This is a genomic window from Desulfotomaculum copahuensis (assembly GCF_001655685.1).
Lineage (GTDB): Bacteria > Bacillota > Desulfotomaculia > Desulfotomaculales > Desulfovirgulaceae > Desulfotomaculum_G > Desulfotomaculum_G copahuensis.
In genome coordinates this window covers 1-57,671 of the sequence record NZ_LYVF01000069.1, presented here as the reverse complement: position 1 = coordinate 57,671, position 57,671 = coordinate 1, and the positions used below count along the sequence as shown (strand labels likewise).

The 57,671-nt window shown below is 56.4% G+C and carries 49 protein-coding genes, 1 tRNA gene, 1 pseudogene and 3 riboswitches (1 of these 54 running past the window's edge); of the genes and pseudogenes, 11 read left to right on the top strand and 40 right to left on the bottom strand.

Annotated features, from left to right (window positions below; translation table 11 throughout):
- The 3 genes from A6M21_RS05925 to A6M21_RS05915 form a co-directional block, all read right to left on the bottom strand.
- On the bottom strand, nucleotides 1-356 hold the start of the coding sequence (locus A6M21_RS05925) for an aminotransferase class I/II-fold pyridoxal phosphate-dependent enzyme (protein ID WP_066666958.1). It extends 772 nt beyond the left edge of the window; the window shows 356 of its 1,128 coding nt (coding positions 1-356); the start codon lies at nucleotides 354-356; the stop codon falls past the left edge of the window.
- 125 nt (nucleotides 357-481) lie between these two features.
- Complete coding sequence (locus A6M21_RS05920; protein ID WP_066666957.1) at nucleotides 482-928, bottom strand: type II toxin-antitoxin system VapC family toxin; 447 nt, start codon at nucleotides 926-928, stop codon at nucleotides 482-484.
- Entirely contained in the window at nucleotides 925-1,194 is a 270-nt protein-coding gene (locus tag A6M21_RS05915; RefSeq protein WP_066666956.1) for a type II toxin-antitoxin system Phd/YefM family antitoxin, read from the bottom strand. The genes A6M21_RS05920 and A6M21_RS05915 overlap by 4 nt, the downstream gene beginning before the upstream one ends.
- A 346-nt stretch (nucleotides 1,195-1,540) precedes the next feature.
- Here A6M21_RS05915 and A6M21_RS05910 point away from each other — a divergent pair, with 346 nt between their 5' ends.
- Complete coding sequence (locus tag A6M21_RS05910) at nucleotides 1,541-2,047, top strand: universal stress protein (protein ID WP_066666955.1); 507 nt, start codon at nucleotides 1,541-1,543, stop codon at nucleotides 2,045-2,047.
- Between the two features lie 41 nt (nucleotides 2,048-2,088).
- Here A6M21_RS05910 and A6M21_RS19080 read toward each other — a convergent pair.
- A pseudogene (locus A6M21_RS19080) lies at nucleotides 2,089-2,427 on the bottom strand (ABC transporter permease); the annotation flags it as partial.
- Nucleotides 2,428-2,595: 168 nt separating this feature from the next.
- On the opposite strand from A6M21_RS19080, the gene A6M21_RS05905 reads away from it, so the two are divergent.
- A complete protein-coding gene (locus tag A6M21_RS05905) occupies nucleotides 2,596-3,624 on the top strand; it encodes a polyprenyl synthetase family protein (protein ID WP_066666954.1) in 1,029 nt (342 codons plus the stop codon).
- On the opposite strand, the gene A6M21_RS05900 is transcribed toward A6M21_RS05905, so the two are convergent.
- The 3 genes from A6M21_RS05900 to A6M21_RS05890 form a co-directional block, all read right to left on the bottom strand.
- On the bottom strand, nucleotides 3,544-4,674 hold the full coding sequence (locus A6M21_RS05900; protein ID WP_242868779.1) for a tetraprenyl-beta-curcumene synthase family protein: 1,131 nt from the start codon (nucleotides 4,672-4,674) through the stop codon (nucleotides 3,544-3,546). The genes A6M21_RS05905 and A6M21_RS05900 overlap by 81 nt on opposite strands.
- A 209-nt stretch (nucleotides 4,675-4,883) precedes the next feature.
- The gene (locus A6M21_RS05895; protein WP_066666953.1) at nucleotides 4,884-5,159 is read right to left on the bottom strand and encodes a TIGR04076 family protein; all 276 of its coding nucleotides are present in this window, start codon (nucleotides 5,157-5,159) and stop codon (nucleotides 4,884-4,886) included.
- A 78-nt stretch (nucleotides 5,160-5,237) separates the two neighbouring features.
- Entirely contained in the window at nucleotides 5,238-6,347 is a 1,110-nt protein-coding gene (locus A6M21_RS05890; protein ID WP_066666952.1) for a D-alanine--D-alanine ligase, read from the bottom strand.
- A 332-nt stretch (nucleotides 6,348-6,679) separates the two neighbouring features.
- On the opposite strand from A6M21_RS05890, the gene ytaF reads away from it, so the two are divergent.
- On the top strand, nucleotides 6,680-7,339 hold the full coding sequence (gene ytaF, locus A6M21_RS05885) for a sporulation membrane protein YtaF (protein WP_151191817.1): 660 nt from the start codon (nucleotides 6,680-6,682) through the stop codon (nucleotides 7,337-7,339).
- A gap of 129 nt (nucleotides 7,340-7,468) precedes the next feature.
- Here the strand turns inward: ytaF and A6M21_RS05880 are convergent, their stop codons facing one another.
- Nucleotides 7,469-8,662, bottom strand: a complete 1,194-nt coding sequence (locus A6M21_RS05880) for an FprA family A-type flavoprotein (protein WP_066666951.1) — start codon at nucleotides 8,660-8,662, stop codon at nucleotides 7,469-7,471.
- 193 nt (nucleotides 8,663-8,855) lie between these two features.
- On the opposite strand from A6M21_RS05880, the gene A6M21_RS05875 reads away from it, so the two are divergent.
- Both A6M21_RS05875 and A6M21_RS05870 read left to right on the top strand, forming a co-directional pair.
- Nucleotides 8,856-9,083, top strand: coding sequence for a putative signal transducing protein (locus A6M21_RS05875; RefSeq protein ID WP_066666950.1), 228 nt, complete (start codon nucleotides 8,856-8,858; stop codon nucleotides 9,081-9,083).
- Nucleotides 9,084-9,262: 179 nt separating this feature from the next.
- Entirely contained in the window at nucleotides 9,263-11,557 is a 2,295-nt protein-coding gene (locus A6M21_RS05870; RefSeq protein ID WP_151191816.1) for a phytoene desaturase family protein, read from the top strand.
- 35 nt (nucleotides 11,558-11,592) lie between these two features.
- Here the strand turns inward: A6M21_RS05870 and sigH are convergent, their stop codons facing one another.
- The 3 genes from sigH to A6M21_RS18660 all read right to left on the bottom strand — a co-directional run bounded on the left by sigH (nucleotide 11,593) and on the right by A6M21_RS18660 (nucleotide 12,983).
- Nucleotides 11,593-12,237, bottom strand: coding sequence for an RNA polymerase sporulation sigma factor SigH (sigH, locus tag A6M21_RS05865; RefSeq protein WP_066666948.1), 645 nt, complete (start codon nucleotides 12,235-12,237; stop codon nucleotides 11,593-11,595).
- A 287-nt stretch (nucleotides 12,238-12,524) separates the two neighbouring features.
- Nucleotides 12,525-12,821 carry a hypothetical protein gene (locus A6M21_RS05860; protein ID WP_066666947.1) on the bottom strand — a complete coding sequence of 99 codons (297 nt, stop codon included), beginning with the start codon at nucleotides 12,819-12,821 and terminating at the stop codon, nucleotides 12,525-12,527.
- Nucleotides 12,822-12,824: 3 nt separating this feature from the next.
- Complete coding sequence (locus A6M21_RS18660) at nucleotides 12,825-12,983, bottom strand: hypothetical protein (protein ID WP_161486015.1); 159 nt, start codon at nucleotides 12,981-12,983, stop codon at nucleotides 12,825-12,827.
- A gap of 105 nt (nucleotides 12,984-13,088) precedes the next feature.
- Between A6M21_RS18660 and A6M21_RS05855 the strand changes: the two genes are divergently transcribed.
- Nucleotides 13,089-13,313 carry a DUF3892 domain-containing protein gene (locus A6M21_RS05855; RefSeq protein ID WP_066666946.1) on the top strand — a complete coding sequence of 75 codons (225 nt, stop codon included), beginning with the start codon at nucleotides 13,089-13,091 and terminating at the stop codon, nucleotides 13,311-13,313.
- Nucleotides 13,314-13,405: 92 nt separating this feature from the next.
- Here the strand turns inward: A6M21_RS05855 and A6M21_RS05850 are convergent, their stop codons facing one another.
- The 11 genes from A6M21_RS05850 to A6M21_RS05800 all read right to left on the bottom strand — a co-directional run bounded on the left by A6M21_RS05850 (nucleotide 13,406) and on the right by A6M21_RS05800 (nucleotide 27,063).
- On the bottom strand, nucleotides 13,406-13,705 hold the full coding sequence (locus A6M21_RS05850) for a DUF3784 domain-containing protein (RefSeq protein WP_066666945.1): 300 nt from the start codon (nucleotides 13,703-13,705) through the stop codon (nucleotides 13,406-13,408).
- A 352-nt stretch (nucleotides 13,706-14,057) separates the two neighbouring features.
- Nucleotides 14,058-15,401: an Nramp family divalent metal transporter gene (locus A6M21_RS05845; protein ID WP_078060428.1), complete on the bottom strand. Its 1,344-nt coding sequence runs from the start codon at nucleotides 15,399-15,401 to the stop codon at nucleotides 14,058-14,060.
- Between the two features lie 781 nt (nucleotides 15,402-16,182).
- Nucleotides 16,183-16,355, bottom strand: a riboswitch (M-box (ykoK) riboswitch).
- A 39-nt stretch (nucleotides 16,356-16,394) separates the two neighbouring features.
- Entirely contained in the window at nucleotides 16,395-16,598 is a 204-nt protein-coding gene (locus tag A6M21_RS05840; protein WP_066666944.1) for a hypothetical protein, read from the bottom strand.
- Between the two features lie 385 nt (nucleotides 16,599-16,983).
- Nucleotides 16,984-17,156: riboswitch (M-box (ykoK) riboswitch) on the bottom strand.
- Between the two features lie 240 nt (nucleotides 17,157-17,396).
- Nucleotides 17,397-18,125: a hypothetical protein gene (locus tag A6M21_RS05835; protein ID WP_151191815.1), complete on the bottom strand. Its 729-nt coding sequence runs from the start codon at nucleotides 18,123-18,125 to the stop codon at nucleotides 17,397-17,399.
- Nucleotides 18,126-18,439: 314 nt separating this feature from the next.
- Nucleotides 18,440-19,270, bottom strand: coding sequence for an energy-coupling factor ABC transporter ATP-binding protein (locus tag A6M21_RS05830; protein ID WP_066666942.1), 831 nt, complete (start codon nucleotides 19,268-19,270; stop codon nucleotides 18,440-18,442).
- Between the two features lie 234 nt (nucleotides 19,271-19,504).
- Nucleotides 19,505-20,287 carry a cobalt ECF transporter T component CbiQ gene (cbiQ, locus tag A6M21_RS05825; RefSeq protein ID WP_066666941.1) on the bottom strand — a complete coding sequence of 261 codons (783 nt, stop codon included), beginning with the start codon at nucleotides 20,285-20,287 and terminating at the stop codon, nucleotides 19,505-19,507.
- On the bottom strand, nucleotides 20,265-20,612 hold the full coding sequence (locus A6M21_RS05820) for a hypothetical protein (RefSeq protein WP_066666940.1): 348 nt from the start codon (nucleotides 20,610-20,612) through the stop codon (nucleotides 20,265-20,267). The genes cbiQ and A6M21_RS05820 overlap by 23 nt, the downstream gene beginning before the upstream one ends.
- A gap of 18 nt (nucleotides 20,613-20,630) precedes the next feature.
- Nucleotides 20,631-21,296: an energy-coupling factor ABC transporter permease gene (locus tag A6M21_RS05815; protein WP_066666939.1), complete on the bottom strand. Its 666-nt coding sequence runs from the start codon at nucleotides 21,294-21,296 to the stop codon at nucleotides 20,631-20,633.
- A gap of 159 nt (nucleotides 21,297-21,455) precedes the next feature.
- Nucleotides 21,456-21,662, bottom strand: a riboswitch (cobalamin riboswitch).
- A gap of 264 nt (nucleotides 21,663-21,926) precedes the next feature.
- Nucleotides 21,927-22,778, bottom strand: coding sequence for a trypsin-like peptidase domain-containing protein (locus A6M21_RS05810; RefSeq protein ID WP_078060427.1), 852 nt, complete (start codon nucleotides 22,776-22,778; stop codon nucleotides 21,927-21,929).
- Between the two features lie 101 nt (nucleotides 22,779-22,879).
- Nucleotides 22,880-24,844 carry a penicillin-binding protein 2 gene (locus tag A6M21_RS05805; protein WP_066666938.1) on the bottom strand — a complete coding sequence of 655 codons (1,965 nt, stop codon included), beginning with the start codon at nucleotides 24,842-24,844 and terminating at the stop codon, nucleotides 22,880-22,882.
- Nucleotides 24,841-27,063, bottom strand: coding sequence for a transglycosylase domain-containing protein (locus tag A6M21_RS05800; RefSeq protein WP_066666937.1), 2,223 nt, complete (start codon nucleotides 27,061-27,063; stop codon nucleotides 24,841-24,843). The genes A6M21_RS05805 and A6M21_RS05800 overlap by 4 nt, the downstream gene beginning before the upstream one ends.
- Nucleotides 27,064-27,449: 386 nt before the next feature.
- Between A6M21_RS05800 and A6M21_RS05795 the strand changes: the two genes are divergently transcribed.
- The 4 genes from A6M21_RS05795 to A6M21_RS05775 all read left to right on the top strand — a co-directional run bounded on the left by A6M21_RS05795 (nucleotide 27,450) and on the right by A6M21_RS05775 (nucleotide 35,433).
- Entirely contained in the window at nucleotides 27,450-28,643 is a 1,194-nt protein-coding gene (locus A6M21_RS05795; RefSeq protein ID WP_161486014.1) for a murein hydrolase activator EnvC family protein, read from the top strand.
- A gap of 37 nt (nucleotides 28,644-28,680) precedes the next feature.
- Nucleotides 28,681-30,777 carry a PASTA domain-containing penicillin-binding protein gene (locus A6M21_RS05790; protein WP_066666935.1) on the top strand — a complete coding sequence of 699 codons (2,097 nt, stop codon included), beginning with the start codon at nucleotides 28,681-28,683 and terminating at the stop codon, nucleotides 30,775-30,777.
- Between the two features lie 441 nt (nucleotides 30,778-31,218).
- The gene (locus tag A6M21_RS05785; RefSeq protein WP_066666934.1) at nucleotides 31,219-33,204 is read left to right on the top strand and encodes a transglycosylase domain-containing protein; all 1,986 of its coding nucleotides are present in this window, start codon (nucleotides 31,219-31,221) and stop codon (nucleotides 33,202-33,204) included.
- A gap of 237 nt (nucleotides 33,205-33,441) precedes the next feature.
- A complete protein-coding gene (locus A6M21_RS05775; RefSeq protein WP_066666932.1) occupies nucleotides 33,442-35,433 on the top strand; it encodes an FAD-dependent oxidoreductase in 1,992 nt (663 codons plus the stop codon).
- Between the two features lie 122 nt (nucleotides 35,434-35,555).
- Here A6M21_RS05775 and A6M21_RS05770 read toward each other — a convergent pair whose 3' ends face one another.
- The 14 genes from A6M21_RS05770 to A6M21_RS05705 all read right to left on the bottom strand — a co-directional run bounded on the left by A6M21_RS05770 (nucleotide 35,556) and on the right by A6M21_RS05705 (nucleotide 51,718).
- Complete coding sequence (locus tag A6M21_RS05770; protein ID WP_066666931.1) at nucleotides 35,556-36,713, bottom strand: transglycosylase domain-containing protein; 1,158 nt, start codon at nucleotides 36,711-36,713, stop codon at nucleotides 35,556-35,558.
- A 307-nt stretch (nucleotides 36,714-37,020) separates the two neighbouring features.
- A complete protein-coding gene (gene ispF / locus A6M21_RS05765; RefSeq protein WP_066666930.1) occupies nucleotides 37,021-37,545 on the bottom strand; it encodes a 2-C-methyl-D-erythritol 2,4-cyclodiphosphate synthase in 525 nt (174 codons plus the stop codon).
- 148 nt (nucleotides 37,546-37,693) lie between these two features.
- Nucleotides 37,694-38,422: a 2-C-methyl-D-erythritol 4-phosphate cytidylyltransferase gene (gene ispD / locus A6M21_RS05760; protein ID WP_066666929.1), complete on the bottom strand. Its 729-nt coding sequence runs from the start codon at nucleotides 38,420-38,422 to the stop codon at nucleotides 37,694-37,696.
- Nucleotides 38,415-39,551 (bottom strand): PIN/TRAM domain-containing protein, encoded by a 1,137-nt coding sequence (locus A6M21_RS05755; protein WP_066666928.1) that lies wholly within the window; start codon nucleotides 39,549-39,551, stop codon nucleotides 38,415-38,417. The genes ispD and A6M21_RS05755 overlap by 8 nt, the downstream gene beginning before the upstream one ends.
- 133 nt (nucleotides 39,552-39,684) lie before the next feature.
- A complete protein-coding gene (locus A6M21_RS05750; RefSeq protein WP_066666927.1) occupies nucleotides 39,685-40,161 on the bottom strand; it encodes a CarD family transcriptional regulator in 477 nt (158 codons plus the stop codon).
- Between the two features lie 171 nt (nucleotides 40,162-40,332).
- Entirely contained in the window at nucleotides 40,333-41,397 is a 1,065-nt protein-coding gene (disA, locus tag A6M21_RS05745; protein ID WP_078060437.1) for a DNA integrity scanning diadenylate cyclase DisA, read from the bottom strand.
- Nucleotides 41,398-41,409: 12 nt separating this feature from the next.
- Nucleotides 41,410-42,768 carry a DNA repair protein RadA gene (radA, locus tag A6M21_RS05740; RefSeq protein WP_066666925.1) on the bottom strand — a complete coding sequence of 453 codons (1,359 nt, stop codon included), beginning with the start codon at nucleotides 42,766-42,768 and terminating at the stop codon, nucleotides 41,410-41,412.
- A gap of 272 nt (nucleotides 42,769-43,040) precedes the next feature.
- The gene (locus tag A6M21_RS18655) at nucleotides 43,041-43,406 is read right to left on the bottom strand and encodes a hypothetical protein (protein ID WP_066666924.1); all 366 of its coding nucleotides are present in this window, start codon (nucleotides 43,404-43,406) and stop codon (nucleotides 43,041-43,043) included.
- A gap of 279 nt (nucleotides 43,407-43,685) precedes the next feature.
- The gene (rsgA, locus tag A6M21_RS05730; RefSeq protein ID WP_427854604.1) at nucleotides 43,686-44,777 is read right to left on the bottom strand and encodes a ribosome small subunit-dependent GTPase A; all 1,092 of its coding nucleotides are present in this window, start codon (nucleotides 44,775-44,777) and stop codon (nucleotides 43,686-43,688) included.
- A gap of 179 nt (nucleotides 44,778-44,956) precedes the next feature.
- Nucleotides 44,957-47,509: an ATP-dependent Clp protease ATP-binding subunit gene (locus A6M21_RS05725; RefSeq protein WP_078060424.1), complete on the bottom strand. Its 2,553-nt coding sequence runs from the start codon at nucleotides 47,507-47,509 to the stop codon at nucleotides 44,957-44,959.
- A 232-nt stretch (nucleotides 47,510-47,741) separates the two neighbouring features.
- Nucleotides 47,742-48,815: a protein arginine kinase gene (locus tag A6M21_RS05720; protein ID WP_066666922.1), complete on the bottom strand. Its 1,074-nt coding sequence runs from the start codon at nucleotides 48,813-48,815 to the stop codon at nucleotides 47,742-47,744.
- Nucleotides 48,790-49,347, bottom strand: a complete 558-nt coding sequence (locus A6M21_RS05715) for a UvrB/UvrC motif-containing protein (protein WP_066667070.1) — start codon at nucleotides 49,345-49,347, stop codon at nucleotides 48,790-48,792. Before A6M21_RS05715 ends, A6M21_RS05720 begins: the two co-directional genes overlap by 26 nt.
- A 70-nt stretch (nucleotides 49,348-49,417) precedes the next feature.
- Nucleotides 49,418-49,903 (bottom strand): CtsR family transcriptional regulator, encoded by a 486-nt coding sequence (locus A6M21_RS05710; protein ID WP_066666921.1) that lies wholly within the window; start codon nucleotides 49,901-49,903, stop codon nucleotides 49,418-49,420.
- 255 nt (nucleotides 49,904-50,158) lie between these two features.
- Complete coding sequence (locus A6M21_RS05705; protein WP_078060423.1) at nucleotides 50,159-51,718, bottom strand: methyl-accepting chemotaxis protein; 1,560 nt, start codon at nucleotides 51,716-51,718, stop codon at nucleotides 50,159-50,161.
- Between the two features lie 457 nt (nucleotides 51,719-52,175).
- Here A6M21_RS05705 and A6M21_RS05700 point away from each other — a divergent pair, with 457 nt between their 5' ends.
- On the top strand, nucleotides 52,176-52,505 hold the full coding sequence (locus tag A6M21_RS05700; protein ID WP_161486013.1) for a CBS domain-containing protein: 330 nt from the start codon (nucleotides 52,176-52,178) through the stop codon (nucleotides 52,503-52,505).
- A 168-nt stretch (nucleotides 52,506-52,673) separates the two neighbouring features.
- Here A6M21_RS05700 and A6M21_RS05695 read toward each other — a convergent pair whose 3' ends face one another.
- The 4 genes from A6M21_RS05695 to A6M21_RS05680 all read right to left on the bottom strand — a co-directional run bounded on the left by A6M21_RS05695 (nucleotide 52,674) and on the right by A6M21_RS05680 (nucleotide 57,335).
- Nucleotides 52,674-53,036, bottom strand: a complete 363-nt coding sequence (locus A6M21_RS05695; protein WP_066666919.1) for a response regulator — start codon at nucleotides 53,034-53,036, stop codon at nucleotides 52,674-52,676.
- Complete coding sequence (locus tag A6M21_RS05690) at nucleotides 53,017-56,295, bottom strand: response regulator (protein WP_066666918.1); 3,279 nt, start codon at nucleotides 56,293-56,295, stop codon at nucleotides 53,017-53,019. The genes A6M21_RS05695 and A6M21_RS05690 overlap by 20 nt, the downstream gene beginning before the upstream one ends.
- Nucleotides 56,286-57,128: a CheR family methyltransferase gene (locus A6M21_RS05685; RefSeq protein ID WP_066666917.1), complete on the bottom strand. Its 843-nt coding sequence runs from the start codon at nucleotides 57,126-57,128 to the stop codon at nucleotides 56,286-56,288. Before A6M21_RS05685 ends, A6M21_RS05690 begins: the two co-directional genes overlap by 10 nt.
- Nucleotides 57,129-57,260: 132 nt before the next feature.
- Nucleotides 57,261-57,335 (bottom strand) — tRNA-Asn (locus tag A6M21_RS05680).
- Nucleotides 57,336-57,671: the final 336 nt, after the last annotated feature.

The window sequence follows — 57,671 nt, the reverse complement described above, 5'->3', positions numbered from 1 at the left end:
CCTGCCACCGCATAAAGGGACTGGTAGGCCGGCTGTTGAACGATGATATTGTCGCCGTTGGAAAACAGGCAGTTCATAAGCAGAAAAATGGCTTCCGAGGCGCCGGTAGTCACCTGTATGTACTCTTCATCAAGATCATGGTAAAGACCGGCAACCTGACGTCTTAATTCACCGGTCCCCGGATTGGGGATGTAGTCCAGTCCCAGATGCAGGTAATCTTCCCGTGCCTGTTCGCCGGCCAGGCTTAAAATGTCGTCTGTGGACGTGGCGGGAGCGCAGCTGGCGCAAAGATTAATGTCTACCTCAAACTCATACCTGGCGAACCAGCGTTCCAGAGTGAATGGCGGAAGGTTCAATAACTATCATTCCTTTCGCTGAGCGGTTATGCATGGCAAATCATTGTTTCCAGTAAACGGGTAAACGGTTACCATTGTTTCGGATGGAAGTAAAAAAACCCTGGAAAACAGGGAGCTTTTCACAACTAACCGGATCCCGGTTTTTCTGCCGGAATTACAGTGAAACCGCTTTTTTGAAATGCTTCCCAGAGACGGGCATCCCAGCAGGCGGCAACAACCGGCGCCTTTACCTGTTGTTTCAGAATATGGGCGGCAGATAAATGGATGGCATCAAAACCACGCAGCTGATATTTTTCCACCAGTTCACCCGCCAAGCGGATTACTTCACCGGACACTTCAATACAAAGATAATGGTCCCAGTCGGCGAGAAATATACTGACAATTTGCAGATAAGCCCCTTCATCCAAAAACCCCTCTTTAAACACACGGAAAAAGGCGGAACGTGCTTCCGCAAAAGCGACTTTAGATGTAGCGACAATCAATGACGCATCCACCATATCATGCACCAGTCCGGAACCATTCTCGTCAACATACAACTTAACCAGAGCGCTGGTATCAAGGTAGGCAATCATCTACGATCCTCCGCTACTACTGCGGCCAGGGTCTTCCCCCCCTGCAAACGGGGACGGCATACTGAACCCCGGGGCTTGCTCCCCCCCCAGGAAACCTGACCGGCCTGAAGCATCGCGTTTATTCCTTCGGGAACATCAACCTGGATGGGCAGCAAGCGGGCAACGGGGACCCCGCGGTCTGTAATAATGAAGGTTTCCCCCTTTTTTACCCGCCCCAGATAATGGCTCAAACTGTTTTTGATTTCCCTGATTCCTACATCAGCCATGATAAGTCACCCCCAACGTAACTACATTATACCAATTAAGTGGCTACATTTCAACTGCCGGTCCGCCAATACAACGATTTAACTTTCCTCGGAATGCTCCCCGGGCAGTGCTCAGAGAATACTTGTGGACGTAGCGGAAGTGCAACTGGCGCAGAGCCTGGTCCGTACAAAAACGCGCAAAAACAGGCCTGGTGTCCGCAGGGAATTGTGAAACAATTGACTTGCCTGGCAAGCGGTAAAGCGGCGAAAAAGAGTCGTTTACCGCCAATAGATTGCAAAGAAAAACGTATTATCGTATTATTATAAAAATTAGTCCATATCCGTATCTATTGAAGGAGGCTTTTTAATGGAACAGGTTTCATATTTCCCGGAGCAAACCACCAGGTTTAAAGTGCTGCTTTATTCCGACGGTTCCAATCATTCCCTTTCCGCGGCGGTTTACGCGGCCACCTTGATGAAAATCATGCCGGGTATGGAGCTGACCATAATATACGTGCAGGAAAAACATGAGGGCTCCACGGGTATCGAAAGCACGGGTTGGTACATTTACGATCCCGAGGCTGAAAAACAAACCCGGGAGATTTTGGAAAAAACAAATGAAATTTTCACCTCCCGTGGTTGCAAAGTCAACCAGAAGATCCGCTATGGAAGCACCACGGTTTCCGATGTCGCCAACGCCATTATCGATTACGCCGTGGACAATGACTGCAAGTTAATCATCATGGGCGCGCGGGGACCCATCGACCTTAAAAGCATGATTTTCGGCGGACTGTCCCAAACCGTGTTTAACCGTTCATCCATTCCCGTGTTGCTGATTAAAAAGTTACCCCGGGAATTCCTGGATAACTTATGAATTAAAAACTAAAGAGCCGGTAACCGTAAACCCGGTAAACATTAAACTGCTTTACGTTTGTATGCGCGCATCGCAAACAGATACGCGACGATCAGTATCCCTGAGCACCACGCAAGTGCGACCCAAATGTCATTACCTACCGTCTGATTAATAACGCGCGGGTGGCGTTGACAATCGAAGTCACCGGCTGGTTTTCGGCAAAGACGCGAACAGGCCCCGGCAAGCCATGACAATACTCCTGCCGACGAGCAGAAGCCCATAATGAGCGCTATGAGAATGATTATGACAACTGAAATCGCATTGGATACCAACGAGGTCAGCACATGCCCCCACAGCGCGGCCGAACGCGCAACCGGCATGGAATAAAAGAAAAAACCCCTTATAATAAAGATATTACAAGGTGGTCCTTGTCCATAATTCTCTATTATAAAAGGGGTCGCCAACTGGACTTCCCCCGTGCACAAAATTCTCTCTTCCAGGCATTGACCGCCGTGGAAAAGATCATACTAGAAACAACTTTTCAATCCATTGCAGGGGAGAGAGTGCACTTGACATTTTCTTTGGCGCCGGAACTGCCGCAACCGGCCGGACTGGAAGAACTGCTGGACAACGCCACGGCCAGCGCCGAACCTTTGGTACAGCAGTTAATCGCCCATTCCCTGCCGGGAGGCAAACGCCTGCGTCCGGCGCTGGTCGCCATCACGGCGGGGTTTTACCCGGCGGATCCGGCGGAAGTAACCCGGGTGGCCGCAGCCGTTGAATTGATCCACCTGGCTTCGCTTGTCCACGACGACGTGCTGGACAACGCCGCCACGCGCCGTTCCCGGCCGGCGCTGCACCGTCTGTGCGGAGCCGTGCCCGCCGTGCTCACCGGGGACTACCTCTTCGCCACCGCCTTCGGATTGCTGGCCGACACTAAAAAGGGCATTTTACGCATCATTACCCGGGCCATCCGTACCATGTGCGAGGGGGAAATCCAGGAGCTGTCGGTTGTCAACTTCTGCGAGGAGGCCTATTTTGCCCACATCGCCAAAAAAACAGCCGCTTTAATTGACGTGGCCTGTCAGAGCGGCGGCATATTATGCGGCATGAAGCGCACCCAGTTGGTCAGGCTTTCCCGGTACGGCACCCACCTGGGCTGCGCCTTTCAGGTGGTCGATGATTTGCTGGATCTGGCCGGCCGGTCCGAATTACTTGGTAAACCTTGTTTGCAGGATTTGAGCCAGGGGATCTTAACCCTGCCGGTATTGCATTTCCTGGAAGTTTCACCCCGGGCCGGGCAATGGAAGGAAAAACTGCGCCGGGGCGGCCTGACCGCGGACCAGGGACGGGAACTGGTGGCACAGGCCCGGGAACTGGGCTGCCTGGAGTACGCCGGACAGGCGGCGCAAAAACAGGTCCGGCTCGCGCAGGAGGCGCTGGAAGGCCTGCCGGCCGGCAAGGCCAGAGACAGTCTGGCCATGGTCGCCCAAAAAGTGCTGTTTCCGCTGCATCTACTAGACCACACCGGCCCGGCGCAGGCAGGCGCACAACCGGAACAGGCCGCGAGCCCCCCTGTCCCCGCCCTGCAGCAGTAAACGGCCGGTTTCCCCCAACCCCTGGGCGGCCACCTTGGGATCCGACAGGTACATGGCCAGCAGGCCCTGCACCACAGTACGGTGGAAGTAAGGATCAGGCAGTCCGGCGCTCAGCTCCAGGGAACGGCTCAAAAAAAGGCCAAGCCGTCCGGCCGCCTGTTCTCCGTCCCGGTAGTACGAGACGAAGTTCAGGTCCCCGCCCTGCCGGTCCTCCTGCTGGTCGATAAAATAGTCCAGCAGAATATGCAGCCCGCCGATCCAGGGGAAATAAGCGCCGGTAATCCGGTGCACATCTGTTGCGCCGAAGCCGCCCCGGGCGGCCAGGGCGAAAAGGGCGAAAATGCCCAGGGTGGAACCGGTGGCGGCGGCCAACTCCCACCAGTAAAGCCTTTCCGGAAAACCGGCCAGCAGCGGGTTCAGCCATCCGGTGAGGCATTTTTCCCGCAAACTCCAGTCAATGTGCTTGTACACCTGCAGGTTGCAGTACAGCGCGGCCAGACGGCCGGCCTCCTCCATAACCGGAGGGTAGGCGGGCAGGGCGGCCAGAGCCCGCTGACAAGTGCGCACCAGCCGCTCCAGGTAACCGCCGTCATCCCGGTAGGGGTAACGGTCATAGTAATCGCCCGGGGGAACTTCCGGGCGCAGGGCATCCAGGAAAGCCTGGTGCAGCCGGCGGAAGCCTGCTTCGTCCTGCACTCCGGCCCGGTCACAGAGGTTGTCCAGGTAGTCGCTGATGGTCTGCAGGGCCACTATGGCCTGAACCAGTTCGCGCCGGTGCGCCCCGGTCCAGGCGCTGAAAACACTGCCTCCCTGGCAATGGAAGGTCTTGCCGCCGATGCTGGCCAGGGCCATCTGCCGCAGGCGGGGATCCGGGCAGGCGACCGCCAGCTGACGCCAACCTTTCAGTTCCCGGGCCACGGCCGGGAAGGCCTGCAGTAAAAACCGCCCCATCAAAAACAGACGGGCGGGCCCTTCCCGGCCCGGTAAAGTGGTACGGAAAGAATCATCCCGCTCATGCCGCGGATCGGTGTTTTCCTGTTGCCTGCCCAAAACAGCCAGCCCCCGTTAACTATTATACTAAAACAGTATTCCGTTACTGATTATATTCCCGCTATTTCCCGCCGCTATGCGCCGGAGGAACGGCGGATGCGGCAAGATTCAACCCGCGGGAACATTGACCGGAATGATCAGCCCGCTCTGGATTACCGCATGACACAATGGGAAGACCATAATTTTTGAAGCGTCCTTCGTCCCGGAGTCTAATCGTCCGCCGGTATCCGCCGCAACTCGAAAATTACCGGCCGGTCCGGATCCGGGCAGGCCCAGGTGGTCACATCACTGTTTTCCAACCAGGGGAAATTCCCGCCGTACAGCAAAGCGGCCACGGCTGAACGCATGGCATCATAAGCGTACTGGCATAATCCGCCGGGTGTAAATTGAGTAAATTCAAAAGTATCCCCCACCCGGTGGCCGTATGAGCACTTGCCTTCCCCCCGGATCTCCACAATGGTGGCAATGACTTTGAATTTGTACATGGTTTTTTTTCCCTCCCAAACAGCCGGTCCCGCCGGCGTAACGCCGCGGGCGGCGGTAATGCCCGCGGCGACTCAAGTTTACTTTCCGGACGTTTGAAAGGTGGTCTGTGAACGGTTTTTCTCCTCGTGCCGCTCCAGGGCCAGGGCGATCAGCCGGTTCAACAGATCCCCGTACATAATCCCGGTGGCCTCCCAAAGCTTGGGATACATGCTGGTACGGGTGAAACCGGGAATGGTGTTGATCTCGTTCACCAGCACCGTACCGTCGCTCCGGCGCACAAAAAAGTCCACCCTGGCCATACCGGCGCAGTCCAGCGCCTTGAACACCCGCACCGCCAATTTTTGAATCTGCAGCATGGTTTCCGGCGGCAGCGGGGCGGGAATAATCAGCCGGGACCGGCCTTCCACATATTTGGCCTCGTAATCGTAAAACTCGTTCAGGGGAATAATTTCGCCCGGCAGGGAAGCGACCGGATAATCATTGCCCAGCACGGCCACTTCAACTTCCCGGGCGTCCACAAATTCTTCCACAATAACCTTGCGGTCGTACCCGGCGGCCAGATTAATCGCCTGCACCAGTTCCCCGCGGTTGCGTGCCTTGGAAATGCCCACACTGGAACCGAGATTGACCGGCTTGACAAAACAGGGATAACCCAGTTGTTCAACGTCTTCCAGCACCGCGTCCCGCTCGCGCTCCCAATCCGTGCGCAAAAAATGCCGGAATTTTACCTGGGGCAGTCCGTTCTGGGCAAAGACGGTTTTCATGATGATTTTGTCCATCCCCACTGCCGATGCCATTACACCAGCCCCCACATAGGGTATGTTGGCCAGCTCCAGCAGGCCCTGCACTGTGCCGTCCTCGCCAAAAGTACCGTGCAGCACCGGAATGACCACATCAATGCGGCCACCCACCCGGCCCGCCGGCCCGCCGTCGTCCTCTGTATGCACAAACCCTTCACAAGCGGGATCGGCCGGCAATGTCACCGGCACACCGCCCGCCTCCCCGCCGGCCAATGCCCGGGCCGGTTCCACCCCCGCCAGCCACCGGCCTTCCCGGGTAATCATCACCGGCAGCACTTCGTATACTTCCCTGTCCAAAGCATCCATCACCGATGCCGCCGAATTCAGCGACACCTCGTGCTCCCCTGAACGGCCGCCGAAAATCACTGCCACCCTTTTTTTTGCCATCCGGCCATCCTCCCCGCCATAACTTTTTAATAGTTTATTCCACTAAAAGGCAGTCCAAAACCATGCTCTTATTTTATCGCCGGCCGGCTGCCACGGCAAGTGCCATCGCCAAAACAACACTTTATTCTTGTTTTGCCGCTTCCAGCACAGGAAACATTTAAAAACAAGCGAATTACATGATTAATCAGCTGTCTGAAATTGCCTGGCACCTTGGGCTTTACCGGCGCATAAGTTAACATGCAGCCATCAAAGCAGTACCACCTCCCCCGGGGTGATCCCGTTTGTCCCGGCGGACATATTTTTGCCCGAAACTGATTCCTGGAGGGTTGGATGTGCATTTCCTTTCCATGTTCATGCTGGCGCTGTCTTCCAACCTGGACAATCTGGGCGTCGGTATTTCTTACGGCACCAGAAAAATCAACCTTCCACACAGTGCCAATTTGATTGTGGCCGTAATCACCAGCACCGGCACGCTGCTCTCCATGACCATCGGCGGTTTGGTGGCTCTTTACCTGCCCGCCGGCGTGTCTAACAGCATGGGTTCGCTGATCATGATCGCTGCCGGCCTCTGGGTAATACTGCGGGATAAAAAGAAAAACACCGGCAGCGGTAAAACGACTGCCGGTGAATATCCGCCCTTGACCGGGGCGGGGAAAATCCGCCTGCTCACTCAATTCAACACCCTGGCTGCAGTGGCCCGGGAGCCGTACCGGGCGGACATGGATTACTCCGGCCATATCAGTCCTTACGAAGCCGTCATTCTCGGCCTGGCTCTGACCATGAGCAATCTTTCCACCGGCCTGGGCGCCGGCATGGTCGGTTTGAACCCCTGGCTGACCACCGCCCTGGTGGGCATTTTCAGCCTGCTCACCCTCAAGGGCGGCATCCAATTCGGCAACCGATACGCCTCCCGCTGGCTGGGCGACCGGGCCGGCCTGGCGGCCGGATTGCTGCTGATTATCATCGGGGTGTATGAATTTCTTGCGCCATAACTCGCCTGCCGGCCGAAAACCCCGGTACTTTTAAGTCCGGGGTTTTTCCGTCCGGCCGGACGGCCGGCCGCTGTATTTACCTGTCCTCAACCGCTTCCCGACAAAAGCCGGGGACGGCTCCGCACCGGCCTACCGGGCGTTGACCGCCTCCGCCACCCGCCGGCCCAGGGCCACGCACTGTTCCAGCACAGCTTCCGTTGGCGCCCAGTTGATGCCCAGGCCCGGCTCGATCAATTCCACGCCGGCCCCTTTCAATCTTTCTTCAATCGCCTTGACGGCGCCGCCGCCCCAGCCATAGGAACCGAAAGCCAGGCCGATTTTTTTGGTTGGTTTCAGTCCGCGCAGGTCATCGAGCAGGGGGGCCAGGGTGGGCAGAAACTCGCGGTTGATGGTGGGCGAACCGACCAGGATTGCCCGGGCGTTGAGCAACTCCTTGATCACATCGTTGCGGTCGGACACGGACATCTTGAACAGTTTGGCTTCCACGCCGGCCGCGGCAATGCCCTGCAAAATGGCGTGGGCCATTTTTTCCGTGCTCTGCCACATTGTGTCGTAGGCAATGACCACTTTCGGGTCGGCCTCGCCGCCGGCCCATTTAAGATAGGCGGCTACTATTTTACCCGGGTCACGGCGCCAGATCATGCCGTGGCTGGGCGCGATCATTTTTATTTCAATTCCCATCTCCCGCACCTGTTCCAGTTTCTTCAACACCAGCGAGCTGAAGGGATAAAGTATGTTGGCGTAGTACTTGGCCGCCTCTTCCATGAGCATGGAACCGTCCACCTGATCTTCAAAACGGAACGTGGAAGCCAGATGCTGGCCGAAGGCGTCGTTGGGCAACAGCAGCGCTTCCTCCGGCACATAAGTGAACATGGAATCCGGCCAGTGCAGCATGGGCGCCTCGATAAAAGTCAGGGTGCGCCTGCCCAGGGAAAGCCTGTCCCCCGTCTTGACGATGTTGAAGTCCCAGTCGCCGAAGTAAAGCTTGCGCAAACCGTCGGCCGCCTTCTGGGTGCAGAAGACCTTCGCCCGGGGGGCCAGCTTCATGATTTCGGGAAAGGCGCCGGAGTGGTCGCTTTCAATATGGTTGACCACCACATAATCAATATCACCGGGAGGAACAATTTCCTCGATGTTGCGTACCAGTTCCCCGGTGAACGGTTTATATACCGTGTCCACCAGTGCTGTTTTCTCATCCCGGATCAGATAAGCGTTGTAGGTGGTACCCCGGTGGGTGGAGTAAGCCGGGCCGTGGAAATAGCGGATATTCCAGTCCACCGCCCCTACCCAGTAAACGTCCTTTAAAATTTCCACTGCAGGCATTTTGATTCTCTCCTTGTAAACGGGATGGCCAGAGTAAATTCCCTGGGCTGGAAACATTTTATCACTTATTAATAGGAATTGTAAATACTACTTTTTTATTACACATTGATAGTATTTCCTTAAAAAAATCAGTCTATCAGAAAATAACCGATCAAAAATATATGTTAAAATGATCATAAAAGGGGATGAAGGCATGAAATGGGAAAAGTTATGCGTGGCGGCCAATGAAATTGAAGCCGGCATGATTGCCGGGCTGTTGGAAAACGAGGGCATTCCGGTGGATTTAACGTATTCCGGGATCAACAATTACCTGAAAATATTTATGGGGCCGGTGGTAGCCGTGGAGATCCGCGTACCGGCCGGTAAAGTACGGGGGGCCAGGGAAATAGTAGCAGCCTTTACCGGCCGGGAGGAAGACTGATTCCCGTTTTTGTCCGCCCCGGCCCCGCCGGCGCAGTCAGGTAAAATATCCGCGCCGGATATTACCATAGACTCATTTTACCCGCCCCAGGTAACAAATATTATATTTTCCCCCTTTTTACGGCAGGAAAATACATTGCCCAACGCCAATTAATGACCAGCGGAAGGGAGATGGGCCGCTTGAACAGGCACCCGGAGGAAGCCCCGCCCGGCAATGAGACGGCATACAGGCCGGACGCCGGCCGGGGCCGTGGTATGGCGAACATTTTACCGGCCTTTGTCCCCTGGATCCTGTACTGGGTCCTGCCGGCACCCTGGGGTCTGACCGGCGGTCTGGCCGTTTCGCTTATTCTTTTCTGGCGGCTATGGCGCCGGCGGCAGCAAAAGATCATGGACGGCTTCACCGCGGCTTTTTTCCTGCTGGCCGCCGGGCTGGTTTTCCTCCTGCATGCGGCATGGTTTATCCGTTGGCAAAACGTGCTGGCTTTTGCCGCCCTGGCCGCCATGGCCTTGTTTTCCCTTTTAGCCGGCTCGCCTTTCACCCTGCAGTACGCGCGGGAGGACTGGCCGCCGCAGCTCTGGACCGAACCGCTTTTCGTGGCCACCAATATACACATCACCCTGGCCTGGACGGTGGCTTTTACCTACGGCGCTGTGATGGCGATAATCCTTCCCGCCGGCCCGTGGCGTTTACTGTATCTTCACCCGGGCACATTGGCGGCGTTGGCGTTTACCATAATCTGGCCCCGGTTTTACCCCCGCCGCGCCATTGCCATCCGGCTGCACAGGGAAAAGTCCCTCCGCCCCCAATGGGAAAACCCCGACTTCGAGACCTGGCGGGCAATCCGGGAGGAGCCCTTCCAGGGCACTGAAATTTGCCGTCTGCCGGATCAGGATGCGAACGGGACGGAACCAGCCGGTGCAGCGCCCACCGGCGGCTTGTCCGCACCGCTGGCGGTGGTGCACCGGGTGCCGTCAAGAGATCGCTTCGACGTGATCGTGATCGGCGCCGGAATCGGCGGCCTGACGGCAGCCGCCCGCCTGGCGGACCGGGGACTCAAGGTGTGCGTGCTGGAAAAACAGCACCAGCCCGGCGGTTATTGCACCTCATTTGTGCGCAAGGGCTACACTTTCGACGGCGGGGTGGAATCGATCAGCGGGTGCGGCCCCAACGGACCGGTCACCTTGCTGCTTGAGGAACTGGGCGTCCGGCAGCGCATCCGGTTCCACCGGCATCAGCAACGCTATTGTACACCCATGGGCACACTGGACATTCCGGACAATTATATTTCATTTACCAACCTGCTCGTCGACCTGGCCCCGCAAGAGGAGGAAGGCATCCGCACCTTGATGGCTGAACTGGAAGCTGCCTACCATCAACTCTATCAGGATGTGAAAAGCACCGGCGGGATTCCGGGACCGCCGGGCACGGTGGAAGAAGCCCTGCGCTACCCCCGGACCCACCCCGATTATTACCTGGCCACGCGCTATACCTGGGGTGAATATATCCGCCGCCGGGTCCGGGACACATTCATTTTCGACATTTTGACCCTGCTTACTGCCTACCTGGGCGACCGCGGTCCGGACACACCCGCTGCCGCGATGATCCCGTTGATGGGCTATTACATCGAAGGAGGCGTTTACCCGGCAGGCGGCAGCCAGCGCCTGGCCGACGTGCTGGCGGACGCCGTACGCGAACGGGGCGGGGAAGTACGCCTGAACTCGCCGGCCGGCCGTATTATCTTGAAAGAAGGCCGGGTGGCCGGGATTTATGTGCACAATGACACCTGTCTGGTGGCCCCGGTAGTAATCAGCAATGCCGATCCGCGGCAGACCTTTTTTCAACTGGTGGGCAAAGAAAATTTACCCCGGCCGTATACCGGCCGGGTGGAAAAGCTGCGTCCCTCACCGTCGGCCTTTGCCCTTTATATGGCCCTGGACCGTCCGTCCGGGCTGCCGGAACGCACCTTTGTGCAGCCGGCCGGACGTTTACCCGGTGATTCCCTGGGTATCGGCGGGTTTGTGCTGATCAGCAACGCCGCCCTGGATCCGGAACTGGCGCCCCCGGGTGCCGCGGATCTGACCATGATCACCCTGACCCGCCTTTCGGCGGAACACTGCGCCTGTATGGCCCGCCAGGACTATCTGGCCTTCAAGGAACAACTCACCCGGATCATGCTTGACTATGTGGAAGAAGTGGCACCCGGTATCAAAGAGCATATCGTGCATGCCGAAGCGGCCACTCCGCGCACTTTTTACCGTTATACCTGGAATACCGCCGGCGCCATTTACGGCCTGGAACCGGAAACCGGCGCACAGGGCACGCAATGGCTGGACCGCAAGACGCCCATCCCCGGCCTGTGGCTCACCGGCGCCTCGGCGTGGCCGGGACCGGGGATTGAAGCGGTGGTCATTTCCGGTACGGCCGTGGCGGATGAAATAATGCCCCGCAAGATAAAAAAGGTTCACCCCTGAAGAGTAAACCTTTCAACCGGATAACTGATTAAATTTTAAGCTTCACGTTTTTCCAGGTACCTTTCCAATTTTCGCTTTACCCGCTGCAGGGCGTTGTCGATGGACTTGACGTGACGCTTTAAATCCTCGGCTATTTCCTGGTACGATTTACCTTCCAGGTACGACATGAGCACCTGCCACTCCAGGGAACTGAGGATTTCGCCCATTTTTTCCTCAATGTCATAAAATTCTTCCCGGCTGATGATCAGTTCTTCCGGATCGGTGATTTTGGTGCCGGAAATGACATCCAGCAAAGTGCGGTCGGAATCTTCATCATAAATGGGTTTATTCAGGGAGACGTAGGAGTTCAAGGGAATGTGTTTCTGCCGGGTGGCAGTTTTGATGGCAGTGATGATCTGCCTGGTGATGCATAATTCGGCAAAAGCCCGGAACGAGGACAGCTTGTCCATGCGAAAATCACGAATTGCCTTGTATAAACCGATCATACCCTCCTGGATGATGTCCTCCCGATCGGCCCCGATAAGGAAATAGGAACGCGCCTTGGCCCGGACAAAATTCTTGTACTTGTTGATTAAATATTCAAGTGCCGCATCGTCACCCTCACGGGCAAATTCCACCACTTCTTCATCCACCATCAACTGAAAACTGCCGGCAACATCAATCTGTGCGTTCAGGCTCACGATATCCCCCCCGCTTTATCTGTCCAGCATTCCCGCGGCAATACAGAAAAAGAAAAGCCCTTTACCGTTAAACAACAAAGCCGGGAAAGAATTCATACCCCGGCAATCCTTTTTCTCTAAACGGAACAAGGCGTTATCCGGTGCGTGGGACTACAGTTTTGCCACACCTATTATATCTTAGGCCGGTGGGCTCGTCAAGAAAAAATACCCCCGCCGGCAGGATGATTGACAATAAATTTACCAACTATTCTGTCAGGCTGCAAATTCCGGTAAAATAACAATCAGTTCTAACCGATAATGGTTTGGTAAACTTTTATCCCCCGGGAACTCAGGTCCTGCATCAAATCAGGCAGTGTCAACAGAAAAGGATATTTTTTCATGTCCTGCACGGCCAGATAGGCGTCCCAGTCGCGGTGCCAGGGGAAAGGCCTGTCCCCGCCGGTCATCACTGCCGTCCATGGAAAGCCGAAGCGGCGGGCGAAACGGTCTTCCAGACCGGCCATATCCTCAATGCCCTCCATTTCTTCCGGCGTCAGCGTCCAGACATCTTTCAGGCTGCCCACGGCAACCACTTTACGGCCCACTTCTCAGTCGCATTCATAAAAATAGACGCCTTCCCCCCCGCTCATTGACCCCAGCGTTTTCCCGTCCATGGTGCCGAAAACAACCAGCGGTTGCTCCGCCGCCCGGCGCAGGGCATCCAGCAATAAATCATTGGCGACGGCCGCCAGTAAAACACCGGCCAAATCAACCAGCTCCCTTACCGTTTTACTGAATTATATCAAATTATCATTGCGGCAGAAATAACTATTCCCGCCACCGGACATAATAAGCCCGGGAGGGATCCGGAAATGGAACAGGCCAGAATTGAAAGGGTCAAGAAAAACTCAGCCGGCGATATCACCGACGTAATGATCAACGGCAATGTCTATAACATCGGCGAAGCGATCATGATGGCCAAAGACGGCCGGATCGCCGGGGTAAACGTGGCCAGGGCGAGAAACGGCCGCGAATACCTGCGCAGCAACCCGGACGCAACAGCTGAAAACAACCTGGACAACCTGCCCACGCTTTAAGCTGGAAACGGCGGCCGGCACCGGCCGCCGTTACCGGCACCGGGGTGCCCGGGGATCAGCATGTCCTTGAACGGATCGCAGGATCCGTTGTTTTAACCTTTCCGGCGATCGGCCCGGAAAATAATGAATAATCCAATGAGAAGAAATATAAACCACGCCGTATCAGTGGCCTCCGGATAACCATACCGGGCAAGTATGCCCCCGGCCAGCAGGACCAGACCCATGACCAGCAAACCATTACCGGCCAGGCTTTCCATTCTCCTTAGCTCCAGCTTCCTTTCTTCCCCGGCAAATGCCGGATCGTTTGCGGCCATCCGCATGAAAAGCCGGCCATATTTAATCAGAAGACCGGCAATAAATATGATTATCCCGCCCGCCAAAGCTGCATGCATCCGTATAACCCCCTCAAAAATAATATTCCCGTCCGGGAATGGAAAACAGACAAACCGCCCCGGTCAAAAATAATCTGATTATTGTACATTCATAAAGGCCGGTTTTGCCCTGCGGTGACTGATAATGCCGCCGGTCGACAGCGTCCATTTTCACCTTCAAGAGTATTTTGCCGCCTGCCGGAACCGCCGCCCGCTTCCAATACAAAGCCCCGCCGGGGAAGCCAGCGGGGATACATCAAAAAGAAGAAACATGAAGGAGGCGGAACTTGCATTCATTGACTTTGATTTTATACCCTTATTGTTACAAAATTATATAAAAGGTGTTACAGAATTGATAAATGTAATTACAAATCTAACTTGTGTAACTGGAGAACAGACTGGGTAAGATCACCTGAACTGCCAGAGTTATCGACAGTATGAAGAGTATAATGATGATAATCCAGTTGATGACGTTGTTCCAGCGTTTATTGACATACTCTTCTCCCAAAAGCTCTTTGTCGTTAAGAAGCAGTTGCAGAAAAATGATCGCCGATGGCAACATCAGCCCGGCCAGAACCTGCACACCGATAATGATCGTTTGTAGCGGTGCGTTGGGAATTAATACAATAGCAGCTGCCAGCAGCACGGCCGCAATATACAGGAGATAGAATTTGGGCGCACTCCGGAACGGCATCTGCAAGCTATTTTCCCAACCCCTGACCTCACTATAGGCCCAGGCGCTGGACAAAGAGATGGCGGTTGTACCGAGCACGGCAGCATTCACCATCAGTAGAAGTATACCATTTTTGACCGTGTTGCCCAAAATCGGGGCGATCATCACCGCCAACTGCGCCGGATCTTCGTAGTTCATGTGATGAATCCGCATGACGTTGCCGACAATCATCATTCCACCAGCCACGATGATGGTAAAGCAGGCTCCGATAAAGACGTCCAGCCTGGCAAACTTCAAGTCTTTGAAACGGAGCTTCTTATCCGCCACGCAACTCTGTTGGAAAAAGAGCTGCCAGGGGGCGATCGTCGTACCGACAATGGCAATAACCAGGAATACCAGATCGGTGGTGACACCCCCCTCGGGTATGCTTGGAATAAATGTGTTTAAAGCCACTGCTCCGGCACCCGGATGTGCCAGCATTGCGAAGATGACCCAGGTGAGGTCGAGAAGGCACAGCGCAACAGTGATTCTCTCCCAGCGGAGATAGCTGCCGGTGGTCACCAGGATGATCAACCCGATGGCAGCTGTCGGAACCGAAATCCGGGGTGCCACACCCATCCTTTGCAGGGCAAGAGAGATAGCGGCGAACTCCGTAACCAGGGTGAAGAAGTTGACCAACTGTAAATCAAAGAGTGAGAAATGGCCCCACCACTTCCCAAACCGCTGATAGATCATGGCCGCATGCCCCTTGCCCGTAGCAATCCCGAGCCTTGCCACCATTTCCTGGCAGAAATAGGTGACCGGCAGGAGCAGCAGCAGTACCCAGAGCAGATGCAGACCATATTGGGCGCCGGCTTGTGTGTAGGTCGACACCGCCCCGGCATCGTTATCCGCTTCCATAACTATCAGGCCGGGGCCGAAAACCATTAAAAAATGCAGGATGTTTCTCCATACCGGATTTCTAACAACGCGGCTTCTGGTCAAAACATCGCCGCCCGTTGGTACCGCTACCCTATCCACTTGAACATTTTCAAAATCTCTCATCTTTATCACCGCCTCGGATCAAAGTATAGAACCGCTAGAGAACTCAAAACCCGGTCCGGGAACGATTTGGATTGTCGCATAAAGGCTTTGACGCCTCCAAATCCATGAAAGGGCTAGACATGGTGATGAAGCAATCGCCGTGTTCCGGTATCATTCTTTCCAACCGCATCAGCCATGCCTTTTACGGTCATCTCCTTTGCCAAGTGCATAATAAGGAGCCGCTTCCCGTTTGCCAATTACATAATAAGGAGCCACTTCCCGGTCTTGTCCATGGTGTTTTAACCTGCTTGACATTACAACCATGTTCGCATTTCACTCTTGGCGCGCGATCACGCAAATAAGTCCGGTATTGCCAAAAATTTAGGCAATTTTTTACCGTGTTGCAGGCAATGCTCGTCATTTTGATTACCTCCATTCATCTGTTTTTCTGTTAACCACTATCGGTGCCGCGGGCACAGCAAAATACACTGCCGCACTTGATGGCAGGCAGTGGGCGGGCGCGCGGGCGATCGGAGATACAGAATGATGAATGGACGGCTCAGTGAAATGCAGGTCAGGAATAAAAACCGGTGACTGGTCCGTCGATGATTCCGATCCGGCCCGTGGCAGCCTTGTGCCCTTGCCCTATGCACTTGTCGATCCGCCGTCGTCGATCAGGAGGTTCATGCTCCGGCATCTCGCGGCCATCACCTTTCCACCCTGAGATTCCCGGCGCCGGGAGCGCCGGTGAGGGATCAAAAAAGTCTTCCCGCAGGAAGACCAGACATCACACACGTATATGCCCATCCTCCCGCTCGTTGAGCTTTGGCACTGCATAGCTTAGAGATCGGACTTTTTCTCAGCCACACTAGGTAGAACCTTAAGCCGGTAATACCTGTTGGCCCGCTGGCGTCTTTCGACGTTTCCGGGCAGTGGCGTCTGTCCATGCAGGAGCCTCACCTAACGAAGGAATGGCTTTATTCAGTTATCTCTTAAACAGGTGCAATTTACAGGCTACATTCCAGAAAGTACGCGGTAAAAAACCAGACCGACCATGAAGATCAAGTACATGCGCAGGGCCATCAAAGAGTATTTAACGCTTTTAGTCATTTTCATGGCACCAGCGGCATCCACATCTTTCTTCTCTTCCGGTTCATCAAACAAAGGATGGACCACCAGGAATTCTATTTCTGCCGCGTTGCAGGCAAAGCTCGTCATTTTAATTACCTCCATTCATTTTGTTTTCTGTTAATTACAACCGGTTCCGCGGGCACGGCAAATCACACTGCCGCATTTGATTTGCAGGCAGTGGACGGGCGCGCGCGGGCGATCGGAAATACAGAATGCTGAATGGACGGTTCATTGACGATGCAGGTCAGGAGTAAAAACCGGTGACTGGTCCATCGATGATTCTGATCCGGCCCGTGGCAGCCTTGTGCCCTTGCCCTATGCACTTGTCGATCCGCCGTCGTCGACCTGGAGGTTCGTAATCAGACATCTCGCGACCATCACCTTTCCACCCTGAGATTCCCGGCGCCGGGAGCGCCGGTGAGGGATCAAAAAAGTCTTCCCGCAGGAAGACCAGACATCACAAACGTATATGCCCATCCTCCCGCTCGTTGAGCTTTGGCACTGCACAGCTTAGAGATTAGACTTTTTCTCAGCCACACTAGGTAGAACCTTAAGCCGGTAATACCTGTTGGCCCATTGGCGTCTTTCGACGTTTCCGGGCAGTGGCGTCTGTCTATGCAGGAGCCTCACCTAACGAAGGAATGGCTTTATTCAGCTTTCCTAGTAATTATATAACCGGTCTGGAGAATATGCAAGAATATTTTTTATATAACCGGTCTGGAGAATATGCAAGAGTATTTTTTATTAAATTTGTCGTCCGGGACCGATCACCGCCCCGGACCAATAGTTTGTCAATACCCGGCCGGCATGCGGTTTTTGATCATCTATGCTCAATAAAAAGCCCTATTGAACCACACTGCCGGGATTGCCCGCCCGGTCCGGATTTCACCCGGCCCTGGCATTATGCGTTTTAGTGCCCTTATCCAGGTTTTCCAGCTCTGTCAAGAATATGGAGACACCCCGCCACCAGTTGGTATCCTGTGCATACCGGGAGCGGGGGTTGCGGGGCGAGTCAATCCAGTGCACCGGATTCATCCCCGCCGGACAGCCGTAACTGAGGTGCCTTACTGTTTGCGATGCAATCAGCGCCGCTTTGGCGAACCCGGGAGCAAACACCTGCCAGGAATAATAAACATTAAACGGATTCTTGATCATTTCCCGGGCGCCGGCCGCATCCACGGGAACAAAGGATTGCTCCTGCCCGGTAATCGCCAGCAGTAAGAGCGGGTTGACGTCAAACTGTCTGCCGGCGAAGTCCAGCGCTTTTAAATAGCCGGGCGCCGCTTCCATCGAATGCCTTGCGGCAAGCCAGGCCAGTACCGCGGCCGGGTTTTTGACCGGATGGTAGCAAATTTCCGCCGGGGTTACCGCCGGCACGTTTTTCAACTGCTTGTCGTCCAACAAATACGGCACGTCCACCGGGTGCGGATGGAATGAAAAGCTACTTGCGGAGGAATTGGCATTTGCCGGCTGCAGCGCAAGCAGCGCCATCTGGGATTGCAACATGGCCCGGGGGGACTCCCAACAAAAAAGCTGTTTTTGCAAAACAGCCAGCATGGTTTGCAAGCCGGTGACCTCTGGCTTCTGTTTGGGCGGATTAATCCATGTAAGCACAGGAATTGCTTCATCTAGCATGCTTCGTGGATCCATCATTTCTTGGAGGGTAGAGATGTTTTTTCTCAGTCCTCTGGCGGCGTAACTCAATGAGATGGAAATAAGCCTGCCTATGCCGGCCGGGGCGGCTTCGGAAAACAATAAAATCAGTGACAGCATCATGCCTCCAATGATTAACCGGCGGTAAAAGTTCCGCCCCGGACTATACTGGCGGTATAAAGGCATAAAATCACCTTCCCTACCTTCCAGTGTATGTCCGCAGGCGGTTGTTCATGAGACATCCTGGCCGCTTTCGTGATACTATTTCCCGTCCCTCACCCGTTCATGGTCCGGATCGCTTTCCTGGCCTGCCCGATGGTCAGGGGCAAGGCAGCTTTCTCCTGCATCCGGTCCCGCTGCAGCAATTCCACCAGGTGGGCGACCCGGGGCAGGCGGAGGTTGTTCCCGCGAATGGCGCCCACATCGGAAAACACTTCCGTGGTGGACCCGGTGAGAACAATCCGGCCCCGGTTCATCACATACACCCGGTCTGCCAGCAGCGGCACCACATCCACGTCGTGGGTGGCAAAAACCAGGGTGATATTCAGCTGCCGGTTGATTTCATTAAGCAATTCGATTAACTGCGCCACGCCCCGGGGATCCAGGGCGGCGGTCGGCTCATCCAGAACCAGCACTTCCGGTTTCATGGCCAGCACGCTGGCCAGGGCCACCCTTTTCTTTTCCCCGCCGCTGAGATTGTACGGGCTTTTATCCTCATATCCCGCCAGGCCGACCACCTGCAGCGCCCAGCGTACGGTTTCCCCGATCGATTCCCGGGGCAGGCCCAGATTGAGCAAACCGTAACTGATCTCCTGGCGTACCGAAGACGAAAACAGTTGGTCGTCAGGATCCTGGAACACCATGCCGACGATGCGTCTTACCGTTTTATAATTATTCTTTTCCACCGGCAGTTCCTTGACCAGCACCCGTCCCACTGAAGGCTGCAGCAGGCCGTTGAAAAGCTGAAAAAGGGTTGACTTGCCTGCCCCGTTGGCGCCCAGCACAGCCACCCGCTCCCCGGCAAACACGTTAAAGTCGATGTTTTCCAGGGCCGCCGTGCCATCCGGATAAGTAAAGCCCACCTTGTCCAACCGGATCAATTCCATAAACATACCTTCTTCATCAAAATTTCTCCTCTACCATACAGCGCTGCCGGGTACGCCCCGAAGCTGAATGGCAGCGGTAATGATTGCCATGATGCAAACCATAGTTATTTACATGCCGCTGCTGACAGTATCTTAGTTGTAGAAGAAAACTTTTTTCGCCGGACCGGAGCATGGAGCGACGAGGTACGGCCACCACCTTTTTCATTTTTAGGTTGCGTTAAAAAATCACGTTCGTTAATGAAAAAGAAAATCCCCCGCCAGCACCGCCAGTAAAACCAGTCCGCCCGCCGCTCCGCACGCCAGATCCCGGAACGGAATCTTCCCGGTGAAGTAAGGCGGTAAAATGGCATTTTCGTCATACCCCCGCGACAACATTGCTTTGTATATGCGCACGCTGCGGTCCAGTGCCTTGACCAGCACATTGCCGGCGATGGTTCCCACGTCCCGGGCCTGCCTGTACCAGGGCATCCCCTCGCCGCCCCGGCTCAACTGGGCGTGGCGCATGGTGACGGCCGTTTCTTCCAGCAATAAAATATAGCGGTAAATCATTTCGGCCAGATCAATCATTAATCCGGGTATTTTCAATATGCGCAGCGTGGCCAGAATTTCCGGCATGGGCGTGGTAAAAGAGAGCAGAGCGGCCAGAGAAACGGCGGCCATAATGCGCAGCATGATTAGAAATCCCATTGCCAGCCCTTCCCAGTAAACGGGCAGCGTCCAGAAATGCAAATTAACCTGACCGATTACCGTATGCCCCTGGGTGAAGAGCAGGTTCAGCAATACCAGCCAGGCCACTCCGAAGGGAATGGTCAACCGGCGCAAAAGTTTCGACCAGGGTAATCCCAGGCCGGCAAAAAGAAGCAGGGTGGCGAGCCAAATACCCGCCACCAGGTACCAGTGCCGCAACATCACCGCGATAAATACAGCCGCCAGCAACAGGCAGGTTTTCACCCGGCCGTCCAGACACTGAAAAAACGATTCCTTCCGGTCCGATTCACTTACTGTTGCCAATTCCATAGGCGCCCTCTGTTTTCTTTTCTTCCGTTTCATCTTTCAATTCAAAAAGCTTACGCCAGTTGTGCCCGACAATCAGTCCGGCAAAAAAATTGGCCACTGAAAAGGCGCCCACCTGGGCATCGCCCGGCAGATCGATGAACGGGTGGGACTGATGATGGACCACCTGCGAAGCCATGGCGTTAACCGTATCATCGGTGCCGCCACCTTCCATTTTGTGCATGTCCATGTACTTGGCCGCGCCGAAGATCAAAGCCAGTAAAACAAACATGGTGATTAACATATACCGGGTGAAAGGATCGAACCATTCCGTTTTTTGTTCTGCCATGTTTTCAACTCCCCCGTTTCACGATTTGCCGGCCGGCGCCACGCCCGGCAACAAATCCGGCCGACGGTTGACCATCACCTGCAGCACGGCGGCAGTGAAAACGGCTTCGGCAATGGCCAGCGGCAACTGGGTGGGGCCGTAGCCGAGGAAAAAGATCATCCATTGCTTAACCAGAGGAACATGACCGTGCAGGCTGAGGGCCAGCTCAAAGGCACTGGTCAGGTAGGTGGCCACATCGCCGACAAAACCGGCCACTCCGGCAGCCAGCCAGATCGGTCCCTTTACCGCCCGCAACGCCTTCCAGCAGAGGTAACCGGAAATGCCGCCGACAATACCCATGGAAAAATCATTGGCGCCGATGGTGGTGATCCCGCCGTGCCCCAGAAAGAGTGCCTGGAAAAACAGCACAATGGCGGAAATCACCGCCGTGGCAAAAGGACCGACAATAATGGCGGCAAGCGGTGTGCCGCAGGGGTGGGAACAGGAACCGGTCACCGGCACCGGTAAATGCATGGCCGAAATAACAAACACAGCCACCCCGACCATGGAAAGGAAAGGCTTGTAGGCCAGGTTCTCCCGTACCCGCCTTTTGATCTCCTTCAAACCAGGAATGATAAACAGTGCCGTAATGCCGTACCACATGCCCCAGGCCTTGGGCGGCAAAATTCCATCTTCAATATGCATAATTTACCTCCCCATGAACTGATTTTTGTCCCGCAACCGGTAAAATGCCCGGCCGGGAAAATTAAAAACCCTTCACAGCAACCTGCAAAGGGTTTTATCAGCCTGGAGAAAACAACAGCCATCCGGGCATAAAAACACCTCCCCTATCATCCGTAGGTTCCTGCGGTGCCGGAACGAGCAGGTCTCCTGGCTCAAGGTCATCACCGCCTCACGCCTTCCCGGGGCCGGCGCGCAGCATCGCGCGACGCCCAGTGACATCATGTGAAGCGGTTCCCCCTTACAGTGGCGGGACCGCGCCGGATTTACACCGGCTTCCCTTTTAAACACTTCCCCTCGGGAAAGTGTACTCATTCCGCTCATTTATTTGATTATCAACTATTTAAAATAATAACACGTTTTTTAGTGCCTGTCCAGTCATAAACTGCCATTAAGCGCCGGCGCACCAAAAAACCGTTGCTGCCTGAACTGCCGAAGAAATATCCACATTTCATGCGCTAAAAATTCCGGCTCCACACCCCACATCCGGCCCAACGCCATTACTTCGGCCGCGCGGCTGCTTTATCGCCCCGGCTTGTGCGAAATACATCCGGCGGTGACGGCCGGCTTAACGGCCGGGCTCTTCCTTCCGGGTTATTGCTGAGCCACCGTTTCCCCTTTCATCAGCTGATTCAACACCTGCTGCACCGTGCTGGTGGGAATGGCGAAGCCAATGCCCTGCGCCTGCTCCGCTACGGCGGTATTGATCCCGATTACCTGGCCGTCCATGTTGAGCAACGGGCCGCCGCTGTTGCCCGGGTTAATCGAAGCATCTGTTTGCAGCAGGTTCTTGTAATCACGGTTGCCGATGTTGATCGGACGGCCCTTGGCGCTGATCACGCCCACTGTCACGGTATGATCCAGCCCGTAGGGGTTGCCGATGGCCACTACCCAGTCCCCGGTCCGCATGTTGTCCGAATTGCCCAAAGTCAATGTGGGCAGCGGTTGGCCGGCGTTTACTTTCAACACGGCCAGATCCAGAGCGTAGTCCGCTCCCACCACTTTTGCCGGCAGCGGCTTGGGTTGCCCTTGAATGGTCACGGTAATCTTTTGCGCGCCGTTAATAACGTGATCGTTGGTCAAAATGTAACCGTCTTTGGAAATAATAAACCCCGACCCGATGCCGTGCTCCACCTGTGGCTGCACCTGGAACGGCAGGCCGCCGAAAAACTGCTGAAAAAACGGATCATTGAAGAACGGGTTGTTGTTAGCGCTGTTACTTACCAGCACTGTGTCAATCTTTACCACCGCCGGACCGGCCTGGCTGGCGATGTCCGCCACCGCATTGGTCCCGATCGGGGCGGCGTCGGCAATTTGAGGCGCCAGCGGATTCCGGCCGCCATTCAACCCCGGCCGGCCGGCCAGTGCCCAGCCGCCCGTGAACATTATGCCGGCCACAAAAGCGGCCAGAGCAGTAAACAGCAAAGAGCGCTTCCAGTTAAGCATTTTTACTCCTCCTGTCGTTTTAAATTTTAAATCCAGAATAAACCTCTTTTTTTACGAATTTAAGGCAGCCTTGTTAATTTTTTATTACAGCCGGCGGGAATCTACTTAACCTTAAAATATGCCGCCAGAATGTCCCGGGCCACCGGCGCCGCCGCCACCGCTCCTTCCCAGCCATGTTCCACGATTACCGACACAGCCACTTGCGGGTGGTTCGCCGGGGCATAGCAGACAAACAGGGCATTGTTATTATGACCGGCCACCTGGGCGGTACCGGTCTTGCCGGCCACCGGCACGGAGAACCCGGCAAAGGCGGCTGCTCCGGTGCCGTTTCCCCGGGTAACCAGGGACATACCCTTGCGAATCGTATCCATGGTTTGAGTGGATACCGGCAGGCGGCGAATTACCCGTGGTTGAAATGTTTTCACCGTCTGACCGTCCGGTGAAGTTATCTTTTGCACCAGATAGGGACGGTACAGCGTACCCCCGTTGGCGATGGTGGAGACATAGCCGGCCAGTTGCAAGGGAGTGTACATATTGTAGCCCTGACCGATGGACATGTTGATGGTGTCATAGCGGTGCCAGTTGATGTCCCAGCCGTGCCTGGCATAAATTTGTTCTTTCAGCTTGCCAACCGCGCTGTCGCGTTCCCTGGCCAATTCCGCTTTTTGTGCCTTGCCGGCCGTCTTGTTGATTAGCTGGTTGTATTTTTCTTCAACTGCTTTAATCCGGTTGTTGTTCACAGCGTCCAAAAAGCCTTCCACCATGTTCTTTTTATACTGTGGTGTGGGCAGTGTGCCGGCCATTTCTCCGGGCAGGTCGATGCCCGTTTTTTCTCCCAGGCCGTATTCCGCCGCCCAGTGGGCGATCGGCTGCCATCCAAGCATGGCGCCCACCTTCCAGAAGAAAGTGTCGCAGGAAACCTGGATGGCTTTCTCCACATTCAACCAGCCAAAACCGGGAGCATACCAGTTATGGAATATGTGGTTGCCAAGCTGGTAGTAACCCGGGTCAAAGAGTAACGTGCCCGGCGTAATCACTTTTGCTTCCAACGCCGCCGTAGCCACCACCATTTTAAAGGTCGAGCCGGGGGCAAAGGCGGCCAGCGCCCGGTTTAAAAAGGGGTGGGCCGGTCCGTTGAAGATTTGCTGTGCTTCCCGGGATGACAGGCCTTTGACGAAATCGCCCGGATTGAAGGTGGGTACGCTGGCCATGGCCAGAACCTGCCCCGTATGCACGTCTTCCACCACGGCCGCGCCGCCCATGGAATCGGTGCGTCCGCCGGCCCGGGCCTGCTGAACGGCGTTGATCAGGGATTGTTCCGCAGTTTGCTGGAGTTTTTTCGAGATGGTCAACTGCAGGTTGTCGCCGGGCACCGGCGGTTTCACGCCCTGATCGTGAATGGGCCGGCCCAGGGAGTCCACGGCGATTTCCCGCGCCCCGTCCTGCCCGCGCAGGTAGCTTTCATATTCGTTTTCCAGTCCGGTCTGTCCATAAAACGAGTTCATCTGGTAGCCGTCATCCTTGTGGGCGGCCAACTCCCGGGGGGTGATCTGCTGTACATAGCCCAGCGTCTGGGCCAGCAGGCCGCCGTAAGGGTAGTTGCGCTGCGGGACTGCATCCACGTATACTCCGGGCAGGCTCATCTTGTTTTCTTCCACCTTGGTCACGGTGGCCTGATCCGCATCCTGTACCAGGGGGATGGGCAGGTACAGCTGGCCGGCATCTTTATATTTTTGGATTGCATCCTGAATCTGAACCGTACTGATTCCCAGCAGGCTGCTGATGTACGCAATCTCCTTGTCTTTGTTCTGCATGTCGGTATAAAAAAGATCAATGTTGAAAGCTGCCTTGTTGCCCACCAGTTCAAGTCCGTTACGGTCGTAAATGCATCCGCGCGGCGCCAGGATGGGGATCATGCGCATGTAATTCTGCCTGGCCAGCGTGCGGTAGCGTCCGCTTTGCAAGAGCATCAGCTCCACCAGATGAAAACATAAAATAGCGAAAGCAACGACGATTATATACCAAAAGACATCCAGTCTTTTTTTCCATATACTGTTTTCGATCATCTTTCACCCCCGAAAACGATGTGGATCCCTTTTTTCATTTCCCGGCGCAATTGATGCCGGAATTTTTCCCGTGCCGGCAAAGACCCCGGTGGGGCAACCTTACCGGGCTTATCCGGTGACGGCAAAATTTTAACCGGCTCCGGAGAATTCCCCGGAAGCAGATTGCCTGGTGGCACCCCCTTCCCTTTTTGCCCGTTTCCGGACGACAGCATATTACCATTAGCAGCGAGTGGGGAGTTGTTTCCCGGTGCGGTTTTTGGCCCGGAAGCACTCCCCGGCGGGAACCGGCCGCCGCCCGTTCCGGCATTGTCCGCCGGCGGTGCATTATTCCCGGATGGCGCCGCCGGCACCGGGTAAATGTCCGGATAGAGGGAACGGAAATGAATCACCGTCTGTCCGGCCAAAGCGGCGGTGATTACCTGGCGGAAGATCCCGGCCGGATGCATCCCGCCGAACTGGCCGGGCATGTTCTGCGGCTGATCGCAGCCAATCCAGACCACCCCCGCCAATTGGGGTGTAAAGCCGCAAAACCACAAATCCCGGCCGTGTTCGGCCGTACCTGTCTTCCCGGCCACCGGCCGGCCATACACCTGGGCGCTGACGCTGGTGCCTTCCTGTACGCCCGTTTCCATCATGGAAGTAAGGGCGGCGGCCGTGTAAGGCTGCATGGCCTGGTCAATATCAATTTTTGACTTGTAGAGTACGGAACCGTCCGGTCCGGTAACTTCATTGATGACGTGGGGCTTAATGTACAAGCCGCTATTGGCCACAGCGCCGTATGCACCGGCCATCTCCAGCGGGGTCACCCCTTTGTACAATCCGCCCAAAGCCATGCTCAGACCTTCCTTGCCCGGATCCAGTGAAGTTATGCCCACCCCGCGGGCAAAGCGCACTGCTTCCGGAATACCCACCCGGGCAAGCAATCTCACCGCACACACATTTATTGACTGGGCCAACGCCGTGCGCAGGGTGACCGGTCCCAGGTAAACGTGGTCGTAGTTCTGCGGTGCATAACTGCCAAAACGCACCGGACTGTCGTTCACAATGGAATCCGGGGTCATCCCGTCATACTCGATGGCCGGCCCGTACGCGACAAACGGCTTGATCGCAGAACCGGGCTGCCGGTAGGACTGGACGGCACGGTTCAAACCACCCGGGGTATATTGCCGGCCGCCTGCCATGGCCTGGATGGCGCCGGTCCGCGGATCCAAAAAAACAGCCGCCCCTTCCGGCTGCAGAATACCGCCGGCGTCCCGTACCGAGGCCGGGAAATTGGCCGGATCGGCGAAAGCCGCCTGCAGCGCCTGCTGCGTCATTGGATCGAGTGTGGTGTACACCTTCAAGCCGCCCCGGTAAACGGTATCTTCCCCGAACCGCCGGACCAAACGGCTGGTTACATAGTCAATAAAGTAGGGATATGCTTTCCCGCTTTCAGGCGGCTGGTTTAACTGGATCTTTGCCGCCACCGCCTGCTGGTATTGTTGTTTGGTAATCAGTTTATAGGCCAGCATTTTGCCCAGAATCTCATCCCGCCGCTGTTTGGCCGCGGCGGGATGGCTGACCGGCGAGTAGGCCGACGGCGCCTGGGGCAGGCCGGCCAGCAGGGCCGCTTCGGGCAGGGTGAGTTGATTCACGTCCTTATTGAAATACGCCCTGGCGGCAGCCCCGATGCCGTAGACGCCGTCACCCAGATAGATCTTGTTCAGGTACATTTCCAGAATTTCGTCCTTGGAATAGCGGTGGGTCAGCTCAAAGCCGAGCATAATCTCCTGTACCTTCCTTTTGATGGTGCGGTCGGGAGTAAGAAAGACGTCCTTGGCCAATTGCTCGGTGATCGTGCTGGCCCCCTGGCTCGGGCTCAGCGTAATCAGATCGTGCCAGGCGGACCGGGCAATGGAACGCAGGTCGATGCCCCGGTTTTGATAAAAGCGAATGTCTTCAGCAGCCAAAAAAGTGTTCTTGACCACCGGCGACAACTGGGCATAACTGACCGGAATCACTTTTTTGTCGCCCAACCGGGCAACCAACCGCCCATTGGCGTCGTATACGGCAGTGGGCGTGAACGGGCGCAAGGCAGCCGTATTTATAACGGGCAGATCCCGCGCGCTGATATAGACAATCCAAATGCCGGTTAGCAAACATCCGGACACAGTCAATAAAAACAGCAGTTTGAACAATCCGGCCGGTTTCAATTTTCGTTTCCCGGACCTGATTTTCATCCGCTTCACCCCGCATAAAAAGAATTAGCACCGGGTGACTGAAAATAAACCGGATCGAATTCATGGGGAAAACGTTCAATACAAATCCCCGCCGGCAAACTTTCCGGCGGGGGTGAAAAGGAAGTGGGCGAAGCGGTTACCGGTGATTGCAGCAAAAAACCACTTTGACGTAACCGTGCGTGCCGGGACGGCCGGCGGGGAGCACGGTACCGGAAATTATATCCCGCTCCCGGTTGCCTTAATCTTAATGCGATATTGTTACAAAAGTATAGAAATACTATTACAATATTAAAACAGCGCCCCATATTTGTCGCTGCATGCAGGATATTGATTCAATTTGGCGAAGAGATCTTCCAGCTTAATTTAGATGGAGGGATATGCCAGCTATGCCAAGAAGATCTTTTGTTTACTGGCTGGCGGCAGCAATGTGCATCCTGCTGGTGCTTGGACAGCCGGCCGTGTCGCAGGCTGGTTTTTTGACCACCTTGCTGCAAAGGATTTCTTCAGCCAGAAAACAGTACCAGTCCGCTTCCCAACAAAAGGAACAAACAACGGCTACCATAAAGGCGCTGCAATCCAAATCAGCCGTTATCAGACAACAGCTGGCCCTGATCGATCACGACCTGGGCAATCAGGCGCGGGAGATATCCTCCGGAGAGGCAAAACTGGCTGGTCTCAAACAGGCGATCTTGAAAGAGCAGGCCGACATTCAGGCTACCAGCCGGCAAAGGCGGCAAAAACAACAGCTGCTCGATCAAATACTGGTCCGCACCTATCAAAACGGCCCGGCTTCATACTTGAATGTTTTGCTGGGCGCCCAAAATTTTTTTGATTTTCTCACCCGGTTTCAATATGTAAAGCAGATCCTGGCCTTTGACAACAATGTAGTTAAAAACCTTGCCCGCATTCAGGCCACCCTGACGGCGGAAAATCAGTCGCTGGTCAACGAACAAAGCATGGCTCAAAATGAATTGGCCGGTCTCAAACAGTTGCAAGCGGGGCAACTGGCCGAACAAAAGCAAAAGCGGCTGCTGCTGGCCTCCCTGCAGCAGCAGGAAAACCATGAAAAGAGCGAACTGGATGCGGAAACCCGGGCCATGCAGTACATGGCCGCTCAAATCATGGCCCTGCAGCAACAATACGGCGGCGGCGCCTCCGGCGCACCGGCGCCGTCCGGCGGTTGGGTGTGGCCGGTGCCTGCTTCGCATGTAATCTCTTCCGGATACGGCTGGCGTTCGATTATGGGCTTTCGCGAATTCCACGACGGCATTGATATTGCCGCTCCGGACGGCACACCGATCGTGGCGGCCAACAGCGGCGTCGTATTATTCGCCGGACCGGCGGAGGGATTCGGCCACTGGATTGTGATTGAACATTCGGCACACCTGTTTTCCGTATACGGACACATGTACGCCAACGAAATTCTGGTTCATCCGGGCGAACACGTTTCGGCCGGCCAGCAAATTGCCGCCGTAGGGGCGGATGGATTCGCCACCGGACCGCATTTGCACTTCAGTGTAATCACCGGCTTTGACTCTTCCGGACATATGATTTCGGTCAATCCGCTCAATTACGTGTGACCGGGAGCGAAAATTTTCCAGCGGGGGGCTCTTCCAGGTGTTGCGCGTCAACCCGGTACCCAAACGGCTTTGTCTTTTAACGCTGCTCGCGGTATTTCTTTTCTTGTTGTTAATTTTACGCCTTTTCTGGGTGCAAATCGTCTGGGGCGGCGAACTGCGTCGGGAGGCGGAACAAATTCAAACCCGGAGCGTGACATTGCAGCCGCAGCGGGGTAATATTTACGACCGCAATCATCAACTGCTGGTGACCAGCGTACCCTGTTATACAGTTTATGCCAACCCCGTCCTGATTAAAGATCCGGCGACTGTAGCCGGAAAAATCGCTCCGCTGTTGAAAATCAAAACCAGTGATTTAATCAAGGAACTTGGTGACAAAAAAAATTTTTGCTGGCTCAAGTATCATGTCGATTATAACACCGGCGAGGAAATACGCCGGATGCACCTGACGGGTATCGGACTGGTCGACTCCAGCCGGCGCGCCTATCCCCAGGGAGATCTGGCCGCCTCCCTGCTTGGTTTTACAGGCAACGACAACCAGGGGCTGGAAGGAGTGGAGAAAAGCTACAACCGTGAACTGGCGGGAACACCGGGGGAAATGACCTTTCAGATTGATGCCACGGGACAAGAACTTCTCCCGGACAGCAGGATCATCACTCCCGTCAGGCCGGGGGAACAACTGGTGCTGTCCCTGGATGAAACCATCCAGTTTTACGTGGAGCGGGAATTGCAAAAGATTGTTTCCGCCTATCAGCCCAAACAGGCGCTGATTCTGGTCATGAACCCCGATACGGGCGGTGTGCTGGCTATGGGCAGCACACCGGGATTCGATCCGGCCCGCTGGCAGGCTTATCCTTCCTCCGTCTGGGCGGAAAACCCGGCCACCTTTTTTACCTATGAACCGGGCTCTGTGTTCAAATTGTTTGTCACAGCGGCGGCACTGGGCGGCGGCGCGGTGCAACCCGGCGATTATTTTAACGATCCCGGTTATATTAAGATACAGGGGAGAACGATCAGAGACGCGGAGCGTAAAGACTTCGGGCCGGTCACCTTCGCCAAAGGGCTGGCCGATTCCTTGAACGTGGTGTTTTCCCAGGTGGCGCAACAGGTGGGTGCGCAAAACCTGTACAAATACATTCATGCCTTCGGCTTCGGCGCACCCACCGGCATTGATCTGCCCGGCGACGAACCGGGGGTGATCATCCCGGAAAAAAATGTCACTCCCCTGAACCTGGCCGAAATGTCCTTCGGCCAGTCCATCTCGGTAACGCCGGTCCAACTCCTGACAGCAGCCTGCGCCATCGCCAATGGCGGCAAACTGCTTAAACCGCACGTGGTCAGGGCGATCGAAGACGCTTCCGGAAAGATAATCCATACCATTCAGCCGCAGGTTGAGCGGCAGGTCATTTCTCCGGAGCTGGCCCGCGAAATAACCGGGTTGATGGAAAAGGTAGTGCAGAAGGGAACGGGGCAAAACGCGGCTGTAAACGGCTACAGTGTGGCCGGCAAAACCGGTACGGCTCAAATCCCCGGTCCCGGCGGCTACCTGCCGGGCAAATTCATCAGCTCATTTATCGGCTTCGCTCCGGCTGACAACCCCCGGGTGGCCGTTTTGGTGATGGTTGACGAGCCGCACAAACAATATTACGGCGGCACGGTGGCGGCCCCTGTTTTCAGCGACCTGGCGGGGAAAATACTGCGCTACTGGAATGTGCCGGTGGAACAACCGCCGCCTGGAAACGCCGCGGGCAATAACACTTCTTACGCCGCCTCCGCTACCACTATACCTGATGTGGTCGGTTTTCCCGTACCGGACGCCCGCTGGTGGCTGGGCGAACACGGGCTCCAGTGCTGGGCGCCGGGATCAACAGGCGTCGTCGCGGCACAGCAGCCCGGTTCCGGTTGCCGGCCCAAACCCGGCACGGTGGTGGATTTAAAAATCGCCCCCGCATCCCGGCGTTTAAAATTACCCGATCTTACCGGTCTAACAATAAAAAAAGCCGGCTCAATACTGGCCGGGCTGGGGCTGAAAATCAAGGCGACGGGCAGCGGTATAGCGGTAAAGCAAAGCCCCGCACCAGGCGCCGCGGCTTCCCGGGGCTCGACGGTTTCGGTTGACTTCAAGGCGCCGGCCTAGTCCCGGCCGGCATCCCCCTCCATCACCACCGGCAGGCTACGTACGGGTGATCGAATGCCCGCATTCCAGCCCCAAAGAAGCGCCTGGCTTATTTGCCCAAACCGGCCGCCGGGTACACCGCCGCCCTGTTTTACAAAGCCCCGCTGCCGTCTTCCCCTTTGACGGCGGGGCGCTTTCCCTGAGCATCCCGCCACGTACCCGGCCACCCCCGTTCTCCGCCAAACTTCAATCCGGTTCCGCCCGGCCGTACGCCACCCGTGTTCCGCCGGTCATTCCCCGCAAAACACCGGATCGTGGTGCATATGGCAAAAGGCTTGTTCTAAATTGAAAGGGAAATATATACACTCCTAGTACAAGCTGCTTTTAAATGCGCCGCTGCCGGAGCATAAGCATCCGGGCCCGGGAATCTTACCTTTTTATTGTTCGCGGGGTGAATCTGACATGCCGAAAAGAAGGAAATTAAAACCGGCCAAACTATTCCTGCTTTTCCTTGCGGTTATCCTGATCGTCTGCTTTTTAAGCGGTGCATGGCTCATGTATATCAGTCTGCGGGATCTGCCCGCCATCAATCCGGCCTCCCTGCGGCCGGTGGAACCGGTAACGGTTTACGACGCCAATGACAGATTGGTCGCCCAACTGGGGAACAAAAAGGTGATCCCGGTCAAACTTGACCAGATACCGCCAATGGTCAGGAACGCATTTTTGGCCGCCGAGGATATCCGCTTTTATCAGAACCGGGGCATCGACCTGCGCTCCCTGGCCCGGGCCGCCTGGCATGACCTGACCACCTTGAGCCTGAGCCAGGGGGCCAGCACGATCACCCAGCAACTGGCCAAGGACGCTTTTCTCACTCCCGAGCGTACAATAAAAAGAAAAATACAGGAAGTCCTGCTCGGCTTTGAGCTGAACCACCGCTATTCAAAAGATGAGATCCTGGAGATGTATCTGAACAAGATCTACCTGGGGGACGGCGCCTACGGCATCGGAGCGGCGGCCAAAACCTACTTCAATAAAGACGTCGGCCGCCTCACCCTGCCCGAAGCGGCCCTGCTGGCCGGCCTGCCCCAGGCGCCGTCGGCCTACTCGCCGGTCAATCATCCTGCCGCGGCCAAACAGCGGCGGAACGAGATTCTGGGCAAAATGCTGGCCTATAAACTGATTAACGCACAGCAGTACCGGCAAGCGGCGGCAGCTGAAACCGGCCTCAACCCGCCGCCGGAAACCGGCCGGGAATATCCCTGGTTTGTGGATTACGTAACCGGCCGCCTGGTTGCCCGGTTCGGCGAAGACAACGTTTACCGGGGCGGCTTGAAGGTGTACACCACACTCGATCCAATGACGCAGCAGGCGCTGCAGGCGGCTTTCGCCGATCCGGCCAATTTCCCGGCCTCGGTACGGGACGCCGGCGGCATTCTTCAACCGGAAGGGGCGGCTGTTTTTCTGGACCCACGGAGCGGCGCCGTCCGGGCCATGGTCGGCGGGCGGGAATACACCGGCCGCCAGGTGCTCAACCGGGCCTGTCAAACCTACCGGCAGCCCGGTTCCGCCATCAAACCGTTTGTCGCTTACGGGCCGGCCATTGAATACGAAGGTCTGACCCCGGATTCGATCGTAAATGACAGCCCGGTAAGCTTCGGCCGCTATGCACCGCGGGATGACGACAACAGGTATCTGGGACCGGTCACCCTGCGCACCGCCCTGTCCCTCTCCCGGAACGTGGTGGCGGTAAAGCTGCTTGACCGGGTGGGCATACCGCAGGCGGTGCAATTCGCCCGGCAGAGCGGCATCACCTCGCTGGACCCGGTCAAAGAAGGTTTGAGCATGGCCCTGGGCGGCCTGTACAAGGGGGTGTCGCTGCTGGAAATGGCCGGTGCCTACGGTGCGGTGGCCAACGGTGGAACATATGTAAAGCCGTTTGTGATCAGAAAAGTAACTGGACAGGACGGTTCCATGCTTTATCAGGCCAAACCGGAAACGCACCCGGCCATGAAACTCTATACGGCCGCCGCTCTCACCTCGATGCTGGAAACCGGTGTTCTGAACGGCACGGGTGTCAACGCCCGGGTCAACGGCCGGCCGGTGGCCGGTAAAACAGGCACCGCCGAACACGGCCGGGACTTATGGTTTTGCGGCTTTACCCCCCAACTGGCCGGCGTGGTCTGGATCGGCTGTGATCAACCGCAGGATATGAGCGATCAAAACGGCGGCATGCACCCGGCCGGTATTTTCCGCCAGGTGGTCTCCACCGCGCTGGCCGGACAGCCGGTGATCCACTTCCGCAGTCTTTACCCGGGCATTTATCCGGAACCGGTGACACCGCCGGCCAATACACCGCCGTTGAACAATCAGGGCGGCGGTAATAACTGGGCCGCCGGGATACAGCAACGGATCTATAACTTGTTTTCAAAGCTGAAAGGATTATTTTAATTCAAGCCCCCGCCTGAACAGCCGGTTCTTCCAGAACCGGTTTTTTTCCTGCGGCAATATCCGTCAACTGTCACGGCAGGAGTAAAAAAGAACAAAGCGAATATATAATAGCCGGCAATGAACCGGGAAAAATCACCCACTAAAAGAAGACCGTTTTTCCGGTCCTGCAAAGAGGTGAAATATTTGCGCCCCGGATTGCAACCGCATAAGCGCTGGTTGGCGGCAGGCTGTTGTTTCATGCTTATTGCCATTGCTGTCGCGCTGATCGTCATTTTTCACCATGGTCAGGAACCGCCGTTGATTCCGTTAAAAAAAAGCACCATTGCCGGACAATACGACCTGGTGGTGGCCGGCGGTGATCCGGAAGGTATTGCGGCGGCCGTTTCCGGCGCCCGCAACGGCCTGCACACCCTGCTGCTGGACAGCCGGCCCGCCCTGGGCGGTCTGATGACCGAAGGCTGGTTGAACGGCATTGACATGAATTACAACCCCCGCGGACAAATCCTGAACCAGGGCTTCTTTCTCGAGTTTTACCGGGCTATGGGCGGAGATTCTTTTGATGTGGATACGGCAATCAATTTTTTTAATGAAACGGTAAACAAGGAAAAGAACCTGGATGTACTGACCGAAGTAAAAAACATCACCCCGGAACTGAAAACGGAGGGAAATAAAACCCGGATCACAGCGGTTAATGTGACCCTGCCGGCGGGGAAAACGATTACCGTGAGTGCCCGGCGGTTCATCGACGCCACCCAGGATGCGGATCTGGCAGCCGCGGCAAAAGTGCCTTTCACTTTCGGCCAGAGCGACTGTGGCCACCCGCACCGCCTGATGGCCTCCACATTAATTTTCAAACTCAAGGGTATCAGCAACGCGGACTGGCTCCTTTTGCGCCTGGCGGCAAAATACCGGCAGGATCCCAACGACCCGACCGGTTCCAGCGCCGTAACGGTGTGGGGATTCAACCGCATCATGGAGCACTACCATTCCACCGACCCCACCGCTCTGGCCATGACCGGCCTGAACCTGGGCCGGCAAAAGGATGGCAGCGTGCTGGTCAACGCCCTGGAGCTCTACGGCGTAAACCCGCTGGCGGAGCAAAGCCGCGCGGCCGCGCGCCTGCTGGCCGTCCGGGAACTGCCGCGGATAATTGCCTATATGCGCCAAAACATTCCCGGACTGGGGCACACCCGGTTGGCGGGAACGGCGCCGGAACTGTACACCCGGGAGTCGAGGCACATAATCGGTCTTTACCGGCTGACAATCAACGACGTGCTCGACAACCGCGACTTCCCCGACCGCATTGCTTTCGGCTCTTATCCGGTGGACATTCAGCCGTCCGGACCGGCGGAACCCGGTAACATCATCGGCCGGCCGGTGCAGTACGCCATCCCCTTCCGCTGCCTGGTACCCCGTGGAGTGGACAACCTGCTGGTCACCGGACGGTCGGCCAGTTTCGATTCCCTGGCCGCGGGAAGCGCCCGGGTGATCCCGGTGGGCATGGCCGGCGGCCAGGCGGCCGGTGCGGCCGCCGCCTTGAGTATTGAAAAAAGGCTTGACTTCCCGGCCCTGAGCAAATCCCCCCGGCTGATCAAGGAGCTGCAACACAGGCTGAACAGTCAGGGCATGGACATTCATCCCTTTCATACCGCCCCGTCCCGCGAGCGGTATGCCGCCGGGCTTTGTTTTATGAGGCGCTGGGGGTTGGCCGCGGGAGGCTATGATAATAATTACCATCTGAATGAAGTCATGACTACGGGTCAGTTCATTTCCGACTTAAAAGAAGTGACTGCAGCCATGGCCTTGAAAATACCGGCATCCGCAGCATTGGCGCTATTACCGGAAAACACCGGCAAACCGTTGACCGCGCCCCTGGCCGCGGCGCTCTTCTGCGCGCTCAGGGATTATAAACTGCCTCCGGAAACGGCTTTTCAATTCTTGTCGCGCCGCGGTTTTTGGGAGCCGGACCGCTTCCGGCCGGAAAAGGCGAGCAGCCCGCTCACCCGCGGCGAAGCCTATGCATTAATCGAACGGTTCGCTACTTTTCATTTGCAACCGGAGACACCGCCTCCGGCCCGGCATAAACCTCCCGGGAGGCTTCCGGTGCAGGAACCGCGGGTTGACCTGGCACGCCTGAAAAAACATGCCGCCGGCCCGCCGCACGGTCCCACCGCCCCCGTCCGCAAGCCGGCCGTTCTTCCCTCCCCCGGCACGGAACGGCGGGTATAGTCGCGTACATGCCGCCCGCTTAAATTCTTCCGGGGCGGTAAAACGCGCCGGGCACCGAAAGAGCGCCGGCGCTCAGGTTTGGGCCGGCTGGCGGACGGCAACCCGCAATGCCGCCGCCGTTGTTAGCGGCGTAAATTTAGCGGCGCACGCCAGATCTTCCCCGCCCCGGACTGATCCAGATCCCCCGCCTGGACCATCGACTGGAGCACCTGTCCCTGGCGCTCCCGGGCGGCCTGATAATTCTTCAAGGGGTCAAAATAACTGGGCGCCTGGGGCAGTCCGGCCAGCAGCGTGCACTGGGCGAAGCTGAGCGCGGACACCGGCCGGCCGAAATATGTCCGGGCGGCGGCGTCAGCCCCGTAAGCCCCGTGACCGAAATAAACGCTGTTCAAGTACATATTTAAAATATCCTGTTTGGAAAAATCCCTGGTGATCATCAGCGCCAGCACCATTTCCTTCAACTTGCGGGAAATGGTTTTTTCCGGCGTGAGCAGCTGATTCCGGGCCAGTTCCTGGGTGATGGTGCTTCCCCCCTCCTGGAAGCTGCCGCTGAGCAAATCCACCAGTACGGAACGGGCGATGCCTTCAAAGCTAACCCCCAGGTTGGTGTAAAAACTGCGATCTTCAGTGGCTATAACGGCCTTTTGCAGTGGGACGGGGATTTGTGCCGGCGGTACCCAGGTCCCGCCGCGATCCTCCACCCGTGACTTCACCAGAACGGGCAGCGAGCGCACCACCGGCTGTTCCCGTTCGATAAAAACGAGCATCAATAATATACAAGCGACAACAACCAGCAGTAAAGTCCGCTTCAAGATTTTGAACATATTGCCTCTCCCCCAAAAACCTTCACCAGCTATTTTATCCCGTCCCCGCTGTTTATGCAAATCCTGCCAGTGATTTTCAAGTAAATTGGTTGCGACACCTGAAATTAGCCACCAGCCTTTCTCCAGGCATAAAAACGTATTCTCCACGTCCTCACCAGCCTTGAAGCTGAACGACCGCCATCCCTTCTCAACAAAAAATCCCTTGCCGTTCGACCCGCGGCAAGGGTTTATCATATCCGCCCCTGAAAACTTTTTAATTTTAGTATGTATATCATCCGGGGAAAGACCGACCTTTGCGAAACTCTGCCGGTAATAGGGAGAACGGTGATAGGCCAGGTTGACGGTTTCCTTGAGCAGTTTGAGCTGGTATTCCCCGAGTACGGCCCGGGGCATGGTTTCCAGTTCCCCGTCCCAGTAAGGACGATAGCTGGCGGCAACTTCCTTGTTTACGGCCACTCAAAACAAACCCCCTTGTTTTTCCATAACTACCTGATCATAATTTTATCATCAGTTAAAAAATAATCCGAAGATAGTCCGCCCAGTGGTAGAAAAACCAGGGGCAGCCGTCTCCGGAAAATTGATCAATTTATCAATACCAAAAATATGCAAATAGCAACCCTTAAAAGGCGAATTCCAACTGAAAAAGTTTAGGAAGTGCATTCGGGCATCAGTGTCCCTGCAACAGTGGGTTATAGGCCCTACAGGCAAGTCAACTGCTTTAACAAACTGGTTGAGCGGTTGGAATTACCGTTTAAAGCGCTGCCTAATTTTTGCCGAAAGGATGATGGTTTTGAAACTGCCGACTTTTGCCACGGTCAAAACCCTCCAAACTGGCCACGGCATGGGCGGCTATTCCCTCCCCGGCGCCGGTGAAACCAAGGCCTTCAGTGGTGGTGGCCTTGACGTTGACCCGGCCGGGATCCAGGCCCAGCACGCGGGTCATATTTGTTTCCATTTCAGGTATGTAAGGGGCCAGTTTGGGTGCCTGGGCCACCACCACCGCGTCGATGTTGTGCACCTTAAACCCCCGCTCCGCCAGGATGTGTGCCGTCTTCTCCAGCAGCAGCAGGCTTGAGATGCCGGCATAACGGGGATCCGAGTCAGGAAAGTGGCGGCCGATGTCCCCCGCCCCGGCGGCGCCCAAAAGGGCGTCCATCACGGCGTGCACCAGCACATCGGCGTCGGAGTGGCCGGCCAGGCCGCGGAAATAAGGCACGTTAACGCCCCCCAGGATCAGGGGCCTCCCTTCTACCAGGCGATGCACGTCATAACCAAACCCGGTACGCAAGACATCCCCTCCCGTTAACCTCATAATTTACGCCCGGACGACCATGATTTTTTGAACGCTACGGCCGGTATTCAGCCTGGACGAGCGGGCGCTATTAAGCCGGTGTAAAAACCATTAACTGTACTGTCAGCACTAACGGGGCGCCGGGTTAAAACCCGCCGCCCCGCTCCGCCTCCCGGCCGGCCGCGGCCTGTCCGTGAAATAGCGCTTCGGCCACGGCCAGATCCCCGGGCGTGGTAATCTTGATGTTCCGGTAGGAGCCTTGCACCAGCCGCACCGGGCGCCCCAGCGCCTCCACCAGGGCGGCGTCGTCGGTGGCCGAAAAACCTTTTTCCCGCGCCTCCCGGTGTGCCTGCATCAAAAGTGCATAGGCAAAGCCTTGGGGAGTCTGGGTCAACCAGAGAGCTTCCCGGGGCGGTGTACGGACCACGAAACCGCGCTGATCAGCCTCTTTAACCGTATCCTTGACCGGCACGGCCAGAGTGGCCGCCCCCCACTGCCGGGCCTCATTCACCACCGCCTTTACATCCGCTGCCGCGACCAGGGGCCGCGCACCGTCATGCACCAGCACCACCGCGGTATCCGGGGGCACGGCCATAAGACCGCGCCACACCGACTCCTGTCGCTGCCCGCCGCCCGCCACGACGGCCGCTAGTTTGCCAAAACGCCACTCGCCCGGCACCAGCCGGCTGTAATCATCCTCCCGGCCCGCCGGCACCACCAGCACATAACCGGCCACCACCGCGGCCTCTTCAAAAACGCGCAGGGTATGCCAGAGCACCGGCCGGCCGGCCAGGGGCAGCAGCTGCTTATCCACCCCCGCCCCCATACGGGTGCTTCGGCCGGCCGCCACCACCACGGCATAAACATCAGCCAATCACATTCACCCCGTTGTACCGGGCATTGCCGGACTGACGCTCCGCTGTTTTAGGTTTGGCAAATATCATGCGCCCGGCGGCGGTCTGCAACACGCTGGTCACCAGCACGCTGACGGTCTGGCCCATGTAGCGCTTGCCGCCGTCCACCACAATCATGGTGCCGTCGTCCAAATAAGCCACGCCTTGTCCCATTTCCTTGCCGTCTTTGACCACCTGGACCGTCATTTCCTCCCCGGGCAGCACCACTGGTTTGATGGCGTTGGCCAGCTCATTGATGTTCAGCACCTTGACGCCGTGCAGTTCGGCCACCTTGTTCAGGTTGAAATCATTGGTCAATATCTTCGCCCCCAGACGCTGGGCCAGTTTGACCAGCTTGGAGTCCACTTCGGCGATGTCTTCCAGGCCGCGGACATTGTCCAGCACTTGTATCTTGACCGGCGATTCCTTGCGCATTTTATTCAATATGTCCAGGCCGCGCCGTCCGCGGTTGCGCTTTAATACATCGGGAGAGTCGGCGATGTGCCGCAGCTCTTCCAGCACAAAGTTCGGCGCCACCAGCACCCCCTCGATAAAGCCGCTTTCACACAAATCGGCGATGCGTCCGTCGATGATCACACTGGTGTCCAGCAGTTTCAGGTTGGTGTGGCGGGCCTCACCCCGGGCCGCTTTATCCTTGCCGAAACGGGGCCAATTGCTGAACAGGCCCAACAGCTCCTCCCGTTTTTTCACCGCGATGCTCATGCCCAGGTAGCCCAGCAATACGGTGCCCAAAATCCAGATCAACCGGCCCAGCGGCCCCAGGAAGTATAGAATTGAGCCCAATAAATTGGCAATTATAAGTCCAATGATCAGCCCCACCGAACCCATTACCAGATCCTGGGTGGGGGTCTTTTGCAGGTACATCTCCAGCAGGGCGATCAACCGCAGCGCGCCGCTGATAATCCAGGGAGCCAGCAAGAGCCCCAGGACCAGGCCCACCAGCGTACCCAAACCAAGCAGGCCGAATTTTAATTCGGGCAGGCCGGCCGGAAAGGGAATCACACCCAACCCCAGCACGTAAAGCCCGGCGTAAAACCCCGCTGCGGCAAAAATAACGAGCAAAACAAAAAAAATAATCCGCTTGACCATTTTCTCACCTCCTTACCTGATATTATTTACAGTACCAATTATATTATAGGCGCTAAAGTACAACCAGTTCAACAAAAAAATGGCGAATCTTACCTGCTGAAACAAAAAACACGTCAGATAAAACTGACGTGTCCTATCCAACGGCGCTGTCGACCAGGGATTGGGCTTTATCTTCCTCCAACTCGGTGGCCAGGGCCAGTTCACTGATCAGTATCTGACGCGCGTTATCCAGCATTTTTCTTTCCCCGGAGGAAAGGCTCTTTTCCTTGTCCCGCTTGATCAAGTTCCGGACCACCTCGGCCACTTCGTAGATATCACCGCTCCTTATTTTTTCCAGATTGGCCCGGTAGCGCCGGTTCCAATTGGTGGACATACTGGAGCTCTTCTGCTTTAAAATGCCCATTACCTTTTGCACGCCCGCCCCGTCAATCACCTCCCGCAGGCCGATTTCCTGGCAGTTGTCGATGGGGATCATCACTTTCATGTCGCCTACGGGAAGACGCAGGATGTAGTATTGTTTCTTTTCTCCCAGCACTTCTTTTTCCTCAATGGCCTCGATTACGCCCGCCCCGTGCATGGGGTACACGACTCGATCACCAATTTTAAACAACGCCGGACCCCCTTAAAAAATCTTCCTGCATAAATTATAGCACATCGGCGCTGCCCTGTCAAATAACATATTATTTTAGCATAGTGTCATTAGGCTGTCAACATCATTTTTTCAGATAATTGGCGGTTTGAAAAGAGTACCGGAAAAACCGGCGCGGTTGAACCGCGCCCTTTAGCCGTGCCTTTCCTGAACCAGCTGCTCCCGGTAGCGGGCCAGGCCTTCTTTGATGGAGCGGGCACGCACCTCGCCAATGCCTTCCACCTCGTCCAGCTCGTGAATACTGGCTTCCAGAATCCTTTTCAACGAACCGAACTCTTTGACCAGGTTTTCAATCACCGGCAGCGGCAAGCGGGGGATTTTATCCAGCACTCGGTACCCCCGTGGTGAAACACCCTGGTCCAGTACACTGGCGCTGCCGGGATAGCCGAGCGCACGGGCGATCAGGGAGAGGTCCAGCAGGTCCTCGGCCGGCCAGCTGCTGATCATGTTCAGCACGGCCTGCGGCGGTTTGTCCGTTGTCGTGACGTAATCACGGATCACCAGCAGTCCCTCGTGATCCACATTGGCCACCAGTTCCTCCATCTGCATGGTGATCAAACGCCCCTCCACACCCAGTTCACTGATATACTTCTCGATTTCCTCTACCACGCGCAGCACCATTTCCACCCGCTGAATGGCCCTGGTGACATCAAAAAGAGTTACCACCTCTTCAAATTCCAGCATGGAAAGGCCGGTCACCACCCGGTCCAGGGCCAAACGGTATTTCTCCAGGGTCTGGATGGCCTGGTTGGCCTTGGCCAGAATTACTCCGGCATCGCGCAGGACATACTTGATCGTGCCTTTATAAAGGGTGATCACACTGCGCCGCTGGGAGATGGAGATCACCAGGGCGCCGGTCTGCCTGGCCACCCGTTCGGCCGTCCGGTGCCGGATGCCCGTTTCGCTGGATGGAATGCTCAGGTTGGGAATGAGCTGAGTATTGGCGGCCAGTATGCGCCGGGCATCGGCACTTAATATGATCGCCCCGTCCATTTTGGCCAGTTCATAAAGGTTGGCCGGAGAAAACTCGGCGTTGACAGCAAACCCGCCCTCAGCCAGATCGGTTATCTCCGGGCTGTCGCCGATGACAATCAGACCGCCGGTTTTGGCCCGCAAAATGTTTTCCAGCCCCTCCCGCAAAGGGGTACCGGGGGCGACTGTACGCAACACTTTTAGCAATTTATCTTCCTCTTTCAAAAAATTCACCCCTCACCGGCTTAAAGCCAGTTCGACAGCCTGCGCCAGGGTCTCCACCCCGGCAATCTTCAGTGAGCCGCTGCCGTTTATCTGAACCAGGTTGCCCCGGGGTAAAATGCATTGTTTAAAACCCATCCGCGACGCTTCCTGCACCCGCCTGTCCACCCCGGATACCGGCCGGATTTCGCCGGTCAAGCCGATTTCGCCGGCCACCACCGTACCTTCGGCCACCGGCCGGTCGCGAAAACTGGAAGCGAGAGCCAGGGCAACCCCCAGATCCGCCGCCGGTTCGTCCAGACGCACCCCGCCCACTGCGCTGACATAGGCGTCGTGGCTGCCCAGATGCAGGCCGACCCGCTTTTCCAGCACGGCCATAATCAGGGCCACCCGGTTGTAATCCACCCCGGCGGCCATGCGCCTGGGCATGCCGAAACCGGTGGGCGACACCAGCGCCTGGATTTCCACCAGCAGGGGGCGGGTGCCCTCCAGGGCGCTCACCACCGCCGCCCCGGCCACCGGTGCGGTGCGCTGGTGCATGGTGAACAGGGCGGACGGATTGGGCACTTCCACCAGCCCGCAATGCTGCATTTCAAAGACGCCAATCTCGTTGGTGGAACCAAAGCGGTTTTTTACCGCGCGCAGGATGCGGTATGACTGATGCCTCTCCCCTTCAAAGTAAAGCACGGTATCCACCATGTGCTCCAGCACCCGCGGACCGGCCAGCTGACCTTCCTTGGTTACATGGCCGACCAGAAAAACGGCCGCTCCGCCTTCCTTGGCCAGACGCATCAACCGGGCGCCGCACTCCCGCACCTGGCCCACACTGCCGGGTGCCGAACCCAGATCCGCCCGGTGGATGGTTTGAATCGAATCCACCACCACCAGCGCCGGCCGCAGGGATTCCACACAGGCGGCGATACGCTCGACATCCGTTTCGGCCAGCAGGTAAAGCAGCGGGTTGCCCGCCCCCAACCGGCCGGCGCGCATACGCACCTGGGAGACCGACTCCTCTCCGGAAACATAAAGCACTGGTTTTTGCCCGGCGCTCATTAGATGCGCCATCTGCAAAAGCAGGGTCGACTTGCCGATACCGGGATCGCCCCCCAGCAGCACCAGGGAAGCCGGTACCACACCACCCCCGAGCACCCGGTCCAGTTCGGCCAGGCCGGTGGGGAAACGCTCCTCCCGGACGCCGGGCACGGCGGTAACCGGTTGGACCGGCGTCCCGCCGGACGCCGGCGCGGACTTCGGCGCCGGGGACAGCTTTTCTTCCACCAGGGAATTCCACGCCCCGCAGTCCGGGCAGCGACCCAGCCAGCGGGGGGACACATGTCCGCATTCCTGGCAGTAAAAGCGTGTTTTTACGGCCATACACCCGCTTCCCATTTATTTTTTCATAGTATAACATTTTTTAGTGAAAAGTTACAAGGGCTTCCTTATCCCAGTAAAATCAAGGCTTCCAGGGTTTCCTTCGCTCTTTTGATCTTGTTCTGATCTTATTGTTCAGCCTCTTTATCTGGGTTCATCCTTTCTATCCTCTCTAAAAATCCAACCGCTCCATCGCCTTGACCGCTTCCTGTTGGCTGTCCGGCAGTACATGGCTATACATATCTGTTGTTGCTAAAGTTGAATGGCCCAGCCTTTCACTTAAAACCTTCGGGTGAATTTTCTGGCGAAGCAGGAACGTGGCACTCAGCCACCGTAATCTTTTCCGGCTCCGTAGCAAAGCCAGTTTTTGCCTCCCTTTGCAAGTCCGCCAGCTTAAATTCCGCGTCCTCATAGCTGCCCTTGAATGTGACAGATTTTTGCTTTTTCGACCCCGGCAAGTAATACCGGATTAACCAGGTGTTCTCTCCACGGCTTGTTATGCTTCCTTTCATGATTTTCCTTCCAGGGCCGGGCGGGGATAGGAAAGTATTCTCCCCGCCCGGCTGATTTTCCTTTCTTAAAAATGCGAAATCCCGGCTATCGAATGCCGGGATGAAAAGCCTATCAATCCTTTTGGGCATACCCCGGTATTTCCAGCAGCTTCCCGGCGGGCACCCGCACCTGCCGGCCCAACCGGACGGAGATATAGTTTGTTCGTCTTGCAGATTAACTCGCAATAGACCCTATGCCGGCCCTATTTCCAACGTAAAAAGGCCGCCTGTCTTCGACATAATAAAGACCAGCCACCCATCAGGGCAACGGGCCTTTCCGCCTGCCAGGTTATTGCCGAAAAATTGCCGATAAATTGCCGGTATTTTTCCGAAAGTCCGTAAGGACGGCTCTTCCGGGATGGATCGTTATCATCGTTTTTTATTTCCCTTTATTTGCCTGAATGCCTGCTTCATTTCTGCCTTGCTTCCAAACATACGGTTGATTTTTTCATTCTCCCGTTGGCGAGCGTTCAGACCGTCATAGGACATCTCGCGTTGCAGCTTTTGATAGCTCTCAAAACGTTTTTCTGACAGTATTCCGTTTTTAATCGCCTGTCTTACAGCGCAACCGGGTTCATTGCTATGGGCGCAGTTCTTATATTTGCATCCCAAGGCGAGTTCATCTATATCCTCGAAGGTTTTCGAAAGGTCACCTGTGAAAATCTTAAGCTCGCGCATACCAGGAGTGTCAATTGCGATGCCCCCATTTGGAAGCAGAAGCAATTGACGATGGGTCGTAGCATGTCTGCCCTTGTCATCATCCCGGCGGATTTGCTTTGTCGCAAGAATATCCTGACCCATCAAACGATTAATAAGCGTTGACTTGCCAACACCTGACGAACCGATAAAAGCAATGGTTTTTCCAGGCTTGGTATAAGTCAGGATCACATCCAGACCATCAGAGTTTTCGGCGGAGCAGACCACTACATCAACGCCCATAGCCACAGATGTTACTTCGTTCAATTTTAGCCTTACATCCTCACACAAATCAGATTTTGTCAAAACAATTACTGGGGTTGCCATGCTCTCCCAAGCAATCGTCAGATATCTTTCCAATCGTCTGAGATTGAAATCGGCATTGAGCGACATACAAATAAAGATGGTATCAATATTTGCAGCAACAATCTGTTCCTCATTCGCCGTGCCTGCAGCTTTGCGAGTAAACCTACTTTTGCGGCCTAGTATGTGATGTATGACGGCATGCCCACTGTTTTCGTCCACTCTGTCGATCATCACCCAATCGCCAACAGCAGGAAAGCCGGCTTTGCCATCTGCATGATAGGCAAGTTTTCCTGAAACAACAGCGTTCAGCTCGCCGTATTCTGTGATTACTTTATATTGTTCACGGTGCTGCTCAGTAACGCGTGCTATAAACAAGTTCGTATATATTAACGATTCGTTTACGAAATAGTCGTCGAGTCCGTATTTATATAAATTTAAAGTCATTATTTCATCCTCCATTATGGTATCCCATGATTACCCAGCGAGAGAAAATAGTATGTAATGCCTTAAAATTTCGGTAAAATGCATGTTTTTTCCTGCTTTGGCAAAATGAAAAGTTTCATAAAGCCCAAGTACAAATCCCCTTAAGCCATCCAGCCCAGGGGATTTGTGACAAACTTCTACATAACATGAGCCCTTTAATGGGTATAACCAGTTTCCTCCGGCCGTTCGTCCGGACCGCCGGACGGGGGCGGGGAAACACCGGGGGTTTGCTGCATCTGATCAAGCCGCCCCGTCAAAGGCGCCGCGGCCGCCCCGTCGCCGGCCCGGTGCACGGTAATCCGGCCTTCGGCGGCGTCGATGACCACCCGGTCGCCCGGCTTGAAAGTGCCCTTGAGCATTTCCTCCGACAGGCGGTCCTCAATCTGGCGCTGAATGGCCCGGCGCAGGGGACGGGCGCCGTACTGCTCGTCGAAGCCTTCTTTGGCCAGCAGGTCCCGGGCCGCTTCAGTGACATCAATGATGACGTCGTTTTCCTGCATCCGGGCGGCCACGTCCTGCAGCATAAGACCGACAATCTCCCGGATATGCTCAGCCGTCAGGGAATGGAAGACGATAATTTCGTCCAGCCGGTTGAGGAACTCGGGGCGGAAGGTGCGCTTGAGCTCATCCGTCACCCGGTCCTTCATCTTTTCATAGCCGGCCTCCTGATCGCCGGCCGGCCGGAAGCCCAGGGTGCCTTCCCGGCGCAGCAGGTGCACGCCCACGTTGGAAGTCATGATGATCACCGTGTTGCGGAAGTCCACCGTGCGCCCCTTGCTGTCGGTCAAGCGGCCGTCCTCCAGCACCTGGAGTAAAATATTGAACACATCGGGGTGGGCTTTTTCGATTTCGTCCAGCAGCACCACCGTGTAGGGCTTGCGCCGCACCGCCTCGGTCAGCTGGCCGCCCTCCTCGTAGCCCACATAACCGGGCGGGGAACCAACCAGCCGGGAAACGGCAAAACGCTCCATATACTCGCTCATATCCAGCCGCACCAGGGCGTCTTCGTCGCCGAACAGCGCTTCGGCCAATGCCCGCGCCAGCTCGGTCTTGCCCACCCCGGTGGGACCGAGGAAGATAAAGGAACCTATCGGCCGCCTGGGGTCTTTCAACCCGGCCCGCGCCCGGCGCACCGCCCGGGCCACTGCCCGCACCGCCTCGTCCTGGCCGACCACCCGCCGGTGCAGGATTTCCTCCAGGCGCAGCAGGCGCTCCGACTCTTCCTCGGCCAGCCTTTTCACCGGGATACCCGTCCAGCTGCTCACAATCTGGGCGATATCCTCCCCGCCCACCACCAGTTCCTGGTTGCCCCGGGCCGACTGCCAGGCCTGACGGCGTGATTCCAGTTCCTTTTTCAATTGCTGCTCCTGATCACGCAGCTGGGCCGCCTTTTCAAATTCCTGGCCGTTTACGGCCGCCTCTTTTTCCTTCTGCAAGGCTTCAATCCGCTTCTCCAGATCCTTTAAATTGGGCGGTGCGGTGAATGCCTGCAGACGCACGCGGGAACCGGCTTCATCCATCAGGTCGATGGCCTTGTCGGGTAAAAAGCGGTCGGCGATGTAGCGCGCCGACAGCCGGGCCGCCGCTTCCAATGCCTCGTCGGTGATGCGCACCCGGTGATGCGCCTCGTATTTGTCCCGCAGGCCGCGCAGGATGGCGATAGTCTCCTCCACCGACGGCTCTTCGACGGTAATCGGCTGGAAGCGCCGCTCCAGCGCCGGGTCACGCTCAATGTGCTTGCGGTACTCGTCCAGGGTGGTGGCGCCGATGCACTGCAGTTCACCCCGCGCCAGCGCCGGCTTCAAGATATTGGCCGCGTCAATGGCCCCCTCGGCCGCGCCGGCGCCGATCAGGGTATGCAGTTCGTCGATAAAGACGATGATATTGCCGGCTTTGATGATTTCCCCGATTACCTTCTTAATCCGTTCCTCAAACTCGCCCCGGTACTTGGTGCCGGCCACCATGGAAGGCAGGTCCAGAGTGACCACCCTTTTTTTAAGCAGTATTTCCGGCACATTGCCGGTGACAATGCGCTGGGCCAGACCCTCGGCGATGGCTGTCTTGCCCACCCCGGGCTCGCCGATCAGCACCGGATTGTTCTTGGTGCGCCGGCTCAAGATCTGAATCACCCGCTCAATTTCCTTCTCCCGGCCCACCACCGGGTCCAGCTTATCCTCCCGGGCCAGTGCGGTCAGATCCCGGCCGAACTGATCCAAAGTAGCGGTATTGTTGGCGGGACGGGCGGTCCCGGGCTGTCCCTGCCCCTGCGGTGCCGCGCCGCCCAGCATCTGCATGATCACACCCCGCACCCGGTTCTGATCGGCGCCGGAAGCGGCCAGCACCTGGGCGGCCACCCCTTCGCCCTCCCGGATCAGACCGAGCAGCAGGTGCTCGGTGCCCACATAGCTGTGGCCCATCCGCCGTGCCTCGTCCATTGCCAGTTCAAGCACCCGCTTGGCCCGGGGGGTGAGGGCGATCTCCGCCGGCAGCGGACCGCCGGTCTTTTCCACCATCTGCTCAACCATGGCGCGCACTTTATCCGCTTCGACACCAAGCGCGGCCAGGCTTTTGGCGGCCACACCCTCTCCTTCCCCGATCAAGCCCAGCAACAGATGCTCGGTGCCCACATACGGGTAATTCAAACGCCTGGCCTCTTCCTGGGCCAGGAACAGTACTTTCTGCGCCCTTTGTGTAAAACGGGCAAACATAGAAAACACCCCTTCAATTTTTTCTTGGGAACTTTAAACCTGTAGCCCGCAGTGCAACCGGGCGGTTTTCCTCCACACAGACCTTCCGGGTGTTACCGTGCCGCCGGATGCGCCGCTACTGGACATACCGGACAACCGCCGGGACACGGACGGTTACGCCGGCTTCCCTCCGTGCCCCTTCCCTGCACAAATTGCTCCGGGAACACCGCCGTTATTCATCCCCGCCGGGGAACTAACATTGCTGCGCCGCCGCTATTTTCCGGCGAATCAGCTTGGCCCGGTAAACGTCCCGCTCCACCGGGCTCAATTCCCGTCCGGCGGCGTGCACCAGAAAAGCCGGCCTGGTGAGCACAATCAATTCGGTAATCAAACTGGCCGGAATGTTTTTAATCATCTCCAGATTGATGCCCAGCCGCAGGTCGGACAACAGGCGCATCGCTTCCTCGGAAGACATGATGCAGGCGTGTTTGAGCACCCCGTAGGCGCGGCCCACCCGGTCCGCCAGTTGTTCCTTCCGCTCCCGGCTCAATGCCTCCCGGGCCGCCCTTTCCTGGCCCAGCAACTGCCGGGTGACGGAAATCAGTCCGGCGACGATGTCCTCTTCAGCCTGCCCCAGGGTGATCTGGTTGGAAATCTGGAACAGGTTGCCCGCGGCCTCGGTACCCTCACCGTAAAGGCCGCGTACCGTCAGCCCCAGCTTGGAGATGGCGGCGAGCACACCGCGGATCTGATTGACCAGTACCAGGCCGGGCAGATGCAGCATTACCGAGGCGCGCATGCCCGTGCCCACATTGGTCGGACAGGCCGTGAGGTAGCCCAGCTTCTCGTCAAAGGCGTAATCAAGCGTGGCCTCCAGTCCGTCGTCCAAAGCGTTTACCAGCTGCCAGGCCTCGTTCAGCTGCAGTCCGGGCAGCAGGCATTGCAGGCGCAGGTGATCTTCCTCGTTAATCATCACGCTCAGTACTTCATCTTCCCGCAGGACCACCGCCTTGCGCTCAAAATCCTCCAGCAGGTCCGGACTGATCAGATGTTTTTCCACCAGTATCTGCCTGTCCACCGGAGTCAATTCATTCATCCGGATGACGGTCAGTTCGCCCGCCTTTTCCCGCACAGCCGCGCTATCAGCCGCCGCACGCACGGCATCAATCACCTGACCGGCCTGCTGCGGCGACAGCAGGTGGGGAAACGGCAACTGGGCCAGATTGCGGGCCACCCGCACCCGGCTGCTGATCACAATATCAGCTTCGGGACCGCTGCCGTCCATCCAGTGGCTGTGCGCGTTATTCAGAGTTTCTTTCAGAGGCATGGGCCTGGTCCTCCTGTTGCAATTCTTTTTCCAGTTCCCGGATGGAGTCCCGCAGTTGGGCCGCCCGTTCAAACTCTTCCCGGTTAATCGCTTCTTTCATTTCCAGCTTCAGTCTTTCAATACGGTTGACCACCTTGACCCGGCCGCCGGTGCGCTCGGGCACCTTGCCGGCGTGGCAGGTGGTGCCGTGGATGCGCCGGAAAACCGGTTCCAGCCGCTCACCAAAATATTTATAGCATTCCCCGCAGCCCAGCAGGCCCTGGCGGGCGAACTGCGCCTCGGTCAAACCGCAGGCCTCGCAACGGGCGCCGGCGGCGGGCGGTTCCGCCGGCCCGGACGCCGGTGGGTTGAATTCGTTATGCAATAAGCCGGCCAGGAAATTATGGAGATCAATCTGGGGCAAAAAACCGAAACTCTCGGCCTGAATTTCCCGGGCACACTGTTCGCAAAGGCGCATGGTGCGTTTTTGCCCGTTGGTGATTTCAGTTAAAAAGATCACTGCCGGGCGCTGGTGGCAACGTTCGCATTCCATCAATTTTCACCGACCTTTTCAAGCGTCTGAATAAATTATTCCACCGGATGGGACATTCCAGCCGGGTGGTTCATAAAACACCGTTTGATTTCCCGTTTATCCGCAACAAACTGATCAGCATGCTTTTCAGAATGAGCGCACGCAGCTGATCCCTGGCCGGCAGCCCCACGCGCAGCGCCTCCCGGCTGACCGCCGCGAGCATCAACCGGGCCTCCCGGTTGGTAATCAACTCCTCGTCCAACAAACGGCGGATTAAATCTTCCGCCCTTTGCTGCGAGACCGCCCCGCCCGCCAGGTCGCAGAGTTGGGCAACCAGATCCAGCCGGCGGTCCAGATTCAAACGCATAATGCGCACATATCCACCGCCGCCGCGCCGGCTCTCGATCAGAAATCCCCGTTCCAGGGTGAAACGGGTGGCCAATACGTAATTGATCTGGGAAGGCACACAGTTGAACCGGCCGGCCAGTTCGTTGCGCTGAATCTCAATAAACCCTTCCGCGCTGGCGGCCAGCAAAGCCTTCAAATGCTGTTCGATCAGGTCCGAAATATTATGCATGGTCCGTGGCCCTCACCTCTTTGCCTGACCTTGACTGACCTTAACTATATTTTTTACATATTTTGCTGTAATTATGCAAATCCGGTATAAGCCCAAAATGGGAAGGATTTTATATTACACCGGGTAATACTCGATAACGCGTCTTATTACTCACCATTTCTACAAAAGGCTGATAATACGCCTCCGGAACAAGCCCGGAAGCTTGTCCGCGAAAAATAAAATCAGGGGACGCCGCCCGGAAAGGACCGCCCCCATTCAAGCCGGCTGCGTTTTAAACCGGGCCGCCAGTTTCTCCAACTCCCGGCTCATGCTGAACATTTCCTGGGCTGAAGCGCTGATCTGCTGCACAAAACTGTTCACCTGCTCCGTGGACTGCGCCAGTTCCTGCGCCCCCCGGGATGATTGCTCGGCCCCCCGGGCAATTTGCTCCACAACTTCACCGTTGCTGCGGATCTCCTGCATGATGCGCGACAGGGACCGGCCCGCCACGTCGGCCACCTCGACCCCGTCGTGCACTTCCCGGGCACCCTCATCCATGACGGACACCGCGTTCCCGGTCTCCGTCTGAATCTCTCCAATCAGCACGGCAATTTCACCGCTCGCGCGGGCCGATTGTTCCGCCAATTTGCGCACCTCCTCGGCCACCACGGCAAAACCGCGGCCCTGCTCCCCGGCCCGGGCGGCCTCGATGGCCGCATTCAGGGCCAGCAAATTGGTTTGCCCGGCAATGCCTCCGATCACATCCACAATATGGCCGATTTTTTCCGAACGCTCACCCAGCCGTTTTACAGAAGCAGCGCTGTTGTCCACTTTCGAACGGATGTTGTGCATTTTGGCCACCACCTGCTGCACGGCATCGTTGCCCGCCGCGGCCGCGCTTTCCACCTGCCGGGCCATTTCCACCGCATTGCCGGCGCTGGCGGCTTCCTCCTCGGCCACCGCCGCCACCTGGGCCGTGGCAGTGGCGATGGACTCCACACTGGCCGTAACCTCCTGGCTGGCAGCGGACAGCTCCCGGCTATGCCCGGCCAAAAGAACGCTCTTGTCCCGGATTTCCGTCGCCATGGCATGCAGGCTTTCCACCATCCGGTTAAATGCCCAGGCCAGTTGACCCAGTTCATCGCGCCCACATTCCTGCACATTGCCGCTTAGATCCCCTTCCGCAATACGCGCCGCCTCCCCGGCCAGACGGCGGCACCGCCCGGCCAGCCGGCCGGCGAAGAGCAGGCTGAACAATAGACCGGTAATCAGAATTAATCCGGTTAAGGAAAGCAGGACAACCTGCGCCGTACGCACCTCCTGCCCGCCGCCCTGGTTGATTTGGGACATCTCGGCCTCCCTTTTCACGGCGTAATCATTCGTCATTTTATATATGCCGTCAAAAGCCGGGGCCATCCGTCCGGCCGCATTTGCCGCCGTCCCCTGCGCCGCGGCCACGGCCGGGAAAAACTGTTGCAGGACAATATTGTTGTAGCGGTCTTCCAATTCCATCAGCCGGGCGGCGTAATCCCGGTTCTCCTTGCGCCGGGCCTGCTGGTACAACTCCTGTTCCAACTGCTTGTTCCGCCGGGCATATTCTTTGAAATCCTGTACGTAACCGGCCTGCCGGTAAAGATAATACCCGCGCGCGCAGGCCTCTTTCATAACCAGGTTGTAGCGCATTTCTTCGGCCGCCCGGACCCTCTGCACCTGAATGGCCATTTCCGCGGCGTAATCGTTGAGCTGGTAAATTTTGAAGAGGGCGACCGCAGCCAGTAAAACGGAAAGCAACAATACCGCCGCGAATCCCAACAACATCTTGACGCGGATATTCAACACCTTCACCCCGTTTCAAAATACCGTTTCCGTCATTGCACCGGTTATGTAATTGCCGCTCAAACTCCGTAATGCCCGCCGGCAGGTTATTGCCGCGCCTGATTCGGGAAATAAATCACCCCCTAATGAGTCCTATTTCACATGATACTCTATCAATTATTTGGAGAAAAATCAATATCCAATTACCGCCTGGACTCTTCAATTTTTTCTTTGTGAAAAAAATTCCGGTCTTGACAAAAGTAAAATCATCCCTTAAAATGTGAATGAGATAACAATCCCAAGGACATCGCCCCTGCGGGGGTTGACCCGGCAAGCATGGCAGCAGCGCCCGGAACGGCAATTTAACCGGCCCCTGTACCGCTCCCCGCCAACGGGGACAATTAAAATGTGAAAGGAGTGATTACCGGCCGCGGGGCCGCCGGTTCCCGCCCGGAACCGGCTAATGGCCGGAAACGAAATGATGACAGTGGGAGAAATGATGGAGCCGTATGACGGCAATGCAAGTGATTTTGTTCACCAGCAGGATGTACACCATGCCCTGATCACGGAACGCGTTTTTTACCCCGGTATGTATGCCTGCACCAGGGAAGTGACCAGATATGTAATGCTCGGCGTGAATGCCGGCGATACTGTCGACAAAGCACTGCAAATCATGCTTCAGGAGAGGGTCGACTCCCTGCCGGTACTTGATGAAGGCAAGATAGTCGGCATCGTCAGGGCCGGGGACCTGTTCGTATCCTGCTTCCAGAACACTGAAGGCAATCAGGCGATCAAATGTTTTGCATAAACCTCTCCCTTCCCAAACTTTATTGCCAAAGCCCGTTTCTTCAATGAAGAATTCATGCAGAAACGGGCACTTTTTTGTTTGTGCCCGGCTCGTCTGCCGGTCCACCGGCCGGGGTCCGGGCGGTTTGCCCGGCACCCTGCTTTTCGGTTTGCCCGGCACCCTGCTTTTTTAGAAAGTCAGCAGGCTGCGCACCTTTTTGATAAAGTGATGGATTTCAATGGGCTTTGTCACATAGCCGTCACAGCCGGCATCCAGCGCCTTTTCCGCATCACCTTTCATCGCATAGGCCGTCACAGCCAAAACCGGAATGCCGGCGGTGGCGGGATCCGCTTTTAAAATGCGGGTGGCCTCCAGGCCATCCATACCCGGCAACTGGATATCCATTAAAATCAGATCGGGTTTTTCCCGGCGGGCGATCTCCAGGCCGGTGGAAGCATCCTGCGCCTCCAGGGTGGTATATCCGCCGGCCTGCAGCAGATCACGCACCAGCTTGGTATTTATCGGGTTGTCCTCAATGATCAGGATGGTCACAGGCGTTCGTCCCCTTTCTCATGGTCATTTTTCTGACCTGTTCCAGGCGTTTTAAAAACTGCCCTTTGGACAACTCACCCTTGCGGGCGATAGTGATCACCCGGCGGTTCAGCCTGTCCTTTTCGGCCGCCGTCAGATCTTTGGCCGTCAGGATAAAAACACGGGTTTTTGCCGCTTCCGGATGCGTGGAAAGCTCCTCCAAAACGTCAAAGCCGGTCATTTCGGGCATTACCAGATCCAGGATCATCACATCCGGCGCCTGCCGCAAAACCAAATCAACCGCCTGCCGCCCGCCGCCGGCCCGAAATACCCTGTAACCGGACGATTCCAGCACTGCGGCCAGATACTCCACGATTTTCGGATCGTCATCAACCACCAGCACGCTGGGATTTCCTTCCGGCAAGCCCTTGAGGGAACGCAGCCTGGCCAGCAGCAGATCCTTATCCACCGGTTTGACAAAGTAATCCAGCGCGCCCAGGCTTATGCCGCGCCCGGCTTCGTTCAAGGCGGAAACAATGACCACCGGTATATCCCTGGTCCCGGGCGCACTTTTCAGTTCCGCCAGAACCTCCCAGCCATCCCGGTCCGGCAGGATGATATCCAGAATGATCACCCAGGGGTGCAGACGATCCGCTTTTTCGAGAGCCTCCTCCCCCGTGCCCGCCGTTTCCACCCGGTAGCCTTCCTCGCCGAGATAGGCTTCCAGCAGCCTGCAGGCCGACGGGTCGTCCTCCACCAGCAGCACCGGTTCTTCCGCTTCAACAGCCGCCGCCGCCTGGTCGGCAGCACCGGTCCGGCCAGCGGGCGCGGCATGCTCCGCCGCCAGCCTCAAGGTGAAACTGAAAGTGGCGCCGCAGCCGGGCCGGCTGTCCACCCAGATCCGTCCGCCGTGCATTTCTACCAGTTTTTTGGAAATAGCCAGTCCCAAACCGGTTCCTTTGACCGGAGTATTGGGCCGGTACTCACCCTGCTTGAATTCATCAAAAATCACCTGGTGCATTTCAGGCGCAATGCCGATTCCCTGATCGGTCACACTCAGCGTCAATTCCTTTCCATCCCCGGCCGCGGTGGCGTTAATCCGGCCCTGGGGAGGGGAAAATTTAACGGCATTGGACAACAGGTTGACAAAAATTTGTTTCAACTTTTCACTGTCTGCCATTACCTTGTATTGACCGGAAGAAAACTGGAGATCAATCTGCAGCTTTTTCCGCACCGCCTCCGGCCAGGTCAAAATAAGCGCTTCATGCATAACTTCCATCGGATCCACCGGCCGCAAAGCCAGTTCCACCCGCCCGGCCTCAATTTTGGACAGATCCAGGATATCATTAATCAATGAAAGCAAGTGGCGTCCGCTGGATAAAATGTCTTTCAGGTATTCCTTTTGTTTGGCGTTTAGTTCGCCAAACAAACCTTCCAGTAAAATTTCCGAAAAGCCAATTACAGCATTCAGCGGTGTACGCAACTCATGCGACATGCGGGCCAGAAAAGCGGATTTCATCCGGGTGGCCTGCTCCAGCTGCTGATTTTTTTCAGCCAACTCCCGGCCCTGCGTCTGCAGTTCCTCGGCCTGCGCCTGCAGTTCCTCGGCCTGCGCCTGCAACTCCTCGTTCTGTGCAGACAACTCTTCGGACATGTTTTGCACCCGCTCGAACATCAGGGCATTGTTTACGGCCACTGCCAGCAGGGTGGCCATCGATTGCAGCTGTTCCAGACAATCCGCCGCCGGCTGCTGCACACCGCCCAGCACGAGCAAACCAAGCACCCGCTCCCCGAAAACAAGGGGCAAATGATAAATATACGACGGCAATAATTCGCCGCTGATTGTCCGCACCGTATATTTCGTATCAGCTGGCACATCATCCAGCACCACCGGCCGGCGGGAGGAGAGCGCCTGGCCGCCCGGTCCCTCGCCGGCCGGCAATTCATCCGCCAGCAACAGCCGGCTGGAAGGGGAATAGACAGCCATAAGCTTTAAAGTTTTTGTTTCCTCCTTTTGGAGGTAAACCGCCCCCACAGCAAAGCCGTGGCTGCGGGCAATGGATTCCAGAGCAGTATACAGCAGCGGCCCGGTCTGAATGGTGGAAACAAGCACCTCCAGCAGCTGTTGCAGCCGCTCCTGCGCACCGAACTGCGCCTGCAGGCCGGCGGCCATATCATTAAAAGTCCGGCCCAATACACCGATTTCATCCTTATGCAGAGCCACATCAATCCGCCGGCTGAAATCACCCCGGCTCAGGGCGGCGGCGGCCCCGGTAAGAGTCTGCAAGGGCGCCACGGCCCGGCCGATAATAAAGGTGACCAGCAGCACCAGCAGGAGCAATCCGGTCAAACCGGGCAGGGTAATCAGCATGGTGGAGCGCCATACCGGCAACATTATCTCATTCATGTCCTGTTTGACCACCAGGCCCCAACCGGCAAAGGGGATGCTGCGGTAGGCGGCCATCACCGGACGGTTGTCATAGTCGGTGGTTTCCTTGACCCCTTCCTCTCCTTTTGCAGCCAATATCGCCGGTTCGGAGGAGGAACGGAAAGACAGACTGGAGCCGGGCTTGTTGCGCAGTTCATTAATTACTGTGCGGTCGCGCTTCAAAAGCACCACCTCGCCGGTTTTCCCCAAACGGGCCTGCCCGCGGGCGATGGAATCCAGAAACTCACTGGTTTTCACCCGGAAAACCAGCACGGCCAGGCGTTTTCCGTCCGGATCACTGACGGCGGCCGAATAGGCCACACAGGGCACTTTGGTCGAATAAGCGAAATAAGCATCCTGAAAATATACACCGCCGTGCTCCAGGGGCTGTTTAAGCAGGTTGTCCACCGGCCTGGTCAGGCCCACACGGGCCTGGTTGGTGGAAAACAAGATCCGTCCGGCCGGATCCAGACAGTAAATTTCGTCGTAAACAGGTATTTCCTGCAGCATCACCTGCAAAAACCTGGTTACCGTATCCCGCGCCGGTGCCGCTTCCGGCCCGTTCTTCAATATTTCCACTGTGCTCTGCCGGATCAAAGGATTGTCCGCGGTCAATGCCGCCTCGTTTTGCCGCCGGGCAAGCCACTGCTGAATGTCATTTTCATAAGAATCAGCCACCAGGGAAAGGGTTTGGGCGGCGACGGCCTTACCGTTTTCCATCTGATAAATAAAATTGATCACCAAGATGATCACAATCATGCCGGTCAAAACAGGTAAAACCCCCGTCAGCAGGCGGTTGCGCAAACCATGCGCCGGCAGGGGATACTCATTGGCAACCTCTTTCAAAGGCATAGACTCTCCCTCTTGAAATATATTTTTGTTCCCCGGTATGCTTCCGGCATGGCGGTGGAAAGTTCACGCGGCAGCGATTCCGCCTTCCCCAACACCAGACAGCCGCCCGTATTCAGCATGCCGGCCAGCCGTTTCAAAACCCGGGATTGCCGGTCACGGTTGTAATAAATAAGCACATTGCGGCAGAAAATAATATCATATGATGCGAAAAGACCTTCCGAAGGACCGCCACTGTTCATCCCGGTCAGATTGTGCCGCCCGAAAGTAACCATCCGCCTGATCTCGGGGACGACCCGGTAATAATCACCTTCCTTGACAAAATAACGTTTTAAAAAGCCCTCTTCCGTACCGGCCAGTTCCCCGGCCGGATAGCGACCTTCCCGGGCCGCCTGCAGTGACCGGGCGTCGACATCTGTACCCACTATATGCAGCGTTAAAAATGGCGCTTCTTTTGCGGCCAGATCATGCAACAGCATCGCCGCCGTATAGGCCTCCTGCCCCCGGGCGCAGCCGGCCGACCAGACGCTGACGAATGATTTCCCCTGCTTTGTTCTGGCCGACAGCAGATCAGGGAAAGTTTTATTTTTCAGGATTTCATAGACCGGGGGATCACGGAAGAAACCACTTACCTTGATGGTCAACGCATCAATAAAATCCTCGCATTCGCCGGGGTGCTCCTGCAGATAATCAATGTACTGCCCGCAGCTGACACATCCGGTGGCGGCCATCCGCACGGTCAAACGCCGCTCCAGCGTTTCCTTCCGGTAACCGCGCAGGTCCACACCACAATTAACATAGAGATACTCCAATATCCGGGAGGACTGATCGCTCAATGTGAATGCCCCCAAGCAACATGTGAAAAGCTGCACTTTCTATTTTCGATAATTATTCGATTTTACCTGCATAAAGTATAAAAAATGAACAAAAAAACCACACCCGCAAAAAATAACAGGCGTGGCTTTTCCTGGCTCCCCGAGCAGGATTCGAACCTGCAACCTACCGGTTAACAGCCGGTTGCTCTACCGTTGAGCTATCGAGGAACGGTATTTTGTCACCGTCAAGTATTTTACTATAATCACCCGGTTTCGTCAAGGCCCTTCTGCACAATTCCGGCGCCGGTGCACCGCCAAACCGCCTGGACCAGCCCGTTAAAGGGACCGGCCGGTAAGAGTTACCTTCAAGCCGCCTTGCCTTTGACGCCTTATATAACGTTATATTATGCGTCCATGACACATTTTACCCGCTTCAGGCAATTTCCCGCCGCCACCGGTTTTTTACTCCCCAAAGGACCGCCCCTTCCCGTTTTTTCCGGCTCCAACGGGCCGGGCGAACATAAAAAGCCTCCGGAGTACTCCTGAGGCTTTGAAAAAATATTG

Bases quoted from the DNA above. Each gene is read 5' to 3' on its own strand.
- A6M21_RS05920 (WP_066666957.1), bottom strand. From the start codon at position 928: ATGATTGCCTACCTTGATACCAGCGCTCTGGTTAAGTTGTATGTTGAC.
- A6M21_RS05915 (WP_066666956.1), bottom strand. From the start codon at position 1,194: ATGGCTGATGTAGGAATCAGGGAAATCAAAAACAGTTTGAGCCATTAT.
- A6M21_RS05910 (WP_066666955.1), top strand. From the start codon at position 1,541: ATGGAACAGGTTTCATATTTCCCGGAGCAAACCACCAGGTTTAAAGTG.
- A6M21_RS05895 (WP_066666953.1), bottom strand. From the start codon at position 5,159: ATGTACAAATTCAAAGTCATTGCCACCATTGTGGAGATCCGGGGGGAA.
- A6M21_RS05890 (WP_066666952.1), bottom strand. From the start codon at position 6,347: ATGGCAAAAAAAAGGGTGGCAGTGATTTTCGGCGGCCGTTCAGGGGAG.
- A6M21_RS05880 (WP_066666951.1), bottom strand. From the start codon at position 8,662: ATGCCTGCAGTGGAAATTTTAAAGGACGTTTACTGGGTAGGGGCGGTG.
- A6M21_RS05875 (WP_066666950.1), top strand. From the start codon at position 8,856: ATGAAATGGGAAAAGTTATGCGTGGCGGCCAATGAAATTGAAGCCGGC.
- A6M21_RS05855 (WP_066666946.1), top strand. From the start codon at position 13,089: ATGGAACAGGCCAGAATTGAAAGGGTCAAGAAAAACTCAGCCGGCGAT.
- A6M21_RS05850 (WP_066666945.1), bottom strand. From the start codon at position 13,705: ATGCATGCAGCTTTGGCGGGCGGGATAATCATATTTATTGCCGGTCTT.
- A6M21_RS05845 (WP_078060428.1), bottom strand. From the start codon at position 15,401: ATGAGAGATTTTGAAAATGTTCAAGTGGATAGGGTAGCGGTACCAACG.
- A6M21_RS05840 (WP_066666944.1), bottom strand. From the start codon at position 16,598: ATGACGAGCTTTGCCTGCAACGCGGCAGAAATAGAATTCCTGGTGGTC.
- A6M21_RS05830 (WP_066666942.1), bottom strand. From the start codon at position 19,270: ATGGAATTGATCCGGTTGGACAAGGTGGGCTTTACTTATCCGGATGGC.
- cbiQ (WP_066666941.1), bottom strand. From the start codon at position 20,287: ATGGAATTGGCAACAGTAAGTGAATCGGACCGGAAGGAATCGTTTTTT.
- A6M21_RS05820 (WP_066666940.1), bottom strand. From the start codon at position 20,612: ATGGCAGAACAAAAAACGGAATGGTTCGATCCTTTCACCCGGTATATG.
- A6M21_RS05815 (WP_066666939.1), bottom strand. From the start codon at position 21,296: ATGCATATTGAAGATGGAATTTTGCCGCCCAAGGCCTGGGGCATGTGG.
- A6M21_RS05810 (WP_078060427.1), bottom strand. From the start codon at position 22,778: ATGCTTAACTGGAAGCGCTCTTTGCTGTTTACTGCTCTGGCCGCTTTT.
- A6M21_RS05805 (WP_066666938.1), bottom strand. From the start codon at position 24,844: ATGATCGAAAACAGTATATGGAAAAAAAGACTGGATGTCTTTTGGTAT.
- A6M21_RS05800 (WP_066666937.1), bottom strand. From the start codon at position 27,063: ATGAAAATCAGGTCCGGGAAACGAAAATTGAAACCGGCCGGATTGTTC.
- A6M21_RS05795 (WP_161486014.1), top strand. From the start codon at position 27,450: ATGCCAAGAAGATCTTTTGTTTACTGGCTGGCGGCAGCAATGTGCATC.
- A6M21_RS05785 (WP_066666934.1), top strand. From the start codon at position 31,219: ATGCCGAAAAGAAGGAAATTAAAACCGGCCAAACTATTCCTGCTTTTC.
- A6M21_RS05775 (WP_066666932.1), top strand. From the start codon at position 33,442: ATGCTTATTGCCATTGCTGTCGCGCTGATCGTCATTTTTCACCATGGT.
- A6M21_RS05755 (WP_066666928.1), bottom strand. From the start codon at position 39,551: ATGGTCAAGCGGATTATTTTTTTTGTTTTGCTCGTTATTTTTGCCGCA.
- radA (WP_066666925.1), bottom strand. From the start codon at position 42,768: ATGGCCGTAAAAACACGCTTTTACTGCCAGGAATGCGGACATGTGTCC.
- A6M21_RS18655 (WP_066666924.1), bottom strand. From the start codon at position 43,406: ATGCCCAAAAGGATTGATAGGCTTTTCATCCCGGCATTCGATAGCCGG.
- rsgA (WP_427854604.1), bottom strand. From the start codon at position 44,777: ATGGAGGATGAAATAATGACTTTAAATTTATATAAATACGGACTCGAC.
- A6M21_RS05725 (WP_078060424.1), bottom strand. From the start codon at position 47,509: ATGTTTGCCCGTTTTACACAAAGGGCGCAGAAAGTACTGTTCCTGGCC.
- A6M21_RS05720 (WP_066666922.1), bottom strand. From the start codon at position 48,815: ATGCCTCTGAAAGAAACTCTGAATAACGCGCACAGCCACTGGATGGAC.
- A6M21_RS05715 (WP_066667070.1), bottom strand. From the start codon at position 49,347: ATGGAATGCGAACGTTGCCACCAGCGCCCGGCAGTGATCTTTTTAACT.
- A6M21_RS05710 (WP_066666921.1), bottom strand. From the start codon at position 49,903: ATGCATAATATTTCGGACCTGATCGAACAGCATTTGAAGGCTTTGCTG.
- A6M21_RS05700 (WP_161486013.1), top strand. From the start codon at position 52,176: ATGATGACAGTGGGAGAAATGATGGAGCCGTATGACGGCAATGCAAGT.
- A6M21_RS05690 (WP_066666918.1), bottom strand. From the start codon at position 56,295: ATGCCTTTGAAAGAGGTTGCCAATGAGTATCCCCTGCCGGCGCATGGT.